The sequence below is a fragment of the Parasediminibacterium schistidii genome (assembly GCF_046546515.1).
GTDB lineage: Bacteria > Bacteroidota > Bacteroidia > Chitinophagales > Chitinophagaceae > Parasediminibacterium.
Genome location: NZ_JBKHKJ010000005.1, coordinates 1 through 57,671, shown reverse-complemented (window position 1 = coordinate 57,671; position 57,671 = coordinate 1). Strand labels below are relative to the sequence as shown.

General features: G+C 40.5%; 42 protein-coding genes. 20 read left to right on the top strand and 22 right to left on the bottom strand.

Features of this window, described 5'->3' with window-relative positions; translation table 11 throughout:
* Positions 1–476: 476 nt before the first annotated feature.
* Complete coding sequence (locus ACHFIY_RS04135; RefSeq protein WP_410844800.1) at positions 477–2,249, bottom strand: LTA synthase family protein; 1,773 nt, start codon at positions 2,247–2,249, stop codon at positions 477–479.
* A gap of 366 nt (positions 2,250–2,615) precedes the next feature.
* Here ACHFIY_RS04135 and ACHFIY_RS04130 point away from each other — a divergent pair, with 366 nt between their 5' ends.
* Positions 2,616–3,293 carry a DNA alkylation repair protein gene (locus ACHFIY_RS04130; RefSeq protein ID WP_410844799.1) on the top strand — a complete coding sequence of 226 codons (678 nt, stop codon included), beginning with the start codon at positions 2,616–2,618 and terminating at the stop codon, positions 3,291–3,293.
* 47 nt (positions 3,294–3,340) lie between these two features.
* Positions 3,341–5,398, top strand: coding sequence for a DUF2264 domain-containing protein (locus ACHFIY_RS04125; RefSeq protein ID WP_410844798.1), 2,058 nt, complete (start codon positions 3,341–3,343; stop codon positions 5,396–5,398).
* 54 nt (positions 5,399–5,452) lie between these two features.
* Here ACHFIY_RS04125 and ACHFIY_RS04120 read toward each other — a convergent pair whose 3' ends face one another.
* Together ACHFIY_RS04120 and ACHFIY_RS04115 are read right to left on the bottom strand one after the other, a co-directional pair.
* Positions 5,453–7,153 carry an ATP-dependent DNA ligase gene (locus ACHFIY_RS04120; protein ID WP_410844797.1) on the bottom strand — a complete coding sequence of 567 codons (1,701 nt, stop codon included), beginning with the start codon at positions 7,151–7,153 and terminating at the stop codon, positions 5,453–5,455.
* The gene (locus tag ACHFIY_RS04115; protein ID WP_410844796.1) at positions 7,143–8,213 is read right to left on the bottom strand and encodes a ligase-associated DNA damage response exonuclease; all 1,071 of its coding nucleotides are present in this window, start codon (positions 8,211–8,213) and stop codon (positions 7,143–7,145) included. Before ACHFIY_RS04115 ends, ACHFIY_RS04120 begins: the two co-directional genes overlap by 11 nt.
* 1,129 nt (positions 8,214–9,342) lie before the next feature.
* On the opposite strand from ACHFIY_RS04115, the gene ACHFIY_RS04110 reads away from it, so the two are divergent.
* The 5 genes from ACHFIY_RS04110 to ACHFIY_RS04090 all read left to right on the top strand — a co-directional run bounded on the left by ACHFIY_RS04110 (position 9,343) and on the right by ACHFIY_RS04090 (position 12,878).
* Complete coding sequence (locus ACHFIY_RS04110) at positions 9,343–10,017, top strand: hypothetical protein (protein WP_410844795.1); 675 nt, start codon at positions 9,343–9,345, stop codon at positions 10,015–10,017.
* Positions 10,018–10,147: 130 nt separating this feature from the next.
* The gene (locus tag ACHFIY_RS04105) at positions 10,148–10,444 is read left to right on the top strand and encodes a winged helix-turn-helix domain-containing protein (RefSeq protein ID WP_410844794.1); all 297 of its coding nucleotides are present in this window, start codon (positions 10,148–10,150) and stop codon (positions 10,442–10,444) included.
* A 43-nt stretch (positions 10,445–10,487) separates the two neighbouring features.
* Positions 10,488–10,922, top strand: coding sequence for a hypothetical protein (locus tag ACHFIY_RS04100; protein WP_410844793.1), 435 nt, complete (start codon positions 10,488–10,490; stop codon positions 10,920–10,922).
* Positions 10,923–10,975: 53 nt separating this feature from the next.
* Entirely contained in the window at positions 10,976–12,052 is a 1,077-nt protein-coding gene (locus ACHFIY_RS04095; RefSeq protein WP_410844792.1) for a DUF6688 domain-containing protein, read from the top strand.
* A gap of 64 nt (positions 12,053–12,116) precedes the next feature.
* On the top strand, positions 12,117–12,878 hold the full coding sequence (locus tag ACHFIY_RS04090) for a ferritin-like domain-containing protein (RefSeq protein WP_410844791.1): 762 nt from the start codon (positions 12,117–12,119) through the stop codon (positions 12,876–12,878).
* 205 nt (positions 12,879–13,083) lie between these two features.
* Here the strand turns inward: ACHFIY_RS04090 and lepA are convergent, their stop codons facing one another.
* Positions 13,084–14,868, bottom strand: coding sequence for a translation elongation factor 4 (lepA, locus tag ACHFIY_RS04085; RefSeq protein ID WP_410844790.1), 1,785 nt, complete (start codon positions 14,866–14,868; stop codon positions 13,084–13,086).
* Between the two features lie 294 nt (positions 14,869–15,162).
* Between lepA and ACHFIY_RS04080 the strand changes: the two genes are divergently transcribed.
* The 6 genes from ACHFIY_RS04080 (at position 15,163) to moaCB (ending at position 20,323) form a co-directional block, all read left to right on the top strand.
* Positions 15,163–16,182, top strand: a complete 1,020-nt coding sequence (locus tag ACHFIY_RS04080; protein WP_410844789.1) for a dipeptide epimerase — start codon at positions 15,163–15,165, stop codon at positions 16,180–16,182.
* 70 nt (positions 16,183–16,252) lie between these two features.
* Entirely contained in the window at positions 16,253–16,834 is a 582-nt protein-coding gene (locus tag ACHFIY_RS04075; RefSeq protein ID WP_410844788.1) for a TrmH family RNA methyltransferase, read from the top strand.
* 37 nt (positions 16,835–16,871) lie between these two features.
* Positions 16,872–17,354, top strand: coding sequence for a TlpA disulfide reductase family protein (locus tag ACHFIY_RS04070; RefSeq protein ID WP_410844787.1), 483 nt, complete (start codon positions 16,872–16,874; stop codon positions 17,352–17,354).
* A gap of 418 nt (positions 17,355–17,772) precedes the next feature.
* Entirely contained in the window at positions 17,773–18,927 is a 1,155-nt protein-coding gene (locus ACHFIY_RS04065) for a ThiF family adenylyltransferase (RefSeq protein ID WP_410844786.1), read from the top strand.
* Positions 18,897–19,382, top strand: coding sequence for a molybdenum cofactor biosynthesis protein MoaE (locus ACHFIY_RS04060; protein WP_410844785.1), 486 nt, complete (start codon positions 18,897–18,899; stop codon positions 19,380–19,382). Before ACHFIY_RS04065 ends, ACHFIY_RS04060 begins: the two co-directional genes overlap by 31 nt.
* Before the next feature lie 29 nt (positions 19,383–19,411).
* Complete coding sequence (gene moaCB, locus ACHFIY_RS04055; protein ID WP_410844784.1) at positions 19,412–20,323, top strand: bifunctional molybdenum cofactor biosynthesis protein MoaC/MoaB; 912 nt, start codon at positions 19,412–19,414, stop codon at positions 20,321–20,323.
* An 18-nt stretch (positions 20,324–20,341) separates the two neighbouring features.
* Here moaCB and ACHFIY_RS04050 read toward each other — a convergent pair whose 3' ends face one another.
* Positions 20,342–20,935, bottom strand: coding sequence for a hypothetical protein (locus tag ACHFIY_RS04050; protein WP_410844783.1), 594 nt, complete (start codon positions 20,933–20,935; stop codon positions 20,342–20,344).
* A 219-nt stretch (positions 20,936–21,154) separates the two neighbouring features.
* Entirely contained in the window at positions 21,155–22,426 is a 1,272-nt protein-coding gene (locus ACHFIY_RS04045) for an exo-beta-N-acetylmuramidase NamZ family protein (RefSeq protein ID WP_410844782.1), read from the bottom strand.
* Between the two features lie 209 nt (positions 22,427–22,635).
* Between ACHFIY_RS04045 and ACHFIY_RS04040 the strand changes: the two genes are divergently transcribed.
* Entirely contained in the window at positions 22,636–23,085 is a 450-nt protein-coding gene (locus tag ACHFIY_RS04040; RefSeq protein WP_410844781.1) for an FKBP-type peptidyl-prolyl cis-trans isomerase, read from the top strand.
* A 90-nt stretch (positions 23,086–23,175) separates the two neighbouring features.
* Here ACHFIY_RS04040 and ACHFIY_RS04035 read toward each other — a convergent pair whose 3' ends face one another.
* From ACHFIY_RS04035 to pfkA, 3 genes are all read right to left on the bottom strand, one after another.
* Complete coding sequence (locus ACHFIY_RS04035; RefSeq protein WP_410844780.1) at positions 23,176–23,397, bottom strand: VF530 family protein; 222 nt, start codon at positions 23,395–23,397, stop codon at positions 23,176–23,178.
* Between the two features lie 609 nt (positions 23,398–24,006).
* Positions 24,007–25,488 (bottom strand): pyruvate kinase, encoded by a 1,482-nt coding sequence (gene pyk, locus ACHFIY_RS04030; RefSeq protein WP_410844779.1) that lies wholly within the window; start codon positions 25,486–25,488, stop codon positions 24,007–24,009.
* Between the two features lie 54 nt (positions 25,489–25,542).
* Positions 25,543–26,529, bottom strand: coding sequence for a 6-phosphofructokinase (pfkA, locus tag ACHFIY_RS04025; protein WP_410844778.1), 987 nt, complete (start codon positions 26,527–26,529; stop codon positions 25,543–25,545).
* 212 nt (positions 26,530–26,741) lie between these two features.
* On the opposite strand from pfkA, the gene ACHFIY_RS04020 reads away from it, so the two are divergent.
* Positions 26,742–27,626 (top strand): SDR family oxidoreductase, encoded by an 885-nt coding sequence (locus tag ACHFIY_RS04020; RefSeq protein ID WP_410844777.1) that lies wholly within the window; start codon positions 26,742–26,744, stop codon positions 27,624–27,626.
* A 133-nt stretch (positions 27,627–27,759) separates the two neighbouring features.
* Here the strand turns inward: ACHFIY_RS04020 and ACHFIY_RS04015 are convergent, their stop codons facing one another.
* The 6 genes from ACHFIY_RS04015 to ACHFIY_RS03990 all read right to left on the bottom strand — a co-directional run bounded on the left by ACHFIY_RS04015 (position 27,760) and on the right by ACHFIY_RS03990 (position 40,413).
* Positions 27,760–27,894, bottom strand: a complete 135-nt coding sequence (locus ACHFIY_RS04015) for a hypothetical protein (protein ID WP_410844776.1) — start codon at positions 27,892–27,894, stop codon at positions 27,760–27,762.
* 871 nt (positions 27,895–28,765) lie between these two features.
* On the bottom strand, positions 28,766–31,207 hold the full coding sequence (locus ACHFIY_RS04010) for an OmpA family protein (protein WP_410844775.1): 2,442 nt from the start codon (positions 31,205–31,207) through the stop codon (positions 28,766–28,768).
* 94 nt (positions 31,208–31,301) lie between these two features.
* Complete coding sequence (locus ACHFIY_RS04005; RefSeq protein WP_410844774.1) at positions 31,302–32,288, bottom strand: PorP/SprF family type IX secretion system membrane protein; 987 nt, start codon at positions 32,286–32,288, stop codon at positions 31,302–31,304.
* A 15-nt stretch (positions 32,289–32,303) separates the two neighbouring features.
* Positions 32,304–38,423 carry an Ig-like domain-containing protein gene (locus ACHFIY_RS04000; protein WP_410844773.1) on the bottom strand — a complete coding sequence of 2,040 codons (6,120 nt, stop codon included), beginning with the start codon at positions 38,421–38,423 and terminating at the stop codon, positions 32,304–32,306.
* Positions 38,424–38,641: 218 nt separating this feature from the next.
* Positions 38,642–38,923 carry a hypothetical protein gene (locus ACHFIY_RS03995; protein ID WP_410844772.1) on the bottom strand — a complete coding sequence of 94 codons (282 nt, stop codon included), beginning with the start codon at positions 38,921–38,923 and terminating at the stop codon, positions 38,642–38,644.
* Positions 38,924–39,327: 404 nt separating this feature from the next.
* A complete protein-coding gene (locus ACHFIY_RS03990; RefSeq protein WP_410844771.1) occupies positions 39,328–40,413 on the bottom strand; it encodes a hypothetical protein in 1,086 nt (361 codons plus the stop codon).
* Positions 40,414–41,736: 1,323 nt separating this feature from the next.
* Between ACHFIY_RS03990 and ACHFIY_RS03985 the strand changes: the two genes are divergently transcribed.
* Positions 41,737–42,525: a S1/P1 nuclease gene (locus ACHFIY_RS03985; RefSeq protein ID WP_410844770.1), complete on the top strand. Its 789-nt coding sequence runs from the start codon at positions 41,737–41,739 to the stop codon at positions 42,523–42,525.
* Positions 42,526–42,792: 267 nt separating this feature from the next.
* Here ACHFIY_RS03985 and ACHFIY_RS03980 read toward each other — a convergent pair whose 3' ends face one another.
* Positions 42,793–44,313 carry a sialate O-acetylesterase gene (locus ACHFIY_RS03980; protein ID WP_410844769.1) on the bottom strand — a complete coding sequence of 507 codons (1,521 nt, stop codon included), beginning with the start codon at positions 44,311–44,313 and terminating at the stop codon, positions 42,793–42,795.
* A 194-nt stretch (positions 44,314–44,507) separates the two neighbouring features.
* Positions 44,508–46,034 (bottom strand): T9SS type A sorting domain-containing protein, encoded by a 1,527-nt coding sequence (locus ACHFIY_RS03975; RefSeq protein ID WP_410844768.1) that lies wholly within the window; start codon positions 46,032–46,034, stop codon positions 44,508–44,510.
* Positions 46,035–46,512: 478 nt separating this feature from the next.
* Between ACHFIY_RS03975 and hisG the strand changes: the two genes are divergently transcribed.
* Together hisG and hisD are read left to right on the top strand one after the other, a co-directional pair.
* Positions 46,513–47,403: an ATP phosphoribosyltransferase gene (hisG, locus tag ACHFIY_RS03970; protein ID WP_410844767.1), complete on the top strand. Its 891-nt coding sequence runs from the start codon at positions 46,513–46,515 to the stop codon at positions 47,401–47,403.
* 64 nt (positions 47,404–47,467) lie between these two features.
* A complete protein-coding gene (gene hisD / locus ACHFIY_RS03965) occupies positions 47,468–48,748 on the top strand; it encodes a histidinol dehydrogenase (RefSeq protein ID WP_410844766.1) in 1,281 nt (426 codons plus the stop codon).
* Positions 48,749–48,936: 188 nt separating this feature from the next.
* Here the strand turns inward: hisD and ACHFIY_RS03960 are convergent, their stop codons facing one another.
* Positions 48,937–49,599 (bottom strand): heme exporter protein CcmB, encoded by a 663-nt coding sequence (locus ACHFIY_RS03960; RefSeq protein ID WP_410844765.1) that lies wholly within the window; start codon positions 49,597–49,599, stop codon positions 48,937–48,939.
* A 922-nt stretch (positions 49,600–50,521) separates the two neighbouring features.
* Here ACHFIY_RS03960 and ACHFIY_RS03955 point away from each other — a divergent pair.
* Positions 50,522–51,325 carry a hypothetical protein gene (locus ACHFIY_RS03955; RefSeq protein ID WP_410844764.1) on the top strand — a complete coding sequence of 268 codons (804 nt, stop codon included), beginning with the start codon at positions 50,522–50,524 and terminating at the stop codon, positions 51,323–51,325.
* Here the strand turns inward: ACHFIY_RS03955 and ACHFIY_RS03950 are convergent.
* The gene (locus ACHFIY_RS03950) at positions 51,320–51,895 is read right to left on the bottom strand and encodes a thymidine kinase (protein WP_410844763.1); all 576 of its coding nucleotides are present in this window, start codon (positions 51,893–51,895) and stop codon (positions 51,320–51,322) included. The genes ACHFIY_RS03955 and ACHFIY_RS03950 overlap by 6 nt on opposite strands.
* Positions 51,896–51,970: 75 nt before the next feature.
* Between ACHFIY_RS03950 and ACHFIY_RS03945 the strand changes: the two genes are divergently transcribed.
* Positions 51,971–53,017 (top strand): DUF8457 domain-containing protein, encoded by a 1,047-nt coding sequence (locus ACHFIY_RS03945; RefSeq protein WP_410844762.1) that lies wholly within the window; start codon positions 51,971–51,973, stop codon positions 53,015–53,017.
* A gap of 59 nt (positions 53,018–53,076) precedes the next feature.
* Here the strand turns inward: ACHFIY_RS03945 and ACHFIY_RS03940 are convergent, their stop codons facing one another.
* From ACHFIY_RS03940 to msrA, 3 genes are all read right to left on the bottom strand, one after another.
* Positions 53,077–54,321, bottom strand: a complete 1,245-nt coding sequence (locus tag ACHFIY_RS03940) for a 3-deoxy-D-manno-octulosonic acid transferase (RefSeq protein ID WP_410844761.1) — start codon at positions 54,319–54,321, stop codon at positions 53,077–53,079.
* Between the two features lie 138 nt (positions 54,322–54,459).
* Positions 54,460–55,614, bottom strand: coding sequence for a sensor histidine kinase (locus tag ACHFIY_RS03935; RefSeq protein WP_410844760.1), 1,155 nt, complete (start codon positions 55,612–55,614; stop codon positions 54,460–54,462).
* A gap of 1,087 nt (positions 55,615–56,701) precedes the next feature.
* Entirely contained in the window at positions 56,702–57,352 is a 651-nt protein-coding gene (gene msrA, locus ACHFIY_RS03930; protein ID WP_410844759.1) for a peptide-methionine (S)-S-oxide reductase MsrA, read from the bottom strand.
* Positions 57,353–57,671: the final 319 nt, after the last annotated feature.

The window sequence follows — 57,671 nt, the reverse complement described above, 5'->3', positions numbered from 1 at the left end:
ATACAAAGCATTTACAAATGATAGTTTCCAGGCAGCAGTATCGTAGTTCTTTTTTTCCTAATATTAAAATAGTAGTTTTTAAAAATTAGGGCATTATAATTCCTTATCAATAAATTATCACTTTATTATCATGAAACTATTATTCTACTATCACTTTGGTATCACTTTACGATAGTAAAATTATTATAAATGATAGTTTTTTTTCTACTAAAAATCAGCTAATTTTATTGATAATCAATGGTCTACAAAAAAATAAAAGATTTTAAAAAAAAATCAGAAGCGGCAAAAAGACCTAAAATTGGCAAAACTGAAACTATTTTAATAAAAAAACCAGCGAAAATAATAGTATAAAAATTGCATAAGTGTTCTCCTTTTGCACTCCCACTTCTTGCTCCCTCTCCCGTGGGAGAGTTTGTTGCGTTCTTTCTGGGTAAGTGAGGCCATTTGAGTTTCCGTGCCTTTACAGCGAAAAAAACTTACTTTTTGGTAGCCAATACTTGCATTTTATTGTTTACCATGTCATTGTTAAATACCTGTATCATTTTTTTCAGGTTTGCTTCACGCAGTTTTAAACTATCGGCTAGTGCAGCATTTTCAATCAGATTGTTCTTGCAAGCAGTATCGGCTTTCCAGTTATATAAGCCCACCCCTCTCTCTCCATTAAACTGATAATCCCAAGAGTTATCTATATATTGATAAATACCCCCGCTGTAATTAATGGAGAAATGCTCGTATTGGTTGTTGAGCAGGTCCTTGCCAAAAGAAAAATAAGGTTTTGAATAATTTAAAATATGCAATGCCGTGGGCAAAATATCTATTTGATTGGCCACAGTTTTGTCCACTTTTTTCAAAGAACCGTCTGGTCTGTAAAAAGCAATAGGTATCCGGTAGTCTTCTAAAACAGTGCTTTTTTCTTTTGCAATCTTGCCAACTGTATGGTCTGCCGTTATTATAAAAAGCGTGTTTTTGTACCAAGGCTGCTTGCTGGCATTTTCAAAAAAGCGTTGCAATGCAAGGTCAAAATATTGCACGCAAGGCAGCATAGGGTGGCTATTGTCGGTAAAAATGGTTTTGTATTTTTCCGGGATGGTGAATGGGTGGTGGGTGTTCAAGGTAAAAATGGCCGACATAAACGGCTGCTGGGTAGCAGACATGGTATTTGCTGCATATTGCAGGAAAGGTTCGTCCCATATACCCCAGTCGCCGTCAAAATCTTTTTCGTTATTGTATTCCCTACGGCCATAATAATGGTCAAACCCTGCTAGTTTGCTATAAAAATCAAAACCCATCGTGCCATTGCTTCCCCCATGAAAAAAGGCCGAAGTATAGCCTTCCTTGTGCAAAATGCTTGCAAAAGAAGTGATGCTATTGGTAGAATAGGGCGAAAAAATAAAAGGTTCGTCTTGCCAAGAAGGGATAGACGAAAGAACAGCAGGTATGCCTTGTATCGATTCCCTTGCATTGGCAAAGCCATTTTCAAACACTAGGCTTTCCCCAAGCAAGGAATCAAGGAAGGGTGTTTTGCCCCGCCCTTTAAAAAAGCTGACATATTTTTTTGAAAGCCCTTCCACAATAATCACCACCACATTTTGTTTTGTAAATGAGCCTATTTTTTCTGGCTGATGAATGCCTGTATAGTAGCTTGGCAATTCATTTTCGGGGAAATAATCAAGAACAGGCAGGTTCTTCTTGTCCAGGGTATTAATTACAGAAAAAGGGGCATTGAGAAGTATGGGGATATTATCTACCTCCGCCATTTCCGAGGCATGGGTAATGCTTAGTGGGTACACCTGCAAGCCACCCCTAATAGCAATAATGGCCAACCCTGCACTGAGCAAAAACACCAGTATAGAATATATGTAGTTTTTTATGCTTGGCAAAACCCTGTCTGTGGCCAGCACAGCTTCTTTGTAGGTTTTAATCAAGAATACAACAATAAAAAAAAGGAACAAGGCCAAATACCAAAATTGCCGCAGGAAGGTTGGCAACAAGCGGAAAAAATCGGTCCCTTTAGAGCCAGTTATATAGCGGAAAGCATCAAACTGCATCCTTTTATGCACAAAAGGGAAATAAGCAACGTCAACTAAATTAATTGCTAAGAAAATGCTATTGGTAACAATAAAAAGATACTTCAGGAATTTTTGATAGTATTGGTTTAGCACAAAAGGTGCTGGTACCAACAACATCACGATAAACAAAGAATTGGTAATGGTGATGGTCGAAATATCAAACCGTAGTCCAAATACCATTAAAATAAATGTATGAAAAGGGGAATTGAGGTTAAAGTCAGACCTGTTGGCATATACAAAAAGCAACCTAATGAGGAAGTATAAAAAAAGCAGTATTGCTATTTGATATACTATGCGGGCAACAAGGCTCTTTATCCTATACATATGCTACTAAAACAGCAGCATTTTTGCCATCAAAAGAACTACTTTCAAACGCTTGCTACCAAATGCAAATATATGTGCTGTTATAATTTATGGGTAAATATTTGCCCACTTTTCCAATTTACCCACCTCAATTACATCAGATGTTTATAAACTCATGATTACTAATATTAAAATATTTATATAAACAACTTATCTTGCTGCCTTTTAAGGGCCGCAATAAATATGAATACGATTGATCTCTTTATAGCTAGCTTACAAACCTTGTTTGTGGAAAAAACTGATGCGGCTGTGGCAGCAAGCAGCAAAGCATATCTAAAAGGGCAGTTTGGCTTTATAGGCATGAGGACACAAGACAGGCGTGCGCTTACCAAGATGCTGCTTCAAGAAAAAGCCCTGCCCAACCTAGAAGCTGTTACCACGATAGTACAAACGCTTTGGCAAATGCCCGAGCGGGAATATCACCATGCTGCCATACAAATTCTGGCTCATTATAAAAAATACTGGCGGCCGAATACCCTGTCATTAATGGAGCAATGCCTCACCACTCATAGCTGGTGGGACTCGGTTGACAATCTAAACGCAGAATGTATAAGTGAGTATTTCAGGCTTTTTCCTGCCGCACTTGGCACTACCACCTACTGGAACAAGCACGACAATATGTGGCTGCAACGCAGTAGCCTAATTTTTCAAAAAGCATACAAACAACGTACGGACACAGATTTACTGGCCCAGCACATACTGTACCTTGCAGCAAGCAAGGAATTTTTTATCCAAAAAGCTATTGGGTGGGCATTAAGGGAATATAGTAAAACCAACCCCGACTGGGTTACAGATTTTGTAGCTAGCAACCCATTGCCTGCATTGAGCAAAAGGGAAGCTATGCGTAGGATAGGGTGGTGATAATATATCAATTAGCTTATTTTTACATTTCAATAAACACTCCCCAAATGAACAAACAGGTTGCTTTTGCCACATTAATTGCTCTTTTATTGCTATGCAACTTTTGCCAAGCCCAAACAATAGGTACAGATGATATAGCAGCCCTAAAAAAAATCACTCCAGATGGGCAGCAAATTTTTAATGTAAACAAGCCAGATTATACAACAAGCCCATACACAGGTATGGGGAGGCAGCATTGGAAAGATGCTGCCTTGTATTTACTTGATGGGGCATTTAGCTATATTAAAAAAACAGATGACCCCATGAAATTCCCAAAGCAGGAGGGCAAAAGCTACCCTAGGGATGCAGGCATGGTGCCTACGGAAAAACTGGAAGGCCTTTGCAGGACTTTGTTTATTGCTGCCCCCTTGCTAAAAGAAACCCCTTCCCTTGTAATCAGGGGAATTAAAGTAGCTGATTATTACCGTTACCAAATATCAAAACTGGTTGATTCTACTAGTGTTTCTTTCATAAAGCCCCGCCCACAAAATGGCGGCACTAACCAAAACCTTGTAGAGTTTGGTGCTTTGAGCGTTGCACTTTTTGCTATCCCCGAAATTATCTGGGATCCTATGCCGCAGAATAAAAAAGATGCGTTGGCGGCTACCATGCTTAGCTATGGTGATGGACCCACGGTACCCTCTAACTGGAAGTTCTTCAATACATTTATCCTTAGTTTTTACAAAAGCAAAGGATACCCGGTAAATGAAAAATTGCTAGAAGAATACTTGGAGAAAATAACACAGGATTACAGGGGCGAAGGCTGGTACAATGATAACCCAGCTTACGATTATTACAGCATGTGGGCATTCCAAATGTATGGCACAATATGGTCCGAGTATTTTGGTAAGAAATATTACCCTAAGTATGCTGCAAAGTTCCTATCTAATTTTAAAGAGGTAAAAAACAATTATCCCTATATGTTTAGCCGCGATGGCGAAATGATTATGTGGGGAAGGAGCATCAGCTACCGTATTGGAGCTACTATCCCTTTTCCATTGATGGGGATGGTGCAAGACACTGCCACCAATTATGGCTGGATGCGCCGCATAGCATCGGGGGTAATGTTACAGTTCCTCCAAAACCCAGCCTTGATAAAAAACAATATACCCACCCTTGGCTTTTATGGCCCATTTGAACCAGCCGTGCAAAGCTATAGCTGCCGGGGAAGTGTATTTTGGATGGGTAAAGCGTTCCTAGGCCTGCTTGTGCCTGCAGACAACCCCTACTGGCTTGCAAAAGAAAACGAGGGCCCGTGGTTGGATACATTTTCGGCGAACAAGGTGTATAATAAATTTATAAAGCCTACCGCCATCCTTATGACTGATTATCCCAATATTGGAGCTGCTGAAATAAGGGCTTGGTGCCATGTACCCATGATAGGTGCAGGAGAAGGGTATAGAGGCACTGAAAACTATAACAGGCTGAGTTATAACAGTGCCTTTCCATGGCAAGCAGATGGGCAAGCAGGTGAAGTAGCCATGAATTATGTTTTTAAAAACAAAGAAGCCAAGTGGGAACCATTGCGCTTATATACATTCAAAAAGTTTGAAGATGGGGTTTATTATCGGGATGCCGAGCTGGAAACCAATAAAAATATAAACCTGCAACTAGCAGAGATAACATTGCCCAATGGCATTTTAAGGGTAGATAAAAACACAAGCACTGATACGGCACAAGTTCGTATAGGGCATTATGCCTTGCCTAAATTAAAAGATAGCATCATTCAAAAATGCACATACGTAAAAGGGCATAAAGTTTGTATTATAGACAATGGGAAGTACCAATTGGGAATGGTTGCGCTTAGTGGCTGGGACAAGTTGGAAATACTAGATACCAAAGGCCTAAACCCGGTTAGCGATTCTAGCAAAATCATCAATGCTACAGCCACTTTTACCAAAGATGCCCACAACCTTGTTTATGCCACATTGATGCTCTGGAAAAAAAGTGGGGAAGCATGGACAGACAAGGAGTTATGCCCTATTAGCAAATTATCTTATTCTGAAAAGGACAAGGCTGTTACTGTGTTATTTAGCAATGGGGAGAAAAAAGTAGTTAAGTATTGAAACACATAGCAACAGGTGACAAATGTGGAGTTGTGTGTTATTTGTGTAAATAAGCTATTTATAAATGGCCAATATCCCTTTCAAATCATCCAGCGTATTGATTTCTTCAACCTTTTTATCCTTTCGCCACCGGTTCATACGGGGAAATCGCAGGGCAACGCCACTTTTATGGCGGTTGCTTGCGGCAATGCCTTCAAAAGCAATTTCAAAAACCAACTGGGGTTTTACGGTACGTACAGGGCCAAATTTTTCTATTGAATTATTTTTTACAAAAGCATCCACTTCGTTAAATTCTTTATCGGTCAATCCGCTATAGGCTTTGGCAAAAGTTACTAATTTATCGCCGTCTTTTACGGCAAATGTATAATCTGTATATAAGTTGCTCCTGCGGCCATGGCCTTTTTGTGCGTAAATCAATACTGCATCAATTACCATCGGTTCTATTTTCCATTTCCACCAGTCGCCCACTTTTCTACCTACCTGATATATGGACGATTTTCTTTTCAGCATCAATCCTTCGCTGCCAATATCCCTGCTTTGGATGCGTGTTGCTGCCAACTGCTCCCAGGATTCAAATTGGATTATGGGGGAGAGGTGGAAGCCGTTAACAGTTAACGGTGAACGATCAATTGTAAACCCCTCTAAAACCTCCCTTCTCTCCACCAAAGGCTTCCCTCTAAAATCTTCCCCATTATATTCTAATACATCATACGCAATAAACCCTACGGGTGCTTCTTGCAATTGCTTTTTGGTGATGTTTTTTCTGCCAATCCTTGTTTGCAGCAAAGCAAAAGGAAGTGCAGTAAAAGGATGGCTATTGTTGGGCTCGTTGCTCAAGCAAATAATTTCGCCATCCAGTACTACGCCGTTGGGTAATAAATCTTTAAAAACCTTGTATTCAGGAAATTTATCCGTCATCAGTTCTTCGCCACGACTCCAGACAAATAGTTGGTTGTCTCGTTTAATCAATTGCCCACGGATGCCATCCCATTTCCATTCTGCTTGCCACTCATTCATATCGCCAAGCGATGAAACTTCACCCTCTACAGGATACGCCAAGTAAAAAGGGTAAGGTTTGCTATGGTCAATAATCGCATTGTTTTCGTTCAGTAAATCTGTATAGGAAGTCGTTGCCGGGTTCCAGTTGCCGCATATTTTATGTGCAATGGTACTGGCAGGTATGCTTACGGTTTTTGCGAGCGCATTTACCATCATTTTTTGCGACACACCAATGCGGAAACCGCCTGTGATTAACTTGTTGAACACAAAACGCTCCTGCTGCCCCATTTGCATCCATGTGTCAATAATAAATGCTTTTTTTACCTGTTCCTCCGCTTTTTCTAATATAATAAATTCCTGCAAATAAATGTCTAGCCCCTGCGTATTCGCTTTTAAAGAATTAGCCGCAGGCAATAACAAAGCAATTGTTTCGCCCAAATCGCCCACAGTATGGTAACATTCTTCAAAGAGCCACATGGGCAAGCCTGTAATTTCTACACACCAGGTTTGCAATAGGGTGGAGGATACAATTCTTTTTGGCCTTCGACCACTGAAAATGGCAATTACCCAAACTTTGTCGGCATCCGATGCCGTGGAAAAATAGGCTTGCAATGCATCCAGCTTCACATTGTTTTTGGTGGAGGTGCCCAATATATAAATCAGCGTTGCAAAAGCCGCAAACCCATTGTTTGCCACAATGGCTTCTTCACTGTAGTGTAATTCTTTATCTATTGTTTTTGGTACCTCATTCTCCATAATCGTCATTATTTACGACTGTTTCTTCTATAGGCACTGGTACAAATCCACCTTTTACAGTAGCCGCAGCAATACCGTTTTCATTCAAGTATCGGGCAAAAGCCGCCTCGAAGCCATGTGTTACATACACTTTTTCTGCGCCTGTAGCTTTTACAGCTTGCAGCAAACCATTCCAGTCCGCATGGTCGCTAAGAGCAAAGCCTGCATCTACATTTTGCCTTCGTGAGTTGCCCCTTACCTGCATCCATCCGCTGCAAACTGCCACCCTGTAGGGGTTGAATTTCTTCATCCACTGCGTGCCATCTGCACTTGGTGGCGCAATAATCACTGCGTTTTTCAGCTCAGTCTTTGTGGTTTCGGGTGTTACCCTTTTTACGGTTGGCAAATCAATACCCGCTGCCAGTAATGCAACATGACTGTTCCAGATAGCCCCATGTACAAAAATATTATCTGTTACAGCCGCCGCCGCTTGTAAAACCCTTTGCGCCTTGCCCAAACTATAGGCAATTAAAACAGATTGGTGTTCCTCTGCCTGGTTTGCCAATATCCAATCCTGTATTTCTTTATAAATCACTGCCTGCGGTTTCCATTGATAAATGGGCAAACCAAACGTGCTTTCCGTAATAAAATTATGGCAGGGTACAGGCTCAAAAGCCCCGCTTAAGCCATCGTTTTCTGTTTTGTAATCGCCGCTGGCCACCCAGATTTCACCCTTATATTCAATCCGCACTTGTGAGGAGCCAATAATATGCCCAGCAGGGTGCAAGGATATTTTTGCCCCATTGATATAAACAGGTTCGCCCCAACCGATACTTTGGTAATTGTTATCGCCGAGGCGCAATTGCAGCAAAGGCTTGGTGAGGTGGTGGCACAGATAATGCTTGCTGCCCATGCGTGCATGGTCGCTATGGGCATGGGTGATAATAGCCCTGTCCACAGGCCAGGAAGGGTCAATATAAAAGTCGCCTTGCGGGCAGTAAAAGCCTTTGCGGGTAAATTGTATCAGGCTTTCCTGCGGCATGTCCGCCAACGGGTCGTCCGGCATTTGTGCTGTATCCATTGGCGTTTTTTTATTAAATACAAATGAGGCTGGGCTTGGTTCGAGGTTTAGGTAGTTTTTTCGCCATATTGCTACATAGGCCATATAGTTTTAAGCGAATTAAAGGTTACTACTCAGGTATTTTTCACCACATAGGCACATAGTACACATAGATATAAGCGAGGAAAAAAGGAAGGAAACATAGTTGTTCGCTACTTTTTCTTTATTCTTTAAACGTTTATAAGGGCTAGAAACATAGGAAAACCTCCATGTTTTCTCTCTTTTTTCTTTTTCTTGCCTATGTGTCCTATGTGCCTATGTGGTGAGTAGAAACAAATGGTTTTTTTCATCTTTTTTCATGATTTATTTTTTTCAAAACCTGTCTTTTTTCCTTTAACTCATTGATATTCAGTTATTTATATTTTTTTAGCCTCGTTTTTTATGATAATTTAAGTGAATTTTATGATAGTTTATTGATAGTAAAATGATAGTTTATTGATAATGGAATAATAATTTATTGATAAGAAACAGATAAGATTTTGATGGTGAATTATCATTTTCCCAAGCTAAATACTCCGATATGGGAGGAAAGGCCAAGATGCCCTAACTTCTCTTTTACTGTAAAGTTGGCATGGATAGGTATAAAGCCCAAAATAAAAATCCTATATGGGGGAAATATGCCCCCATGAACATCCAAAATTTCCCCCATATAGGATACTTGTTGAGCAGCAAACAGCAAGGCATTGACTTAGATTATTTCCTGATTCTGCCAAATTGCGAACAACAAAAAAACGAACTTTTGAAATGCACCCCTATATTCCCTATCAAATACCCAGGTAATGTTTCCGAAATAACTTTCCCCATTTTGGTTAATTTCCAACAGAATATTTAACCACAAAGAACGCAAAGATTTTACGCAAAGAAGCACAAAGAGAGCCATTTTTAAGGCAAAACGTTTTACTTTAAGAACAGAAAGGACATTGCAATTAGGCTTATAAAATGCAAAAGTCCTTATTCGGAAATGGGGAAAGTTATTTTAAACGCATTACAAGGGCTAAAAGAACTATGTTTCCTTTTTTTTCTTTTTCTTGCCTATGTGTCCTATGTGCCTATATGGTAAATAATAACAATTCAAAACGAAAAATAAAATTTGGCAGTAACAAAAAATATTATTTACTTTGTTTTTCAAAGCACTTTTAAAATGAATGAAAGCACAACCCAACAGCACGAGCTGGCACATATAAAACAGATGATGGAACGCAGCAGCAGGTTTATAAGCCTAAGCGGGTGGAGCGGCATATCGGCTGGCACTTGTGCTTTGGTTGGGGCTTACTTTGCCCACAGTGCCATTTTAAAAGGCAATAGGCATGAGTCTATTAGCCAACCACTTGATATTTTGGGGCTTGCTAGCAATAGCTTGGTACAAATTGAGGTGTTTACATTCATAGGGGCATTTACTAGTGCCTTTTTCTTCACTTGGTTAAGGAGCAGGAAAACCAATAACTCCTTGTGGGGAAGCACTTCTAAAAGGCTTTTTGTAAATGTAGCCGTGCCAATGGTGGCAGGGGGCTTCTTTTTATTGAAAATGATAGAGATGGGCAGTTTTGCATTGATAGCACCAGGATGCCTTATTTTTTATGGGCTGGCATTGATCAATGCTTCCAAATACACTTTGGGCGAAGTAAAATACCTTGGCTACTTACAATTATTATTGGGTATTGCAAATCTTTGGTTTATTGGGCAAGGCTTGTTTTTCTGGTCAGTTGGCTTTGGTGCTTTGCATATTGTTTATGGCATTGTTATGTGGAGGAAGTATGAGCGATAGTCATAAGTGGTAAGTCATAAGTAATAAGTTGTAAGTCGTCAGTCGTAAGGCATAAGGCATAAGGCATAAGTCGTCAGTAAATAATAGTTAATAATCTGTATCTAAATAGTTCATAAAACACAGTTCGTAAATGAACCCGATATTGCATTTGAATAAAGTTTTTGACAACCGCATCCGGCTGGGCATCATGAGTGCCTTGATGGTGAACGATGCCATAAACTTTAACGACTTGAAGGAACTGTTGCAGATAACCGATGGCAACCTTGCCAGCCACATAAAAGGTTTGGAGGAAAGTGCCTACCTGAAAGTGCAGAAGGGGTTTATTGGCCGCAAAACCAATACCACTTATGCCATCACCCCAGAGGGTGAGCGTGCCTTTAAGCAGCATATAGCCGCCCTTGAGCAAATGATTAATTCCACTAAATAATTTTTTTTGTACATATACTTTGAAATTCAAAGCACTTTTAGTTATGAAATTAAGAAATACACCTGAAGCATTAGCAGCAGAAATATGGGCATTAACAAATGCAGTATTAACTACAAGCTATTTTATTTACTTTTCATTTACTAATAAACTTTCAGGGATGGGGGACGCCATATTATTTATTGAACCTTGTTTATTTATTTTAACTACCCCAGTATTATTTGTGTTACTAATTAGTGTCCCACTCATTAAAAAGCATACCACCTCCTTTTTTAAAAAAATTACATTGTTGGTTGCAACCTGCTTGCTATGTATACTTCCTTATAGCTATTGTATTGCCTCTGAAAGCCTATTGGATGACAAACCCAAATTTTTGTGGTCTTATTTTATTATAGCTAACATCATTCTTTTTGCTTGTGCACTTTTATCAATGGCTATACTGTATAGAAAAATATATGCCCAATTTAAAAATTTCAATTAGCCTGAATTGGAAAAACTTACGCCTCATTATTTCATCATCTAAACAATAGTTTTATGGCTCCTCTTCTTCTTTTGATTTCTATGCTTCCCGTTTTTCACGCAGTCGATTTTTTGGTTTTCCTTTCTAAAGGCAAAAGGATGCTTGGCCAAGATTTGGCACAGGTTTTTGAAATTATATCGGCGGCAGGGTTGCCAGTGTTTTTTTTAATGATGGATGAAAAATCAAACGACTGCTGCGGGGATAGTGCCAGTTTTGCGCCAGAGCATGTGCTAACCATTTATGTAGCCGTAGGCATTTGCTTGGCTGCCTTTATTTATTCAAGCTGCAAGCAAAACATCAAAAGCCCAATACTAGAAACAGTTACAAATGCGCTATTGCTTTTTGGTTTTATGCTGAATATTTTTGTAGCTATCCAAGTATCATTTCCCTTTATCCTTTTGGGCAACCTGCCTGTTGGCTTACTTTTTTTGCTGCAGCTTATCAAAAATCATAAGCAATTCCTAGCATTGCACGAAAACTCTACAGTAATATTCGCAAACCAGTTTGAAAAAAATGCTTGGAAAATACTAACACTGAACCCTTTTATTAAAATGCCCTTGCTGCTTGTCCTTTGCATACCCATACTCACCATTATAGCTTGCTTATTGTTGCTGTTTGGCCAAAAGCCCGATTCTATTGTAAAAGCATTTACAGATACTTACAAGCATGGGTTTTCACAATTAGACCATTTGTGCGACAATGTTGCCTGTGGAGGACACTTCTTGTGTTCTGTGGCTGCAAATGGCCATACCAAAGTGGTGAAACCCATACGCTATGGTGAACGAGGGGGCAACAAAATAATATGCAACAGGCAGTTGCAGGTGTCGAATGCTTTTGAGGAACTAATAGAAGAAAAAATGCCCAAGGCACACCGCCTTATCAGGCACAACTATAACAGGGTGGGCAACATGATACACAAGCATTACCACTTTTTCAACAACAAATATGTGTCAGACTTCATTTTTATATTGATGAAGCCATTGGAGCTGCTATTCCTGTTAACGCTTTATACGTTTGACCAAAAACCAGAGAACAGGATTGCCAAGCAATACTTGAACAGAATGGACAAAGTGGCACTAAGCGGCATTTGATAACCATATTTAGGCGTATTCAATACGCCCCTACCCTATTCAATAACAATTAAAATGTAGATTTATGAAAACGTCGCAACAATGGACAGATTATTTCAAGGCCAACAGCCAGCAACACAGGATTGACTGGCATTTGCTGCCTACCATTACCCAAAATGAATTGAAGCAAATACTACCTTCATTGAAGGCATGGCAACTGGGCGAAACCTCGGAGGCCAAAAACCTTATAAGGGCAAGCAAGAAATATGCGGAACAAATAAACGACCCACACTATGTGCCTGCCGTATTGTTGTTTATTAAAGAAGAACAAAAGCATGGCAACAACCTTGGCAAATACTTGGATGCAATAGGCGAGGAAAGAATACAGAAAGACTGGGGCGACACCTTGTTTAGGAAAGTAAGGGGCTGGAACACCAACATGGAATGGTGGACACTTGCCGTAATAACAGTGGAATGCACCGCGCAGATTTTTTACCAATGCCTGAAAGATGCCACCCACTGCACCCTGCTGAAACAAATTTGCACGGACATATTGATTGATGAAGCCCCACATATACAATTCCAAAAGGAGCGGCTGGAAATTATTTTCACCGCAAAGGCCAGTTGGCAGCAACGGCTTACCTTGTATTTCTACCAATTATTCTTTTGGGCAACCAGTTTGCTGGTTTGGTATGGGCATAGCAAACTATTTAAAGCTGGTAATGTGGGCTTCCGAAAATACTGCACAAAGATGAACTGCAAATATTACAAAACCATTGGCAGGCTAAAAGAAAGCCTGTATGGCAGTAACCATAAAGGGAAGATGGCAGAATTGGCTACTGGATAGTTCTAATATAAGCCTAAAAAACAATTAATATAATAGGCTTTACAAAAGTAAAATGTCGCAACTAACTAATATCAATTTTACTTCAGCTTTTATAGGGTTCTGAACCCTATAAAAGCATTACAATCAGGTATAAGAAGCTACATGTTTTTTACAAATTAAAAGACACTCTTTCATTAACTCAAAACATAAAACCCAAAACAAATCACTAATCCAACTTCAACACCGCCAAAAAAGCTTCCTGCGGCACTTCTACATTGCCAATCTGGCGCATACGTTTTTTACCTTCTTTTTGTTTTTCCAATAGTTTACGCTTACGGCTAATGTCCCCACCATAACATTTCGCAGTTACGTCCTTACGCATGGCACTGATATTTTCACGGGCTATTACCTTAGCTCCGATGGCAGCTTGTATGGCAATTTGGAACTGTTGTTTTGTCAACAGTTCTTTCAATTTTTCGCAGAGCTTACGGCCAAAATCGGCAGAACGGCTGCGGTGTATCAAGGCACTTAGGGCATCTACTTTTTCATTGTTGAGTAGAATATCCATTTTTACAATGTCGGCATCACGCATACCAATTGGGGTATAATCGAAAGAAGCGTACCCACGGGTTTGGCTCTTTAATTTATCGTAGAAATCGAATACAATCTCCGTCAAAGGCAATTCAAATGTTAGCTCTACCCTTGTAGGGGTAAGGTAGGTTTGGTTCAGCAATATGCCCCTTTTGCCCAAGCAAAGCGTCATAATATTGCCAATATAATCGGGCGAAGAAATGATTTGCGCCCTGATATATGGTTCTTCAATATGCTCAATCTTGGTAGGCTCTGGCATTTCGGCCGGGTTGTTTACTGCAATCACATCACCTTTAGAGGTATAAGCAACAAAACCCACATTCGGCACCGTTGTAATAACCGTTTGGTTAAACTCACGTTCCAAACGCTCCTGTATAATTTCCATGTGCAGCAAGCCAAGGAAGCCGCAACGGAAACCAAAACCTAGGGCTTGTGATGTTTCTAGTTCGTAGGTAAGTGAGGCATCGTTCAATTGTAGTTTTTCCATACAATCACGCAATTCCTCAAACGCATCTGTTTCTACCGGGAATATACCTGCAAATACCATTGGTTTTACTTCCTTGAAGCCATCAATCAATTCGCCAGGGTTGTTGGCCAAGGTAATGGTATCACCCACTTTTACTTCTTTAGCATTTTTGATACCGGTGATAATATAGCCCACATCCCCTGCTTTCACTTCCTCTTTCGGGGTCATGGTCAGTTTGAGGACGCCTACTTCATCTGCATTGTAATCCATGCCAGAAGCGATAAAACGGATTTTATCATTTTTCTTTAAAACACCATTTAGGATACGGTAGTAAATAATGATGCCCCTGAAACTATTGTATACACTATCAAATATCAATGCTTGCAAAGGTGCATCGTAGCTACCTTTTGGTGCAGGGATACGTTTTACAATAGCTTCTAATATTTCTTCTATGCCAATTCCGCTTTTGCCACTGGCCAATAATATTTCTTCTACTTTGCAGCCAATCAAATCTATAATTTGGTCTTGCACTTCGGGTATCATTGCCCCATCCATATCAATTTTATTGATAACAGGGATAATTTCCAAGTTGTTTTCTATAGCCAAATACAGGTTACTGATTGTTTGTGCCTGGATGCCTTGACTGGCATCAACCAATAGCAGTGCGCCTTCGCAAGCTGCCAAGGCACGGCTTACTTCATAGCTAAAGTCAACGTGGCCAGGTGTATCAATCAAATTGAATATATATACCTCCCCATTGGATGGGTAGCTTATTTGTATGGCGTGGCTTTTAATGGTGATGCCTTTTTCACGTTCCAAGTCCATGTCATCCAGTACCTGGTTCATCATGTCGCGTTCGCCAATGGTTTTGGTATGTTCCAGTAAACGGTCAGCCAATGTGCTTTTGCCGTGGTCGATATGCGCAATGATGCAAAAATTCCTGATATTCTTCATAACTTCGGCAAATATAACGCCTTTTGCCACAAACAGTTTTTCTTTGCCACAAAGGCACGAAGGCTCAAAGAAGCACAAAGAATATGCAAGATTTTTTCACGTAGGGGCAGGGTTTACCCCTGCCCTAGATTATACAAGGTTATTTTACCTAGCCACCTTCCTGATTTTATTGTTAAAGAAAAACGGGGTGCATAACAAAAGGGCATAATATATCATGTGCGATAGGGCAACCGTAAGGGTTTGCCCCTACTGCAACGCAAACGTACAACTTACAACGTACAACTCGGTCTCTTTATGAAATTATACTACTGGCAGCAAGCACTCCCTTTTCAATATCCTTTTACTATTTCCAATGGACGTACAAAAACGCACCAGCCTACGTTGATAGTGGCATTGCAAATAGGCAATTATGTGGGTTTTGGCGAAGCCCCTGCCATCACTTACTACAATATAACTGTAGAGGAAATGATTGACGATATTGAAATGAAAAAAAACTTCATTGAAAAATTTGCTTTGACAGAACCCGAGCGTTACTGGCATTACTTGCATCATTTAATACCCCACAACCCTTTTTTGGTTTGTGCATTGGACATGGCTTGCTGGGATTTGTTTGGGCAGATGAAGGGCAAGTTATTGTATGAGTTGTGGGATAAAACGTGGGAAAACACACCTATTACAGATTATACCATTGGTATAGACAGTATCGATAAAATGGTTGCCAAAATGCAAGCAAAGCCATGGCCTGTTTACAAAATAAAACTAGGAACGGAAGAAGATATAGCCATAGTGGAAGCTTTACGCAAACATACAGATGCGCCTTTTAGGATAGATGCCAATGCTGCCTGGACTTTGGAGGAGGCCTTGCAAAAGATACCTGTTTTAAAAACATTAGGGGTTGAGCTGATAGAACAGCCTTTGGCAAAAGACAATTGGGAAGGGATGAAGGTTTTATATGAGCAATCCCCTCTCCCACTTTTTGCGGATGAAAGTTGTGTTTTTGAACAAGATGTTGCCAAATGCGTAGGGTATTTCCACGGTATTAATATTAAGCTAACCAAATGCAGTGGCATTACGCCTGCTATTAGAATGATAGACAATGCGAAATCTCTTGGGCTGAAAGTGATGATGGGCTGTATGAATGAAAGTTCAATTGGCTCTGCGGCCATTGCTAACTTTTTGCCACAACTGGATTTTGTGGATATGGATGGCCCGCTATTGCTTTCCTCAGATTTGGCAGAAGGATTGGTTTATGATGACGGGCAAGTAACTATAAAAGGCAAAGCAGGTTTAGGCATAAGGGCTACTTTTCTATAATAATTGAACCTTTATAGGGTTTTGAACCTATAAAGGTTATAAAAATACCGAATAGATTAAGAGATAAAAAATGACAGCAGAACGCCAACAAAAAATAGAACAAGTATTAAGCCACCGCCAGGCAAACCTTACCGTGGTGCTGGAAGACGTACAGGACCCAAGGAACATCACAGCGGTCATGCGCACCTGCGATGGCGTAGGCATACAAGACATATACATTATCAATACCAACCTGCCACAAATAAGGAAATTCAAGTTCAAGAGTGGCAGCAGTGCCGCAAAATGGGTAACCATCCACCAGTTTACAAATGTGGCAGATTGTTTTGCAGAGCTGCGGGGTAAGTTTTCTACTATTTTAACAACGCATTTATCGTCCGATGCCGTTAACTTGTACGCCATTGATTTTACCGAAAGCGTAGCCCTTGTTTTTGGCAATGAGCAAAACGGCATCAGCGAGGAAATGAAGGCATTGGCCGACGGCAATTTCGTTATCCCGCAAGTGGGCATGGTGCAAAGCCTGAACATTTCCGTGGCCTGTGCTGTAAGTGTTTACGAAGCCTACCGTCAAAAGAAACAGGCGGGGCATTACGACCAGCCGGGCTTGCCTGAAGGCAGGCTAGGCGCGATGAGGGAAGAATGGGGTAAAGCTTAGTTATGAATGATGAATTATAAATTATGAATTAATACACATGAAAAAGATTATCGTACTCCAATTTGCATTTCTATTTGCAGGCAGTTTTAGTTTTTCACAAACCATTCAAAAAGTAAAAATTACCGATGTGCTGCACATTGCCGACACTTCCACCAGCCCATTGATTATTAATTTCTGGGCCACTTGGTGCAGGCCTTGCGTGCAGGAGCTGCCTTGGTTCGAGAAAAAAGTACCTAACTACAAAGACAAAGGCGTAAAGCTATTGTTGGTAAGCCTTGACTATGAGGATGATTATCCTAAGGGCATAGCCGATTTTATAAAAAAGAACGGCTATACCTCTAAAGTGGCATGGCTGAACGAAACAGACCCGAATTATTTTTGCTTGATGGTTGACAAAAGCTGGCAAGGCACCATACCTGCCACCCTGATGGTAAACAATGCCAAGCATTACCGCCAGTTCTATCCACAGCAATTGCCCGAAGGCCAGTTGAAAATGGCCTTGGATAAATTGGTGGAATAATCTTTTGACTAAAGCCAATAAATTGAATGGTATTTTCTGAATGGGGTAAAACCCATTCTTATTAATAAATCCACCCATTTTAGGTTGCCCTTCATTTGTTGGATTGACCTCATTTTCTAAATGGGGGATTATTGAATTGCCACTAGATTTATGTGGGGGCAATTCAAATATAATTTTGGCTTTAGCCAAATTTATTTTCCACATACAAATTGTCTGATTTGCTTTATAATCCCCTTTTATTTTTTCATAACTGTTATATGCTTTACAATGCTCTTTCCCCCACTAAGGAGGAAATTTTGGATACTCATTGGGGAATATTTCTCCCATATTCGCCTTCCAACATCAAATATGTATTTGTTGCGAATCATTATTTTTACAGCCTCATACAACAAAAATTCCACATTCATCATTCCTAAAAATGCTCACGCCCCATCAACAAGAACAATACAACCGCCAAATACGCCTGCAAGGCTTCGGCGAAACTGGGCAGTTGCGGCTGTTGAATGCCAAAGTACTGGTGATAGGTGCGGGTGGTTTGGGCTGCCCGGTGTTGCAATACCTTGCAGCAGCGGGCGTAGGCACCATTGGTATTGTGGATGATGATATGGTTTCCTTGTCCAACCTCCACCGACAAATACTGTATGGTGTAGCAGATATAGGGAAACCCAAAGTAACCATAGTTGCCCAAAAACTAGCCCAATTAAACCCATCAATTACCATCATTCAATACCAACGACGGTTGACCAATCAAATTGCTTGGGAAATAGTGCAGGGGTTTGACGTGGTGGTTGACGGGTCAGACAATTTTGCTACCCGCTATTTGGTAAACGATATATGTGTTTTGCAAAACAAGCCATTGGTGTATGGCAGTATTTACCAGTACGAAGGGCAAGTAGCTGTTTTTAATGTGGGCGAAAACAGTATAAATTACAGGGATATTTTCCCTAACCAACCCAATGCAGGCGAAGTGCCCAATTGTGCGGATATTGGCGTAATAGGCGTACTGCCCGGCATCATAGGCAGTATGATGGCCAATGAAACCACCAAGCTGGTTACAGGTATTGGCAAACAATTGAATGGCATTTTACTATCTTATAATTCATTGGATAATGCCGTTTATGAACTACAGATACCACACAATTTAGCTGCGCAAGAATTGATTCCTGCCAATAGGGCTGCTTTTGAAATGATGGATTATGAGGAAACTTGCGACACCTCACCCCAACCCCGCCCCCAAAGAAAGGGGCAAGTACTTGAAAGCCTATTCAATGAAATAGATGCAGATGGGTTTACAGCATTGCTTACTATGCCTAGTGTTTCCATCATAGATGTACGGGAATTAGGCGAAACACCTATTATTGACGAGTTTGAGCATACTCAACTACCTTTGAGTATATTAAATAAAGATGCTCAACTACCCTATGAGGATACGCTTGTTATCGTTTGTCAATCGGGCATTAGGAGTAGGAAAGCGGCAAGTTTGCTTGCTGCCATTTATCCCAACACAAAAAAAATATACAGCCTCAAAGGCGGCATTATATCATGGAAAAAACAACAACAGAAAAAAATATAAAGCCCCGCAAACCCAAAAACATATTTGTGGAAGGGGCTATCAGCCCAACATTCATAGCAGATTCCATTGCCAAGCACAGTACCCAACATGCTATTGGGGGGCATAGCATTTTCCTTGGGCAGGTACGCAACGATGTAATAAACGGTCAGGAAGTGGTGGCTATTGAATATACCACCTACACAGAAATGGCATTAGATAAAATGCACGTGATAAGGGAAGCTATTTTTGCCAAATACCCACTCACTTGCTTGCATGTGTATCATAGTTTAGGAAAAGTAAAGTCTGGTGAAATCTGCTTATTTGTATTTACCTCTGCCAAACACCGCAAAGAAGCTATTGATGCTTGCGAAGAATTGGTAGAACGTATTAAAGCCGAACTGCCTGTTTGGGGGAAGGAGGTATTTGCCTCGGAGGAGTTTGTATGGAAAATAAATAGTCCGAACCAGGATTTATAGGATTAGACAGATTAAAGGGATATTGAAACATGGTAAACATTACTCATAAAATAAGTACTTTAAGAATAGCTACGGCACAGGCAATTGTGCTGGTATCGTCTCAAGCAACCATTGATGCCATCCAAAACAGGCAGGTGCCAAAGGGTGATGTATTTGAATTTTCGCGTGCGGCGGGGTTGCTGGCGGTAAAAAAAACGAGTGATGTAATACCAGATTGCCATCCTTTGCCTATTGAATTTACGGCTATTAGGCACAGGATTGAAGGCTTGCAGGTAATAATAGAAGTGGAAGTGCATACCATTTACAAAACAGGCGTGGAAGTAGAAGCAATGCACGGAGCATCTGTTACGGCATTAACCATCTATGATATGCTGAAACCGATAGATAAGGGTGTAGAAATAAGCACCATTAAGCTACTATCGAAAGAAGGGGGCAAATCTGGCTATGCCAATAAATTTAAAACAGACCTGCGAGTGGCTGTTATTGTTTGTTCAGATACTGTTTCGGCAGGTAGTAAAAAAGATGCTGCTGGCAAAGCGGTGATTGAGAAACTAGGCGCAATTGGCTTAGCAACTGAATTGTATGAGATTATCCCTGATGAGGAAGCTATCATCCAAAAGAAAGCATTGGCACTAGTAGATGCAGGATACCAATTGGTGTTGTTTACAGGAGGCACTGGCTTGTCTCCAAGGGATGTGACACCAGAAGCTATACAACCACTCATTAGCCGCGAAATACCTGGCATTATGGAAGCAGCACGCAACTATGGGCAGCAGCGTATGCCTTATGCCATGCTATCTAGGGGTGTTGCTGGTTTTATTAACAATACATTGGTTATAACACTCCCAGGCTCTACCCGTGGGGCAATGGAAACCATGGATGCTTTGTTCCCTTACATATTGCATGTGTTTAAAGTTGCCGAAGGTATGCGGCATGATTAAAGCTAATAAGCACAAAGCTTATTCTGCTATTTTGATTACTACATTGTGCGGTGCTAATGCTTGTCCGCCAAAATAAGGGTATAAGCGGTAGCCCATTGCTTGTTGGGTTTTTGCAGTTCTTGGCATTGATGTGATTTTGCCATTTAATGTAAAAAGGTAGCTTTTACTTATTGTATCAACTTGTATTCGGCAGTTAATATCCTTATTGATTGATACAGTATCCAATTCCTGTATGGTCCTTATACTATCGTTATAGGTATAACCATAAATGCGTAAAGCATTTTGGGCCCATGCCCAGCCAAACCTAGCACTGTAGGCATGGTGCGATGCTTGGTTATCTGAAAACCCGTATAACTTATTTACATCAGTTTGCCGTGGGATGTTATAAATAGCCGTGCTATCAAACCTTGCAATAAATTTTAAATCGCTGGTAGTTATTAAAACAAAATGTGTAGAGTCGTAACCTGTGGCATACTGCTGCCCTTTTAAAATAGTATAAGTTGTAAATGGTATCGTGTCAACAATAGGTGGCGCAACTATTGAATCATTTTTTTTGGAACAGCCAATAAAAAATACCGATAATGCAAGCAAGAAGCAATTTAAATATTTCATGGCCATATCTTTTGCTTATTAATAACGGTATAAAGCTACAACAGGTTGCCTAAGAAGGCAATAGAAATAAACTAGGGTAGTAAATATTGCCACAAAGGCTCGAAAGCTCAAAGCAGCACTACGAAAGAAGGAGAAAACATTGCATTTTTGCCTAAAGTTCTGGCCTTGCCCATTGGTGCTTTTTTGCATTTTGGCACCTTTGTGGCAAAGTATTATGTGCTATTCAAAATCTTTATACAACAAATATTTCTTCCTTATTTGCTTAAAAGCCTTCAATTTAGGCTGCCAGCTTTGCCTTATCTCGGCTTCTGTTTTACCTGCTTTTATTTGCTCCATCAACAGACTGTTGCCAGCTAGCTTGTTAAAGAAAAACTCAAAAGGGCTGTCGCTTAAAGGGGCAATGAAAAAACTATCTTTCTCTGGGAATAGCTGCCATGCGTTTAACAAGTATTTCAGTTGAAGTTGCTTATTGGCTTGGTGTACAATATCTATGTCATGCACATCCCAGCCATGGCAAAGCTTGTCTTTTTGCTTGGGTTCTTTAGCCCCCAAACGGACAGTAGGCGTGAATGTAAACAAAGTATCTGGCAAAGACGGGTGGCCAAAAATACAAAACGGGTGGTCAGTACCTCTGCCTTCGCTTAGCACAGTCCCTTCAAACAAACAGGTAGTTGGGTACCAATACACTGAAGCCATGTCTGGCAAATTGGGCGAAGGCCTTATGGGCAACACATATTTTGTGGCATGGGTATAGTTTTTACATGGTATTACCGTAAGTTTGAAATTATGGTGCTCTTCTTCAAAGCCGAGCAACTCACCTAAGGAGGTCTGGTGGTCTTCTTTGTGGATGTATTTCCAATCCAGCATCTTTTCTCCGAGCAGCATCTTGGCATATTCGCCAATGGTCATGCCATAAACAATGGGTATTGGCTGCATCCCCACAAAACTTTTATAATCCATTTCAAGCACGGGGCCATCTATATAAAAGCCGTTAGGGTTAGGGCGGTCGAGAATAATTAATGGTTTATCGTACTGTATGGCACTTTCTATAAACCCTTGAAGCGAGGAAATAAAGGTATAAAAACGTACACCTACGTCTTGTATATCGAACAACAATATGTCTATATCTTTTAAATCTACTGCCGTGGGCTTGTACCTTTTGCCATACAAAGAAATTACTGGAATGCCTGTTGGCTTGTCAATATAGCTGTCCACCTTTTCCCCGGCATCTGCCACGCCCCTGAAGCCATGCTCCGGGGCAAATATTTTTACTATATTAATACCCAGTTGCTGCAAGCTGTCTATTAAATGCGTTTGAAAGATAGTAGTAGTCTGGTTGGCAAACACAGCTACCCGTTTCCCTTTTAGCAATGGCAAATAGGCGTATGTTTGGTAAGCCCCGGGCAAAATAGGGGCAATATGCTGTGGAGGCCTTTGTGCAAAAGCCGCAAAATTAGCGATGCAATAAATGAAAGCAACAACTAATCTCATTTTATATTTATAAGAAATCGATTTGCGAAAATAAGTTGCACGGAGGCCTTTATTGCAGAGGTTTGTTATCATAAGCATCAAGTAAATCATTTAATCAGCTGTATAAAAGAGGGTTCTGGGATGGAAAGTAAATAAATTAATTGTGCCGTGTGCATTAGCCTTGTATTTTCGTTGCCATTATTTTTAATTATTTACACAAAAAGCAAGCAATGCAAGTAAAAAAAGGTGATACAATAAAGGTACATTACCATGGCACATTAGCCGATGGGTCTATTTTTGACTCGTCAAATGGCAGAGACCCATTGGAGTTTGAAGTGGGTGGGGGCATGGTGATTGAAGGGTTTGACAATGGCGTGGTGGGCATGGCTATTGGCGACAAAAAGACGGTGCAAATACCAGCAGAACAGGCTTATGGCCCTGTGAACGATGACATGGTAATGGAATTTCCTATTGACCGTTTCCCACCGGATTTGGTGCCAGAGGTAGGTATGCAGCTAAACATGAGCAACAACCAAGGCGAGCAATTCCCAGTACAGATTGTAGAAGTAAGGGACGAGTCGGTATTGCTGGATGCAAACCATCCTTTGGCTGGCAAAGACTTGATATTCGATTTGGAACTGGTAGAGATAACACCAAAATCGTTGATTATAACTGCTTAGTACTTGTTTTAGGTTTTAAGTTTTGAGTTTTAAGTTTCCTAGGCAAACAAATAACTCAAAACTTAAAACACAAAACTTAAAACAAACCTCTCACTTACGACTTTTCAAATACATCCTTTCCACTTTTTCCCTTGCCCAAGGCGTTTTCCGCAAGAAAGTAAGGCTCGATTTTATACTTGGGTTATCGTTGAAACACTTGATATTTACACGACTACCCATTTCTTCCCAACCATATTGTACTACCAAATGATTAAGTATGGCTTCTAGCGTAATGCCGTGCAAGGGGTTGTTTACTTGTGGGTTATTGTCCATTTGATTTAAATTACACCGTATATTTTTCAAATATAAATGATTTAGGAAGCATTAATAAAAATGTCATTGAGCTGGAAATTAGTGTGAAAGCCAAGTAACCAAGTCCTTCATTACCTGCTCGTTTATTTGATGCCCCATATTATACTCATCGTAACTTAAATGGACACCCAAATTTTCCAAGAAAAATTTTGCATCCCTGGCATTATGGATAGGCAGTGGATTCACGTAAACGCATAGCCAGCAAAAATCCTACTCATCAAATTTATCTAAAATACAAGTCCAGAAAGCCATCAAAAAAATGTGTAGTTTTTGTTGCGGAAATTATGTTTAGAATGTACTATTTCAACATTCCTATTGCTACCCTTCGGGCAAATGCCAATTTTTGGACAGGCTCCTTGTTTTTTTATAAGTCGTATTGTTGCTGAAAATGTTTGAATTTTAATCAACCTATTTTAGGACGCGACAAAGTGCTTGTGTTTGAAGTAGTTGAGGCTTGCAATAGATTTCAACTGCAAAATCCGGGTTTAAGTAAGAAGAACACGATAAAAAGAAGCCCCACTATTCTATATAGCGAGGCTTTGCAAATAATTATCAATAATTAATTATCAATTACTCAACTTTCGTTATTTTAATCATATTTGTTGGCACATGCAGGTGTACAGGCAAGCTACCGGTGTTTACCACCATGTCATTTGAATGGACCAATCCTTTTTCTTTCAATATTTCAATTTGCTCGTCTATCATGGTATCAATGGTAGATTCGCTATCGTAATAAAAAGCACGCACGCCCCAGCTAAGGCTCAATTGGTTTACCAAAGATTTTTCTTTTGTAAATATATACAAAGGAGATTTAGGACGGTAGCTGCTTAGTATAAAGGCAGTTTTACCGCTTTGTGTCATGCCTATCAAGCCTTTTGCCTTGATGTCTGCCGCTAGTTTGCAAGCATTGTAGCAAATAGCGTCGCTATAAAACGAAGGGGAATGTTCTTGTGGTTTCAAATCATCCTCACGGTTGTAGCGGTATTCTTTTTCCTCCACTTCACCAATTATCTTGCGCATTGTTTCAACAACCAATGCAGGGTGCTGGCCAGCAGCCGTTTCGCCGCTAAGCATCACCGCATCTGCACCTTCTAGCACAGCGTTTGCTACGTCTGTAATCTCGCTGCGGTTTGGTTTTACCCTGTCTATCATGCTTTCCATCATTTGCGTGGCTACGATTACGGGCTTTGCACGGTGGATACATTTCCTAATCAATTCCCTTTGTATCAATGGTATTTTTTCTACTGGCAATTCTACACCCAAGTCGCCCCTGGCTACCATAATGGCATCGCTTTCCACAATAATATCCCTGATATTTACCAGAGCTTCAGGCTTTTCTATCTTGGCAATAATCTTTGTTTTGCTTTTCTTTTCGTCTAGTTTGCTTCGGAGTATAACAATATCTTTCACGCTTCGAACAAAGCTAAGGGCTACCCAGTCGCATTTTTGCTCAATGATAAATTCAAGGTCAATCAAGTCTTTTTCAGTCAATGCTGGCAAGGAAATTTTGGTATCAGGTAGGTTGAGGCCTTTTTTTGAAGACAGAATACCACCAAGGGTAACCACCACCCTTACGTCTTTTTCCTTGGTAATGTCTATTACCCTTACTTCAATTTTGCCATCATCTATCATGATGATGTTACCTACACGCACGTCGCCAGCAAGATTAGGGTACGAAACATATATTTTTTCCATTGTGCCAACACATTTCTCATTGGTAAATGTAAGTATGTCGCCAATCTTTAAATCCAGTGCATTGTTTTCAATTTCACCAACACGTAGTTTAGGTCCTTGCAAATCGCCTAGGATTGAAATATTGCAACCGTGGTTTTCGTTGATGGTGCGTATATGCGTGATTATCTGTGCTTTATCCTCGTGCGAGCCGTGAGAAAAATTTAATCGGAACACATTTACCCCAGCTTTTACAAGTGCAAGCAATTGATCGTAGCTATCGCAGGCCGGTCCCACAGTTGCAACTATTTTAGTGCGTTGCGCAACACCTTTATTGATAACCAGTTCCTCTTTTTTTACTATTTGAACATTTTTAGCCATGACAATATAATTTTATCGTTAAATTTTTTGAATAAAAAAGCCAACTAAACCAATTTAGCTGGCTAATATTTTTACTATTTTCATCCACTCCTGCCCTATCTTTTGTTTTTCTTTTACTGCTTTGCCTAATGGCGTATAGTGCATTTTGTTGTTAACAACACCTACCATCACATTGTTCCTGCCCACTAGCAAACTCTCCACTGCATAATAACCCATGTGGCTAGCTATTAAACGGTCGCTACACGTAGGCGACCCGCCACGTTGTATATGGCCTAATATGCAAACCCTTGTATCTGCGGTAGGTATACGCTGGCGTATAATTTTGGCTATTTCTTCTGCCCCACCAAATTTATCGCCTTCGGCTACTACAACCAAGTTCACCAATTTTTTACGCCTTTCTTTTTCGGTTAAAGAGGTTATCAGAGCTTCTATATCCGTTTCTGTTTCGGGTATCAATATGTTTTCTGCCCCTGTGGCAATGCCACTGTGCAGGGCAATATAACCAGCATCGCGCCCCATTACCTCTACTATAAACAGGCGATCATGGGCATCCATGGTATCCCTTATTTTATCAATTGCCTCCACTGCTGTGTTTACTGCCGTATCAAACCCAATGGTTACATCGCTGCCAGCAATATCCTTGTCAATGGTGCCAGGAAGCCCTATACAAGGTATATCATACTCTGCACTAAATTTCTGTGCCCCTTTAAAACTACCATCGCCACCAATAATCACTAGGCCATCTATACCATGCCTTTTTAAGTTTTCGTAAGCAATAGCCCTGCCTTCTGGTTCATAAAACTCCTTGCAGCGGGCTGTTTTTAAAAATGTACCGCCACGCTGGATAATATTAGCAACATCACGGTTGTGCAAGCGGCGTATGTCGTTGTCCAGCATTCCTGAGTATCCCCTTACTATACCAAAAACTTCCAGCCCGTAATAATTACCCGTCCGCACGACTGCCCTAATTGCCGCGTTCATGCCCGGCGAATCCCCCCCCGAAGTTAGCACGCCAATTTTTGAAATTTTTTTCTTATCCATTTTATAAATAAAAACGTTTAGTGTGGAGCGTGTCCGATGAACGAAGTGTCAAATGTAAGTAATTGGGGTAAAGTAACAATATATCTTCTGCAAGTCAATAGTATATTAATACTATTTTTTTTAACTAAAAATAGCAACTTTGCTTGCTTCAAAGTAATAATCATCATATTGCGGGAATGGTTGCATTTTGGCATCAAGATTAAAAATACATTATGAAAGTACTGGTTACAGGCAGCAATGGCTTTTTAGGGCAACACCTTACCGATTACTTTGCCCAAAAAGGGTTATCTGTTTCAGCTATAAGTAGGGGGCAGAACCAAAATAACCTTACTGAAAAGCTTAATTTTTTAAGTTTAGATTTAACACATAAAGAAGCCGTAATAGCTGCAATAGCTACTATAAAACCCGATGTAATTGTACATAATGCCGCCATGAGCAAGCCTGATGACTGCCACAACAACCAAGCATTATGCATTGAACAAAACTTAATGGCGACCAGTTATTTGCTGGAAGCTGCTGAAGCTACTAGGCCATATTTTTTATATGTATCAACTGATTTTATTTATGGAGAAGATGGACCTCACAGTGAAGATGCAGTGCCCAACCCGCTTAATTTTTATGGGGAAAGCAAGCTAATGGCAGAAGAACTGGTAAAAAAAAGCGGCTTGCTTTATGGCATTATGCGGCCTGTTTTCATCTATGGCCCTTCTTATGGGACTATGAAGCCTACATTTTTGCATTGGGTAAAAAACAATTTAGCACAACAAAAGCAAATAAAAGTAGTAACTGACCAACAGAGGACACCAACTTACGTATATGATATTTGCAAAGGGGTATATGCCATGATTATGCAAAAAATAAACACTGATATAAACCTTGCGGGGAAAGACATTTTATCGCCTTATGAGATGGCTATAATGGTTGCAGAAACCTTGCAATTAGACAAAAACTTAATAGAACCCGTAACATCGGACACATTTCCAGAAATTGTGAAAAGGGCGAAACGTTCAGGGCTAACAATAGGCAAGGCAAGAGAATTGCTGGGCTATGAACCCATTAGCTTTGAAGAAGGCGTAAAAATCACGTTTGATTATTAAAAAGAATAAGCAAATTGTTGGCAAATGAGTAATAAACTTTGGAAGAAAATATCAAATGGGTCAATATATTCCTAACAGGTATCTTTTTAAATAATCAAAAATTTGTACACTAAATTAAAGGAAATTACTTGATTTAGTCGAAGAGGGATGGGCTCATACTGAAAACCCATCCCTTTATCAACTCTACCATGTCCCCAAACTTCCAAGTAAGGTAATCGGCATAAGTATATTGGCGACTAAAATCCAGTTGGTCAATATTTGTAATCATGCCTATACATTTAATGTTTATGTAAATATAGTGAAGCCTATTAATATTCTCCTACTGTGGGTGCATAAAAGTTTTTCGCTTTATAGTAAAAAAATCACCGTAACACAACCCTGCTCCCATCCGGCCTCACTTATCCTGAAAGACCGGAACAAACTTACCCACGGGAGAGGGAGCAAGAAGATGGAGTGCAAAACGAGAACACTTATACAATTTTTATACTATTATTTTTACTGTTTTTTTATTAAAATAGTTTCAGTTTTTCCATTTTGGGTCTTTTTTACACTTTTGCCGTTTTTCAAAAATCGCTTTCGCTCATTTAAACCATTGATTATCAACAATATCTGAAAAAAAATTGTGAGTGATTCGTGCGTGTTTTGTGCGTACTTTTTGAGTGATTTGTGCGTATTTTGTGAGTGACTTGTGAGAAAAAGTGAGTGATTTGTGGGTGATAAACGCAACACCCAATTTTAGCACTACAACTATTTTAATATTAGCAAAAAAAGAACTACGATACTTCTGCCTGGAAACTAGCTTTGTAAATGCTTTGTATCAAGTGCATTTATAGTATAAAGATAAGCTTTTTTTTATTAGGCCCTGTTTTTGGACAAATCAAAAAAAGGCAACCCAAGCGAAAAACTTTTATGCACCCCCTACTGTTGGCTTTTCGCCAAATATTTTTAAGACTTCCTTTCCTGTTAATACCGCTAAGCATATACATTACCATTATGCACTTCACAAAATATAAACTTATTCACTCAAGCCATTAGTGTTTCTTTGTGGCTTTCTGCCTTTTGGTAATTCCGCACAACACCACAAAAAAAAGCCTGCTTGATATTACCAAACAGGCTTTTTTTTCTATTTTATTGAATAACTATTTCTTCTTGGTTTCAATCAGAGTTGCTTTAACTTTCAGTATCGCCCTTCTGTTCAATGCCCTGCCCTCTGGGTTATCCTTTCCATTAATAGTTTCAGGTGCCACAGGCTCCCTTGAACCAGCATATTTAAGTTTCACTCTTGAGTCGCTTACACCCTTTTGTATCATGTAATCGTAGCAAGCCAACGCACGCTGTCTACTAATCCTGTCTTTTACTTCAATCGTTCCTTTAGAATCGCTATAACCGCTAATATCCAGTGATATGGCAATACTTGGGTATATCCTCAACTTGGCATACAATTCATCCAATTTTTCAGCAGCCTGTGGTTTAATGTCTGTTTTATTAAAGTCAAAATAAATAATGGAAGAATCACTTACATTTATTTTGTTTATTTCTACTGCCACCAAATTAGGGTCTGTAATTTCAGTTACAGGTTTTTCATCCTTTTTGTTATTGACATCTTTATTATCCTTATCCTCTTTATTTTCAGCATCAGGCTTCCATTTTTCCATACAGTAAGTAATCGTATAAACAGTGTCATTTTCCAACGACTCAACTACTGGCGTAAAATGGACGTCCTTGTCAAAGTAATCTTTCTTTTCAAATAGCAACGCATTGATGGAATCGTTTAAATCTACCGTAAATTGTCCCGATTTTGTGGTGCTTACTATTATGTTTTTGCTAGTGTCAAACCCGTTGAGCACGTTTACATAAGTTTTGCCAAGTGGTTTTTTGGTATCGCAATCTATCACTGTTGCTTCTAAACGCCTTTTATAATTTATCTTCTTAGCTTTGTCTAGGCACAATTCCACTAAATAGGTAGTATCAGCATATAGTTCAGGGTCGAACCTAAAACTTTGCCTCCTTTCATTGTACCCTTTCTTTTTAATGGTTAGCCCAGATACTTCGTCAGTAAGGTCAACCAAAAAAAGACCATTGTTGCCAGTGCTGATTTTCTTGCTTTTGGTACTGTCGTACATATTGTTGATGGTAATAACCGCACTGCCCAAAGCAGCACCAGTTTTGCAATCAGACACCAAGCCATCCACCTTTTGCCTGAAAATCTTTTTGGGTAAACGCTCAATGGCAAATATTTCCAAGCAGCATTGTGAAGCCCTGTCAGAACTTACATACGCTTTCTTTAAAAGTGTATCTTGAGAGGCACTAAAGAAATAACTATCATCTTTAACCGAATTAATCGGCTTGCCCATGTTCAAGGGTGTTTGCAAATTGGTAATATCGCCACTAGACGTAAAAAGGTCAAAACCGCCCATGCCTACCCTGCCATTGGTAGAGAATACCAACGTTTTGCTATTACTATGGTAAAATGGTGCTTTGTCATCTTCTTTAGAGTTGATAGCTGCAAGGTTAAACGGCTCTCCAATAGCCCCCGACGCATCATCAATAGGCGCAGCCCATATATCGTATTTGCCAATGCCATCTGGCCTATCCGAGGCATACAATAAGTATTTGCCGTCTTGTGTTACGAAAGGCTGATTACTATTGTAGCCTGGCTTGTTTATTTTGTCTTCCAACTTTACAGGTTCATCCCAAGTGCTGTCATTCTTTTTCTTGCTTACATAAATGGCAGAATTTGCTTTTTCGTTCTCACTCTCCCACCTTGTAAAATACAATGTATTTCTAGAAGGTGCAAAACTAGGCGTGCCTTCATTGGAAGCAGTGCGGGAAGGAAATTTCACGATTGAGGATTTGCCGCTTATCGAGTCGTTTTTATTAATTGCATTGTAAAATAAATGGTTTACATGGTTGTTTTTCTTGCTATACTTATTCACTGTATCTACAATACGGGCAGAAGTAAAAATCAATGTGTCATTCATTACCACAGGTGCATAAGCTCCTTCCGTCTGGTTAATATCGCCTTTCAGCTTGTGCAGGGCAAACGCTGGCGGTTTGCGAGTTTCTGTTTGCTGGGTAATATAGTAAATATTGTTTAATTCAGTATTGGCAAGGTCTATCCATGGCTGGTTGCCTTCATTGTCTTTTATAAACTTTTTAAAGTCTTTTTCTGCATCTTTATAATAGCCTAGTGCGCGGAGGCACATGGCATGCCACAAGCGGGTTTGGGGAAACTTGTTAGTCTTGGAAACAAGTACTTTTGCATACCATTTTTGTGCCGTGCTATAGTCGTTTAGCATCCTGTAGCTCTGCCCTAAATTGTAAAAAACACCCAATGCGTTTGGCTTTGTAATCCTTACATCGCTAAATTCTAGCAAGGATTTCTTTTTGTTGTTGCTGTAGGGCGCGAAAGTAGCCGGGGCTTCCCTCATGCCTAAGTAAATTTCGTAGTTCAAGGTAGCATTGTAGTAAGACCCATTTGCAAAATAAGCATCCCCCTTCTTTAGCGAAGAGGACGATTGCCCAAAAGCATGTGCTTGGAAAACAAAAACAATACCTATAATAATTATCCGCTTCAACATTAATAATCTTTTATGCAATTAAGTAAATAATCCTTTGTTCTTACCCCTCCCTTTGAAGAGGAGTTGGGGTGTGAGGTCTAACTTTTACTACCTATTAAAACCTAGGGCATTTAAAGTAGCCTTTGTCTGTTCCTTTTTTATTGGAATACATCAAAGAAAACTCATAGCTGCTTGCCTTTTGTGCACCTGTGCCAAGGTTGGAAGCATTTATATCATAGCTAAAACCAACAATCAAATTATTGAAATTCAACCCTAAATAAGGATAAAAAGCATCCTTTAGCCTGTAGTTCGCCCCTAGCATCACATCTACTTCCTCAATAGCCGAATACTGCACATAACCACCTAGCATCAACTCCGTGGAACCGTCTTGTTTCATGAACACAGCATTGGGTACCACGCTTGCCCTATCAGAAAGGATTATCCTTGCACCACCATGCAAAGCATAGCGCACCGGAATTTTTGAATCGGCACTTGAAGGAAAAAAATTGTCTTTTGGTTGGGTGATATGCGCTGCCGAGAAACCACCAAAAAAATTTACTTGCTTGTCAGGGTCGGCATCGTAATAAGCCACGCCTGTGCTCATGTCAAAAACACTGGCAGACTTAGTAGGAAGGTTCTCGGGGTTTGCATCCGGATTAAATCCCAAAGAAGCCTTATATTGCCCACCTCCACGCAATTTAGCAAAATCAAAACGCCTATTAATAATACCGCCTTGCAAGGCAAAAGATATTACTTTTAGCCCATCCCTGCCAAACCTAATACCAGAATAAGAAATAGACCCACCACCATTAAAATATTTATACCCAGCATCCCCAGCAGATTCCTGCAGCAGGTTTACCCCAAAGTTGATATTCTTGTTGGTTACCATGTCTGCCGACACACCTATAGTGGAAAAAGCATTGGTAATACCACTCCATTGGTTCCTGTTGATGACACCTACCCTATAATCCCCATTGATAGACCCCGTCAAAGCTGGGTTCAACCATAAGGGGTGCATGTAATACTGCGAAAAATGCGGGTCTATCTGTGCCTTTGCCGTCACAGCAGTACCCATCAGCACTATCAATAAAATTTTCTTCATCGCTTTCATCGTTCTTTAACGTATTAAATTTACTGCTCCTTTTTTAGTTACCACTTCGCCACTTATTGTTGTGATGTTGGCCACATATACATATACCCCTACTGGCTGTGGTTTTCCTTTATAAGTACCATCCCAGCCTTTAGCAGCAATAGGGCCAACTCCTTTATAGGAAACATTCTCCTCATACATCAATTGCCCCCACTGGCTAAATATTTTCAAGTCAACCCTATCGATATTTACACCAAAAACCTTAAATGTTTGGTTCGCTACAGTGGTGCTACCAGGATACAGGAAGTTTGGCACATAAGTGTCGTTTAACGAATCCAGTATAATGATAGCTATTTGCTCAGAACTAGAACAACCACCAGCGGTAACTTTGTAGGTAATAACGTCTTTACCAACCCTCACGCCTGTTGCCACGCCATCCTGCTCTACGGTGGATACACCATTACCAGAACTTGTCCAAACCCCATTTGGCGGAGTACTGGAGAGGTTCAGCGTCAAGCCTATATGCTGCGTGCTGTCTGTGTTCTTGGTAATAGGATTATACAAAGTAATAGGAGCAACAGATGGTAGCCCTACCACGGTTAATGCAGACGAGTCGGAATTGATACACGCATTAAGGTCTGTATAAGTATAGTAAACCTTCGTGGCTCCTTTAGTAAGGCCGCTTACCAAACCACTTGTTCCGTTAATAGTTGCAAAAGTGGTATTCCCAATAGTCCATGCACCACTTGCTGGCGAGGCGGTACGGGTTATTGTGCCACCAACGCAAACACTATCTGGCTTAGCATCTATCGCCACAGTTGGCAACGCATTTACGGTTATTGTTTTTGGTTTTATGGTATGGCAATTACCTACGGGGTTTGTTACCGTGTAGTTTATTGTTGCCGTTCCTGCTGCAATACCTGTTACTTTACCATTTGCATCTACAGTCGCTATGCTGGTTGGTATGCTTGTCCAAACACCGCCTATACTATCGTCAGTCAATACAATGTTACTGTTAACACATACGCTTGAAGCACCTTGTATTTCAGCTACAATTGGTGACCCAACATTGATTACATGCCATTTTATAGTAACGCCACAAGTCGGATCATTAAGCGTATAATATACTGTATCTACTCCATTAGCGGCAACACCAGTAACTACACCAGTTTTTGAATCTACATTTGCGATAGTTCCTTTTGAAAATGTTGACCATGTGCCTCCAGGAGTAGCATCTGTAAACGTAGTTACACCTAATCCATTACCGCAAATATTTGAAATACCTACAATTTCTGCCGCAGTATTGGTATTTACCTGTATAGCAAAAGCAGTAGTGGTATCGCATCCATTTAGTGTATAAGTATAGAGGATATTTGTATTGCCTTGTGCAACACCACTGATTGTACCATCATTGGCTAGTGTTGGCGTAGCTATAGCAGCGTTGGCACTACCCCAAACACCGTCAGCAGTTGCATCTGCCAATTTAATAGTTGAACTTGTACAAACTTGGCTAGCCCCAGTTATTTTAGCTACGTTTGGTATTGGGTTTACGCTAAGAATGGTGTCTGCTTTCTGCACGCAGCCTTTGGCATCTGTAACGGTGTAGCTAATAATGGCTGTTTTGTTGGCTACAAGGCCTGAAACCACGCCTCCATTAACAGGGGCTGAACTTGGGTCGCTACTTGTCCATACCCCTCCTATTGTAGCATCTGCCAGTATGGTAGTCCTGCCAAGGCAAGCAATTGGCGTACCCGTAATTCGTGCAACCACAGGCAATGGGTTTACGGTGATTGCTTTTATTATCGTATTACTACAGCCAGTAACAATATTTGTAACCGTATAACTAATGGTATCTACACCCGCAGTCACAGCTGTCACCACGCCCGTAGGGCTAATGGTACCAATAGCATTATTATAGCTGCTCCATGTGCCGCCCTTAGTGGCAGTGGTATAAGCGGTTTTGCTGAATATACAAACAGAGTCCGGCCCGGTAATGGCTGCTATAACTGGCAGTGCACTCACTGTAATTGTTACACTATTCCCTATTGGGGCACCTTGGCAACCATTAGTAGGAAGATAAAGAATACTTACAGGCGTAGAGGTAGCCTGTACACCATAAATAGTACTAGAATCGCCTGTTGCACTTGTACCAAAATTAGCATAGGCAGTATTCGTACTAATCCATTTCACAGACGTGGCACCCTTTGTATCATTTGTAAACTTGGTTGTATCGTTTACGCATATAGGATTCCTGTAATGATAGGCCCCGATAATTGGTGGGCCAATAAACAACTGTTTTGCGGTATAGATTATGCCGCAATTATTAGCAAGCGCATAAGTAATGGTTACATAACCGTTTTTCTTTAAGCTTGCTGCTGCTGTTACAACACCCGTTGCATCCACGGTAGCAAAACTGGAATCACTGGTAGACCAAGTTCCTCCTGCAACAGGATGCGTTAATGTAATATTATCACCATTACAAACTATAGAATCTCCAGCAATTGGTTGCACCGGTATAGCAAATTCCACCGATAATATAAAAGTAGTAGTAGTATCCCCACAGTTATTGGAAACCTTGTACTTGATGGTGGTAGTCCCAACCGATACGCCCGTGGCTATTCCAGTGTTGGAATCAATAGTTGCTATGCTTGGGTTGTCGCTTGTCCATTTACCCCCAGGAGTACTATTGCCCAAAGGATCTTGGGCTTTAGTACAAACTATATTGTTTCCAGTGATTGGTCCCACAACAGGCTTGCCCACGGTAAACAAGAACGGAGTGGAAGAGGCAGTGCCGCAACTATTGGTAACACTATCGGTAATAGTAGTAACACCAAAACCCACCGCAGTTACCAGCCCTGTTGCAGGGTCTATGCTTGCAACAGCTGGGTTGCTACTGTACCATGTGCCGTTAGGGGTAACATTAGTAAGTGTGGTAGTATCCCCAAAGGTGCAAAGTGCTGTTTTGCCAGCTATATCTGCCACAGTAGGCGGGCCCACATGCAGGTTGAAAGGGCGTACAGTAGTGCCACAATCGTTGCCTATAGAATCTTTAATAACCACATCGCCGTTGGCAATGCCCATTACTAGCCCATTAATGTCCACGGTAGCAATGGCTGGGTTGCTGCTAACCCATATCTCTAAGCCATTGGTAAGTGGCGTGGCCAAGGCTAACTGTATAGTTTGGCCAACGCAGATGGTATGCTGCCCAGTAACCGTATCCACATCCGATGGAGTTACTTGAATGGTTAAACTCACTGTTTTAAAGCAACCTGTTACAGGATTGGTTACAGTATATAGCAAATTGCCACTTACTGTAGCGGTAGGGTCTTGTTGTATCACGCCCAATATTTTGCCGCTTGCTTGGTCAAGCACTTTTAGCACCGTAGGATCAGAAACGCCCCATATACCGTCCGGCGTAGGGTCTGTATATAACTTAAAGGCGCCTTGGCAAACACTTGGGTCGCCAGAAATAGGCTGCACATCTGGCACGGGGTTTACCTTGAAATGGATGGTATCGCTGTTTGCATCCGAAGGCACCACGCATGGGGCAGTGCTGTGCAGCACCACATACAGGGCATCCCCGTCGTTCACTGGGTTGACATTGGGGTCTATGGTAAACGTAGGCGTAGATATGCCAGAAGCAATTAGATTATTATTTAAGTACACATCAAAAGTAGGCAAAGGCTGGCCAGTAGGTGGTGGCCCACCATTAATGAAAGTAGGGGAAATGATGATATTTGTTCCTGCACACACCGTGTCTATCGCTGGCAACAAGCTTACCGAAGGCGCAACATTTGGCGTGATAACAATAGGTATGGTTACCGATGCCGTTTTAGGCGTGGCACAGGCCACGCTGCTGGTAAGTACAAAGGTAACACTGTCGTTGTTTTTCAAACCCGTGTAAATATACTGTGCGCTATCTGCTGGGTTGGTAACGTCAACATTGTTCAAGTACCATTTTTTTGTTGGGTGCGTGCCAGGGTTTGTATTGCTAATATTTGTAAATTGAACCGGAGCCGTGCTGTTTTGGCAAATCAGCGGACTTATTGGGTCTATTGTTGCACTAGGTGCTGGTAATGGGTCAAATATTTTCAAATTCATTGAATCATACGCATCACGTGGTATGGCACAAATAAATGTTGTATTGGTAAGCCGTACGCCGATGGTATCAGCCGATGTAAGCGTTGCATAGTTGGTATAGCTAGGCAAAGTATCGTTAGGCAGTACGGTATGGTTAAAGTACCATTGGTACTTAGGCGCGGTTCCGGAACTAATGGAATCGGTTACAGCGTTGAACTGTATGGTATCCTTGAATCCTAGGTTTGTAGGGCACAAGCCATCTTGTGTAGGCACTATCTTTACCACTGGTATTATAGATTGCGTTATATTCATCGTCAGCACATTGCTCAATGCCGATGAAGTATCATAGGGGCAGCTATTGTATTTTTTCATCAACAATACTGCCTGTACTTGGTCGCCCGTACTGAATGTTTGTGGGCCATAATTATATTTTTTTATGGTAATGTCCCCGTCTTTGAAAATATTGTCGGCAAAGAGGGTATCACTCACTACCCCACCAATCAGCCTTGTCCACCGCAAGGTGTAAGTGGCAGATGTGTCGCCAATAGTATTCGGGGTTACTTTCAGCAAGAAAGAATCGCTAGCCGCAGAGCAGATGGCCGTGTCGCCAGAAATAAAAATGGTTGGCGGGGCAATGGAGTCGAGGATGGTTAAAATTATCTTGGTGCTTATCTTATTATTGGCACCAAGACATGAAACACTACTATTCAACATGTTAATGAGGGTATCCTTGTTTTTTAAACCACAGGCTATATATACACTATCAGTAGAAACCAATGTATAATCGGCATCGTTTATACCCCTTTTATACCAGTAATATTTATCTGTTATACTATGCTCATTTGGCACTGCTGAAAACTTAATACAAGTCGTGTCTTTACAAAAAGTCATGTAAATAGTAGAACTATCCCTAACCAAAACAGTGTCTTTTAGCTTTAGCCCAAAAGTATCCACCAAAGGCTTTGGTGTAGAATCTAGCATTATAGCCATTTTAAGCGAGTCTGGTATTGGGTATAATTTTTTGCCAATAAAATAAGTATTAGTAACGCTATCAGGTATATCTGCCCTAAATCCAGTACTGTCAGGTTGTCCCCTCCTATGCCCAATCACGCACTTTGCACTTGTTGTTAACAATACCGTTATAGTATCATTTTGTTTTGAATATTGTGTTGTTTGTTTGGTTGTATTCAATATTGTATCTGTACCAACAATCAAAGAATCAGTTAACCCATTAATACGCCATTGGTAATGGAGTGACGAGTCAACAAAGCCACCAGGCTGAGAGGCCGTATAAACAATATTTTCGGGGCAAACTGGGGTTACAGTGAACTTTTCATCAGTTGTAATACCTACATTTAGCGCATATCTTGCATCTTTTTGAATGGTTTTTCTCCAAGTATCTATAGGATCTTTGAACGAAGCAGGGCTTTCATTACCATTTGCTGAGCCTTGTTTCCAATTAGCAATATTGCTTGTCCAAAATGCGGTATCCCCATTATAAGTAGGTGAAATTATCTTAGTTAAAGTACAATACTGCCCTGCCGTTAAAATTAAATTAGCAGGTGTTTGTAATATTGAATCGCGAGGCGGCACGTCGCTGGGGAGTCCAGTTATAGAATCGGTAGGCACATTTTCCAACCAACTAATCGGTATAACGTATAGGTTAGGAATTATTTTACCAGTACTGTCATCCACAACGCTCGGTGGAATACTGCCATTTTTACTTTTATCGTTATAAATAAGGATAACAGAGCCATACAGGATAGAATCCCAAATTGGAGTGTTTGGGAAACGGTATTTGCCAGAAGCAATGCCTGGCAAGCCATTGCCATATTTTGTTAACCCATTATGGTCATATACTACAAAATGACTGATATTGGCAATGCTATCCCCGCCTAGTGCCTCACTACAGGTTTTTTGGCCATAAATAAATAATTTAATATATTCTTTCTCCGGGTCGCCACCTCGTGAAAACTCGGTAGTAATTACCTTGTATTTTAATGTAGTTTGGGCATTAGCTGACATGCAAACCATAACCAACAGCAGCAAAAGTATATTCTTTACCATAATCAATGTTCATTGAAACTATCTACGAAAGTATCAATAAATTTGATTACTGCCACGGGTTTGTTAATAAAAAGCAGCCTTTCATGCAAAAAAAAGCACTGCACACCGATTATTGGGCAATTATGCAATATTAAAAATGAATTAAAAAGACTTTGTGCTCATTTTAGGACATGGTTCTTGGCCTAAGGTTTAATCTTTCAACACATAAAATACACGCATTACTTGCTCACGATTATATAAATAACCATCGTAATCAGCCAAGAAATAGTTATAACATAAAAAAGTATGGTGGTGGGGTTGTGCATTTTTTTAAACTTCAACCAGCGTTCCTGCCGCTCGTCGCGCATGGCATACTTGCCATAGTAGTTTAAAAAATTCCTAAAGGCGTAGCTAGGCCGCTGCGGCTTATACCAAAATAAAATAAGCAACTTTAAAATGCCGAGGCTTAGGGCTATAAAAAGCCCATACGATTTTATTAATACAAATAGTTCGTCAATCATAGCAGGAGTAACTCAGATGGTTTATAAGTCGTAAAGATAATATTCCAGAAACATCTAAAAAATGATTTAAGTACATTTTAATGAAAAAAGGCTTCTCAAACTGTTTTTATTTCAAATTACTAGTACATTTTCATTTACTTTATGCAAATAAGACAATTTTTTTGCTAAAAAACGCAAACTAATTTTACTTTTTTTAAAATAAAAAACATATGAGCGGAAAAATTACTATATCAATGGCAATACATTACGTTAATTGAAGCGAATGGCTTAGACACAAAGTTTCCCAGAGACATTCCGCAAAGGGGTACAAACAAAAGGTAAAACGCTCCACTCCACTGCACCTTTTTCTTCTTTTTCTTAAACCTTTGTGCTTCTTTGTGCTTTCGCATCTTTGTGGCGAGTAACTAATCATCAAACCGCACTTTGGTTTTGGGCACCATTTTCAACTTGTGCAGCAAAATTTGCTTTAGCTGTATTTTTACTATCTGCCCCATGGTCTTGGCCCTTAAAAATGTTTTTTGGTTAAAATGAGCCGCCAGCTCCTGGGCAAGCCTACCTATCTTTTCCGGCTTAGAAATGGTGTCGTGGCACATAATATCTATAAGTTCCTTCATCCTGTACAGTGCCGATGCCATCCTGAATACCACTTTTGTGCGCTCCTCTGCCTGGTACTGCACAATGGACTCCTTATTCAGCATCTTAGCCACCACTTCTACAAAGGGAAAGTTGTCTTTAAAAAACTGTGGCAGATAAAGGTTTTTTCTGCCCTCGTAGCTTTGCTGGTCAAAGTCTATTGCGCGGATAACGTATTGGATATTTTCAATGTCTGGGGTAATGTCCACTACAAAATTATAACTGCGCATGTCGCCTAGCAGCCGCATGAAACAGCCCTCGTTAAACTTCACAAATTCCTTGGCAAACCGCACCTGGTTGGTATCGGGGTGGTGCAGGTAATTTTTAATAAACTCATCGCCGGGTATGCCTGTTATATGTTCCTCAATAAGGGTTTGCTTGTTGGTAAAATAAGTCATCCTGTTTGGCGACAACAAATGCTCCAGCTCCAGGCCATATACCCTGCTAGCATCTGCCCGTTTTATATAGTAGTGGTCGTAATTGTCGTTGTATTTGTTTACGATCCTAATCCTGAAAGGCTGGCTGTTGCCAAAAATGCAAAAATCAATGCGTGCCACGTCTAGGTGGTTCACAAAGCTAAAATCGCCCTCGGTTTTCAAGATGGCATACACTTTTATAAGCCCATCCCGAAGATAGTTCCACTCCCTCATATCGTAAGACACGGTTTCCCAATAGGCATCCTTGCCTGTCTTGTCTTTCAAGGGTATGCTGTAGGTAAACCTTTGGAGTTCCTCGTATTGTATAGGCAACGATACCTCCCTGCCATATTTTACAAGGTATTTGCGCAGGTCATCTTTAATCGGGTAAATGGGTTTTTTCCTACTTGGCTTGCTTTCTTCGTTTATTTCTGCATCCATTATCGTATCATTTTAAACGCTTGCCTTGCCCTTGAACAAGCACTCCTCAAAGTTTTTTGTAAAGTACGCAATATTCTTATTTTCCGCCTAAATTTAAAAATAACATAATAATTTGGCTAATTCTTTTTTGAGGTGCTGGTTAACGGCAACTTATCATTTCATGCAAACTTGATTGGGGTAAATCAAAAACTTATTGCCCATTTTCAAGGGCATTGCCCACTTGGCTTGACCAGCTTTTGGAAACCAAATTGAATTTTGAGGCCTTTGTACACCATAACTCATTGAAATACAGTATTTTATGTTTTTTACAAGTGAGTGATTTGTGAGTGATTAGTGAGTGATTTATGAGTGATTTATGAGTGATTTATGAGTGATTTATGAGTGATTTATGAGTGATTTATGAGTGATTTATGAGTGATTTATGAGTGATTTTCGCGAAAAAAGTCGGTACCTTTTCGGAGTTTTTTGAGTATATATGTAAACTATCATGCCGTTTTTTTTATATTAAAAATAAGTTCTATGGGGTAGTCAGCTAAGGTTAGACCAACCACACGGATTGTGCTAATGAAAAGAAGGAGCCATATATTACAAAGTTGGTATTGATTTTGGATTTGTGTAAAAGGACAATCCTATATGGGGGAAAATTTGGTTACTCATGGGGGCATATTTCCCCCATATAGGATTTTTATTTTGGGCTATATACCTTATTCTTGCCAATTTTACATTAAAGGAGCAACTAGGGGCATCTTGGCCTTGCCTCCCGCATCGGATATTAGTTAGCTTAGGAAAATGATAATCCACCATCAAAATCTTATCAGTTTCTTATCAATAAATTATCATTCTATTATAATAAAACTATTATTCCATTATCAATACAGTATCATAAAATTCACTTAAATTATCATAAAAAATGAGGCTAAAAAAACATAAACTACTGAATACCAACGATTTACAAGAAATAAAGGAAGTAGCAAAAAAAAATAACCCACCGAAAAACAAAAAAAAAAACCATTTCAAACCCGGCTTTGAAAAAAATTAACCCATAGTATAGATAGAGCCTTATTGCTAAAAATGAGAGATTAGGCATATAATCATTTATTCGTTCCCATAAAATTTTGTGCTTCTTTGTGCCTTAGTGTCTTTGTGGCTAACTTTATCTTCTTAGTCGGTTAGTGGCTAACCTATCCATTTGTGTTATCGTGTATTTATGGAGAAAAATAACAACAATTTTTAATGCTTTTTTAAGTACCAAAGAAATAAATTCATTAATATTGCTAAAATATAAAAATTGCTATCTAGCACTTGATATCTACAAATTTTTCAATGAAAAAGACAATAATCACGCTTTTTGTTATCGCAAGCCTGTTTTCAATGCCAAAAATATCCTTTGCTTGGGGCGCAAGGGGGCATAGGCTAGTTGCAGAAATAGCCTTCCACTATCTTGACGACAGTACAAAAGACATAGTAAAACATTATTTGCGTAAAACAAGTATTGAGGATGCGGCAACCTGGATGGATGAAAACAAGTCCAATAGCTATTACGATTTCATGCGGAGCTGGCATTATGTTGATATTGATAGAGATAGCGTGTATCATGTAAGCTCAGAAAAAAACCTATTGACTGTTTTAAACAGCGTAATTGCATCTTTAAAGCACAGGGAAAACCTGAGTGATTCCAAGATTAAGGAGTATATAATGATGGCTTTCCATTTAATAGGCGATTTGCACCAGCCGCTCCATACTGGCTATACAGAGGACAAAGGCGGAAATACAGTTCAGGTAACAGCACCGGCCTACGCTGGCAACCTGCATGGCTTTTGGGATACTGATATTATTGAGTCGCAGAATATTACATTGGACGATTGCATAAAAATGTATGACAGTTTTACGCCTGTGGAAATAAAAAGGATACAACGCATCAATGTGCTAAGCTGGATGAACGAATCACGCTCGTACTTGGATAGGGTTTACGACTTTAAAGATGGAACAATACCCCAATCGTATGTTGACGCTAACGCCCCCCTGGTGAAAAAGCAATTGCTCATTGCCGGGCTAAGGCTGGCAAGCGTATTGAAAGAAGTTTTTAAAACAGTCCCTGCCCCTGTTCAGTAACATGTTTTTTCGCCACTAAGGCACGAAGACTCGAAATGGTATAAAGGAAAAGATAATTTAAAAGTTGTAGAACCACGTAAGAGTAAGTTCAACCAACTGCCGAGAATAGCGACCACGGGTTGCACCTACTGCTACTATTGTTTAATCCTTTTAGGCTTTTAAACAAATTCATCAGTACCTCAAAAAGAATTAGCTCTATTATTTAAGTACCCTTTAAAATATCTTGTCTTTGTGCTTCTCCGTGTCTTTGTGCCTTTATAGCAAAAACTATTCCACATCCGTCCTGAAAGGGCTGGCTGGCAAGCCTTCCTTGTTGAATAAATTGCCAAAAGCATTGTTTACAAATGCGTATCTTGCTGCCTTAGGTTGTTTTACATCATCGCTATACACCACTACTTTATCACCTTGTATGCTGGCTTTGGCAGGAACAAATGTTTTGCCATCCGATGAAATGGTAAACCCTATTAAATCCCCATCTTTAGCTACCAAGCCACCGCCCTTGTGCGTGAAGCTAATTTCTATTTTGCCATCTTTTTTTGTATAGCCTTCATACACTGGGCCAGAATACTCCAGTTTCTTTTCATTGTAGGCAATTGCCCTTGCAGCTAGCGCAAGCCGCTCTCCCACAGGCCTTTTATTTGTTGGGTGTATGTCGATGGAGTCGCCACAGTCAAGTGTTACCACCATTGCCGTGTTGGGTGTTTTTTGTAGGGCAATCAATTGTGCTTCCCTTAGCTCGGGCGTGTTTGTCCTGAACGGTGCTATTTGCACAAACAAAAAAGGGAAATTGCCAATAGCCCACCTGCTGCGCCAGTCGGTTATCATGGTCGAAAACAAGGTTTGGTATTGCTTTGACCTTGAAACGTTCGACTCGCCTTGGTACCAGATTACGCCTTTGATAGCATAAGGTATCAATGGGTTAATCATGGCATTGAACAAACCGCCACAATCCCCCGATTTCACAGGGTCTATCGGGGCTGCTGGCTTGCGGGGCAAAGGCTTGCTGCTTTGCCTTGCTGCTGCCGTGTCTGCCGCCCATTTTGCCAATATAGTGGCTTCATTATCATTGTATTTTTGCAGTGCTGCTGGGTAATCTATTATTGATTTGTCGTATCGTTCTACCAATGTTTTCAGTTCAGGGTTGGCTTCCAGGGCATCACGGCTAGCCCACTTTTCAGCTGACGTTCCACCCCATGAGGAATGGATAAGCCCAATAGGCACTTTCAGGTTTTTATAAAGGGTGCTGCCAAAAAAATAGCCTACTGCCGAAAAATTTTTTACAGTGCCAGTGTCGCAAACTACCCACTTGCTTATTACATTTGGCAAAGGGGTGGTCGATGCAACGTGGCTCAATGCAAATTCCCTTATTTCAGGATAGTTGGCATCCGCAGCTTCTGCCAACCAATTCAATATGGGCTTTTGCCCTCCTCTTAGGCCCAATTGCCTTTCCATGTTGCTTTGCCCGCTGCATATCCATACCTCGCCCACTAGTATATTCACCAGTTTTACTGTATTATTCCCTTGAATAGTCATTTCATAAGGGCCGCCAGCTTTTAAAGGCTTTAATTTCAACATCCATTGCCCCTGTGCCGCCACCGTGCTTACGGTTTGCCCGGCAAAGGTTACTGTTACTTTTTCGCCATCATCGGCAATGCCCCAAACTGGCACCGCCACGCCACGCTGCAGCACAGCATTATCACAAAACAAACCATTGGGTACTACGTTTGCATACAACGAGGATACCCATAACCCGATAAACAATAAAAAAAGAGGTTTCATTTTATTCATATAGCTGTTTTTTGGCAAATATATTTTAAACTGGCAAATCAAAAATACTATTAGACTCCCCTTAGCCAAAAGACTATTGGTTTAAAAGAAGGTTTAAAACTAAAAAGCAAATAGTACACAAAAGAACAGGCCGCCCCAAAAATTGGAGTAGCCTGTGTAAGCAAGAAAATTTATACTTGATTTTAAAGCTGTAATTACCTGCCCGTTACTACTATTTTGCCAGCAGTGTATTCAGCACTGCCAGCATCTTTTACACTTACAATATATATACCTGCCGCTACTTTTAGGCCTTTGTTATTGCAGCCATTCCATATAGCATTTGTGCCTGTGGCTACGGCTTGGTAATAACGCTTGCCTTGCAAGTTTGAAATGGATATTGTTGTGCCATTTTGCAACCCACTTATGGTAAACGTTCCTGCATAATTTGCAGGGGAAGGGTTGGGATAAATAGAAACTTGCTTGCTGCCATTAATGCCCAAGGCAATTACTTGCGAGTAAGTTTTGCTGCCATTTTCATTAGCAACAATACGGTAATATACGCTGCCATTAATATTTTCAGCAGCTTGCCATTGGTAAGTAGCTACCACGCTGCCAGTTTTTTTTGCTGTTACATTTCCTGCTATTAAAAAATTTATACCATCATTGGAACGTTCTATTTGGTAGCTATTGGCCTGCAGGTTTGTTTCGTCTGCCTGCCAAACCAACGTTGTAGTTCCATTGGTGTTATTGCCCCTAGCGCTCACAAATTTCACGGGCGTAACTATTGGCAAAGTGGCCAGCCAAATAGTGGCGTTCATAATCAGTCTTTGGTGATTGCCCGAAACATCGCCCGTATAGCCAGTATATAATGTAGAAGATGGGTTGCCCGTGCCATCGTCAAAGGGCGAGCTGTCGCCAATAGCAACTACCCTTCCTTTGCCGTAGCGTGCGTAGGCACAAAGGACATTACTATTTCCCGAGGTGCCTGATTTATAAATAACTGCTTTTACGGTTTGGTTAGCCGACGGGGAAATAGTCAGGGATGTGCCGCTGCTCCATTTTACAGTTGTTACGTTACCCATAGGCCCGTGCAACAGGGTATCGTTGGCTGGCAGGGCAGCCAAATTTGAGAATGTTCCTGAAAAAGAGGCAGAGTCAAAATATATGCCAAAAGGGTTGGCCTGCAAGCTGTTGTTTTTTATAAAATCGTCCCAGATAGCCCTTGCATCCCAACCGTCGCTATTCCTGTCTGCGCCTGCATGGTCAGAAATCATAAACAATCCGCCACCGTTTTTGATGAACTCCATCATGGCCGTTTTTTCGGCAACAGTAAACTGTATATTGGGTTCGCATACTGCAAAAACAGTATAATTGCTTAGGTCTTGCACATTAGTGGCATCGCCATAGGTTATTTTGCCTGTATAGGGTAGCGTTTCTACTGTGTATCCTTTGTTTACGCAATCAATACCCCAGCTAGATAATGCACCTGTCCAGTAGGTTTCAGGAGTACTGGCAGTGATGGTGCTTTGAGCAGGCGTGGGTATTCTTTGGGGGTTGGAGTGTGTGCCGCCTGTCTTAGGGCCTGGGCTCCAGTTGATGTTGTGCAAATCTGCATCTATCACCCAGTCGGCAGTATTGCCAGCAGACTCAGCTTTTGTTGCATCAAACAATATCTTAGCCTGCCCAAAAGAGCCACTAGTGATTAGGATAAAAAAAGCAACAAAAGAATAGAACTGGCGCATAAACGGTGAAAATTTTTTAAAAAAATAGAGGGTTTACTTAAAATTTATCAATGAAAGCCATGATTACTAAAAAAACTGGCTGCGAAGCTAAGACACACGATTATTCATTGTGCTGCCTAAGGATATTTTAATTGTTAAAGTATATGTATTAACGCTTTTGTTGCCACAAATGCACGAATGCCCAATAATATTTTATTCCTGCCTATTCGTGCATTCTTGGCAAATTGATTGGAAAATTTATTTTCAATGCGGGAATTTTAGTTCCGTAATAAAATTTTGCTTTTTTACCTTTTCCCCTATTTTTGCGGCATGAAAAAAATTACGGCACTATATCATCATTACCATCAATTGCCCAAGGGTAAGCAATAAGATATTGTGTTGCGCAGGAACATATATAGCTACAGGCTTACTACATATAGCAGTAAGCCTGTTTTTATTTTATGCCCTATAAATAAACTAAAAAACTTAAACATAAATAATGAGTAATATTGAAAACACCCCTTACAACAATGGGGGCAAATTGAAATTAGCCATCCAAAAAAGCGGGCGGCTGCACGACGATAGCATCAAACTATTAAAAGAATGCGGGATAGACATTAGCAATGGCGTGAACAAATTAAAAGCAGATGCCAGTAACTACCCGTTGGAAGTGTTTTTTTTGAGGGACGATGATATACCACAATATGTGGAAGACGGCGTGGCCGATATTGGCTTTGTAGGCGAAAACGTAGTGTTTGAAAAAAATAAAAAGGTAGATGAGGCAGAAAAACTGGGCTTTGGCAAATGCCGCTTGAGCATTGCCATAGGCCGCAACGATGAATATACCGATGCTACTTACCTGCAAGGCAAAAAAATAGCCACCTCCTACCCTGTTATCCTGCAAAGTTTCCTAGACAAAAACAATATAAAAGCTGAGATACACGAAATTAGCGGCAGCGTGGAAATAGCACCCGGTATAGGGCTGGCCGAAGCCATCTGCGACTTGGTTAGTAGCGGCTCAACCTTATTTATGAATGGGTTGAAGGAGGTAGAAGTTATCCTGAAATCAGAAGCGATACTTATCAAGAACAAAAACTTGGATGCCATTCAGCAGCAATTGCTTGACAAGCTCATTTTCCGCATACAATCGGTAAAAAAGGCAAAGAACAACAAATATGTGTTGCTGAATGCGCCCAATGAAAACCTTGACAAAATCATCCAGCTATTACCCGGCATGAAAAGCCCAACCGTTTTGCCATTGGCCACAGAAGGGTGGAGCAGCGTGCACAGCGTGATAAAAGAAAGCGACTTCTGGGATATAATTGAACAGTTGAAAACCTTGGGGGCACAGGGCATTTTGGTAGTACCTATTGAGAAAATGATTCTGTAGGCTATTTTGAATTAGGGATACAAATTCGTGTAATTCGCTAAAATTCGTGTTTTAAAAAGAAGATATGCTTCAAATAATTGATTTACGGGATGCTAGCACAACAAGCGGCAAAAACATAAAACGCCCTGCCATCGACAATAGTTTTTTGCAGCAAAAAGTAAAAGCTGTTTTGGATGATGTAAAATTGTCTGGCGATGAAGCTGTGGTTAAATATACTGCCCAGTTTGACGGAGTATCCTTGCCCAATTTCGTAGTTTCGGCACAAGAAATGGAAGAAGCCAATTCTTTATTGGGAACCGATTTAAAACAAGCCATCCTGCAAGCGGCAAGCAACATCAAGTTGTTCCACCAAAAACAGCTTAGCCCCGTGGAAATAGTAGAAACCACCCCCGGCATACAATGCTGGCGCAAAAGCGTAGGCATAGAAAAAGTGGGCTTGTACATTCCAGGCGGCTCTGCCCCCCTATTTTCAACTATTTTAATGCTGGGCCTACCTGCCCAACTGGCGGGCTGCAAAGAAATAATATTATGCTCCCCCCCAAATAAGGAAGGAAAGCTGCACCCAGCCATATTGTTTGCTGCGTCAGTTGCAGGCATCACTAAAGTTTACAAAATCGGTGGTGTGCAAGCCATTGGGGCGATGGCCTATGGTACTGCATCCGTGCCACAGGTATATAAAATTTTTGGCCCTGGCAATCAATATGTAACCTGTGCCAAGCAAATGATACAGCAGGAAGGCATTGCCATAGACATGCCCGCAGGACCCAGCGAAGTATGCGTATTGGCAGATGAAACAGCAAACCCTGCTTTTGTAGCGGCTGACCTGCTTAGCCAAGCCGAGCATGGCCCAGACAGCCAAGTGGTGCTGGTAACAACAAATGAACTAGTTGCCCAAAATGTAATGGCAGAACTAGAAAAACAAGTGGCTTTATTGCCTAGGGCAACAATTGCACTAAAAGCCCTGCAAAACAGTAAAGCAATTATTGTAAGCGACATAGCAGCGGCAATAGATTTAGTAAATGAATATGCCGCAGAGCATTTAATTATTAGTTGTGCCGATGCAGCCGCCATAGGCGAAAAGATAATAAACGCAGGGTCTATATTCCTAGGGAATTACTCGCCCGAGAGCGTAGGTGACTATGCTAGCGGCACCAACCATACCCTGCCCACCAATGGTTTTGCCAAGGCATACAGCGGCGTAAGCGTGGATAGCTTTGTAAAGAAAATAACCTTCCAGCAATTGACCAAAGAGGGCTTGCAGCACATAGCCAATACTGTTGAATTGATGGCCATAGCGGAAGGGCTAGATGCACATGCGAACGCAGTGGCTATCAGGCTGGCTTGATTTACTTTTTTTGCCACATAATAAAAAGGTCAAAATAGATTATTACTTAGATGTAATTTTGGTTAACCTGCTATGAAGGCACAAACACACAAACTTGCACCTGAGTAGTAACGAAATGTACAATTTTTTTCTTTGCTTAATTCCTTCGTGCTACTTTGAGCCTTCGTGCCTTTGTGGCAAAAAAAATATTAATCTTTCCACAAAAAAGGGAAAAGGATAATGGCTAGGGCAATAATCAATACATCCAAGCCAGCTAGGGAATATACCAGTTGCAGCCAGCCTTCCATTACCACATCGCTGAAAGCTGGGACAGATATTTTCATCAGTAGCAATATTTGTGGTATGATAATAGGGAAGCCCATGATGGCCATTAAAGCGGCAGATTGTTGCGCCCTTGCTGCAATGGCTGCTAAGAAAGTAAACACCAAGCTAAGGCTTGCACCGCCCAGCAAAGTGATGCCAATAAAAGTACCCATATTGTTTACTGGGTTTCCCAGCAACAGGGCAAACAAAGCAAGGCATATACTGCTCATCACCAGCATGAGCAGTAGGTTGAATATTAATTTTGCAATAATAAAATCAGTAGCCCCTGCAATTGAATAAAAATACAGCATCCTGCCCCTGCTTTCCTGCAAAAAGCTTTTGGCAACAGCATTGATGCAAATAAACAATTGGGTTATCCAGAATAAGCCGTTCCAAACCTGCTGTTCGGGCTGCCCCATAGACAAATAAATAACAAAAGTGGTAGAAGCAACATATAGCAATATGCCATATAAGGTGTATTGTTGCCTTGTTTCCAGCAGTATGTCTTTTTTAACCAGCGTTGCTATGGGATGTTTGCGAATATCCATGATATTTGGCAAAGGTAGGTGTTAGTCGTAAGTAGTAAGTCGTTAGTCGTCAGTGATACGAAGTAAAGAAATACTTTGAAGTTATTGTTCAACAATCATTAAACGCCGATAGCACGACATACTGGTTAATGGGGGTGCATAAAAGTTTTTCGCTTAGTTGCCGTTTTTTATTGGGCAGCTTGATTTGGTAACTTTCCAAAAGTTGCCAAATCTGACATATAAAAGCGAAAAACTTTTATGCACCCAAGTTTTTCGCTTTGTGGCGATATTCCTTAATCTTTAAAAACCTTATCTTTGTGCCAGAAATGCCCTTGCTAAAAACCTAGGTTAAACACATTTTACAAGCTATCAACTAGTATTTGCATCAATGTTCTTTTTTTATTAATATTAAGATAGTTTTAGCTTAAAAAATTAGCCTTGTATCGATGGCTGTAAAATACGCAAAAAATACGCACAAAATGAGCATGAAATACGCAAAAAGTAGGCACGAATCACTCAAAAAATATGCACAAAATAGGCACAAAATACGCATTAAAATTTGCCGTTATTGTTGATAATCAATGATTTAAAGGCGTGGGGACGTTTTTTCAAAAAATCGCAAATAGAAAAAAAACCGAAAATTGTCAAAACTGAAACTATTTTAATAAAAAACCCAAAAAAAGTAATAGTCTAGAAATTTTATAAGTGTCCTCGTTTTGCATCCCATCTTCTTGCCCCTGGGGGTGTTTGTTCCGGCTTTTTGGGATAAGTGGCGGGCAGGGTTATAGTAGGGTATTTTTTCACTAAAAAGCGAAAAACTTTTATGCACCCGTTAATGGCCTTGAGCATATAAAACGAATAAATTTACAAGATTTCGATTAAACCTTCACAAATGCTTAATGCATACTTTGAATACCCGACACTAAAACAATTGAATAATACAATGAAAACAATCGCCTTCTCTACAAATATTTTGTGCGTGCTGCTCTTGCTCAGCACAGCCGCAAAAGCCCAGATTATCAATGTTGACAAAACAGATACCCTGCCTTATAGCAACAAAGCAAAGTGGGACGGCAACATTGCCGCTGGCATAGAAATAGACAAGCAAAACAGCACCCTGTACGATGCTACCAACTTGCTCGACTTGTCAATGCAAAAAAAGAAAATATTATATATCTTATCTGCCAGCGACAGATTCACCTACAATGGCCCGCAGGATTTCCTGAATACTGGGTTTGCCCACTTTCGCTTACGCTACAACTACAAGGCAAAATTGCACCCAGAAAGTTTTGTACAGTACCAGTGGGACGCAAAGATTGGCATCCGCCACCGCTTTGTGGCTGGCGAAAACCTGCGGTACAATTTGTTGCACCACAAACAATGGGAAATAACCATTGCCACAGGGCTAATGTATGAAAATGAAGTATGGAATTATGCAGGGGTAGATACCAGCAAGCTGCCAGCCATAACAACGGATGTTGCCACCCATGTAATAAAAAGCAACAACTATTTAAAATTAGAGGGCAATCTATCTCCCAATAGCTCTTTAAAACTAGCAGTTTTTTACCAGGCTTTGTTTGGCTCATTTTTCCAGCCACGTATTTGCACAGTAGGTAGTTTTTCTGTAGATGCCACTAAGCACTTTGGCATCAGCCTTACTTATTCAGGCATTTATGATAGTAAACCCATTGTGCCTATTACCAAGTTTTATTATACGCTTAGTAATAGCATTGTTTATAAGTTATAGTTCTTTTCCCTTATTATAACACCTCCTGCACCTTGGTTCATAGCTTTCTTTTTCCCCTACCAATACCTGCCCTTCTTGTGCCGTTTTCCGGTACGATATGTTGGCAATATTGCCACACTGCACGCAAATAGCATGTAACTTGGTAATATAATCTGCAATGGCAAGCAAATTGGGCATTGCGCCAAAGGGTTTTCCCTTATAGTCCATGTCTAGCCCCGCCACTATTACCCTTATGCCTTTGGCGGCAAGAGATTGGCAAACGTTCACAATTTCAGGGTCAAAAAATTGCGCTTCGTCTATGCCCACCACATCCACGTCATTCGCCATTAGCAAAATAGTTTGTGAATTATCTATGGGTGTAGAATGTATGGCGTTGGCATCGTGGCTTACCACATGTACATCGTCATACCGTGTGTCTATTGATGGCTTGAATATCTCTACTTTTAGGTTTGCAATCTTCACCCGCTTTAGCCTGCGTATCAATTCTTCCGTTTTTCCACTGAACATGCTGCCGCAAATTACCTCTATCCAACCAACCTTTTCTCCACTTAAATTGGGCTCAATAAACATTTGTAAAATATTTCGTCTAAAAATTCGTTATTATAATAGCACTCATGCAAAAAAAGCGAAAAGTATCTACATATCATGGAAAGAGTAAGCCTTCTTATCAACAAATTACAGCAACTACAGCAAGAAAATGCTGGCACAGATATTTTACTTGCTATCTCGCAAATGCTTGTGGCAGAGCTACAAGCGGAACAGCAACACCCTAGTGAGACATCAAAAGTGTCTGTTATTATGCCGAAACGGAACTTTATTGTTTCGGCAGTGGAAACAACTGCCGAGCCTGTTATGGCAGTAGCAGAAGCCCCTGCATGGACAGCACCCGTTTTGCCAATAGCCATAGTGGAAGAGCCAAAACCAGAAGTGGTGGCAATAGTAGAGCCAATTGCTGAGGAAGTTGTTGTTGAAGAAGCAATTAACGAGGAAGAAACACTATATCAAGAAGAAGTACAAGTGCCTGAAACAATAGCCAAGGAAGAAAAAAATGAAGAAATATTGCTAGAGGCAATACAAATAGAAGAACCAGAAGAATTGCAAGAATTAGTTGCCGAGGTAAGCCAGCCAGAAATTACAGAAACGCCTAGGGAAGAATATGTTTTGGTAATGCCAGCTGAGGAAGTACAGGAAGTAGAAGAAGTGAAAGAAATAGAAATAGTTGAAGAAATAGCTTCTGTTGAAGAAAAAGAAGCAACACCGCCATCGTCTATCATGGAAAATGCCCCCGGCAATTTCTTTTATGAAAACTATGCCCAGCACATACCAACCCTGCCGCATTTTGAAGCAGTGCACAAGCCTGCTACGCATGAAACACTTGTGCTTGCAGAGGAAAAAGACATCAACTCCTCTTTCAAGGAAGGCAAGGTAGAAGTGGCTCACCTGCTGGAAAACACCCCTATCAAAGACCTAAGGAAGGCCATCAGCATCAACGACAGGTATTTGTTTATCAACGAATTGTTCCGTGGCGACGAAACCATGTTCGACCGCAGCATTAAAACAATCCAGAATTACACCATTTTGCCAGAAGCCACTTTTTGGATACAAAGGGAACTGAAAGTAAAACTAGGCTGGCCATCAAAGAGTGAAGTGGTAGAATTGTTCGACCAGTTGGTAAAAAGGAGGTTTTCATAAAGTGGTAAGTCATAAGTATTAAATACGAGTAAAAGTATTTCCTAAGAAATACTTACCACTTATGACTCACCACTCACAAACTCCACTATCCTCTCCGTGGCACCTGCTTTTTGGGCAACAAAATCCTTTGCGGCAGTGGCGGCTTGCTGGTAAAATGTTGGATTATTAAACAAATCATCAAATACCTTTTCCAGCTCCAAGGCATTTTCTACGCTGAATGCTGCGCCATTATCCACCAGCCCTATGGCTTCTATGTATTTGCTGTATTCTGGGCCAAATAACACAGGTTTGCCATATACGGCAGCTTCTAGGGCATTGTGTATGCCATCCTCGCCAAAACCGCCCCCAATAAAAGCAATGGTTGCATAATGATACAGCTTGCTCAACATGCCCATGGTATTAATCAATAACACATTTGACGGTTGACCGTTGACAGTTGACCATTGACCGATAACATTCAACGGTGAACCGTATAGCGCAACACATTCGTCAATCCTACTTTGCTGAATATCGTGCGGGGCGATGATAAATTTTATTTCAGGGTGGGCTACTATATAATGGTGCAGCACTTTATCGTCTTCCAGCCATGTGCTGCCCGCTACTATCACTTTTTGGCTATTGCCAATAAATGCCTCAATGGCTGGTATGGGTTGAAATTGCTGCGCAATGGCAAGCACCCTGTCAAAACGGGTGTCACCGCTTATGGTTACATTTTTTTCAATACCAATGCTTTTAAGCAAACTGGCAGATGCCTCATCCTGTACAAAAAAATGGTTAAAGCACAACAACATCCCTCTATTAAAGCTGCCGTACCATTTAAAAAAAGGCTGGCCTGCCCTAAAAATCCCCGAAACCAGTAAAAGGGGTATTTGCCTGTTCTTGGCTTGCTGCAAATAATAATACCAAAACTCATATTTTACAAACAGTATCAGCTTGGGTTTTACAATATCAAAAAATTGTTTTGCATTGGCTGCGCTATCCATGGGCAGGTAAAACACCCAGTCTGCAATGCTGTCATGCTTACGCACTTCGTAACCCGATGGGGAAAAAAAAGTAACCAATATTTTAGACGCAGGGTACTTTATTTTTAGTTGTTCTATTACAGGCTTGCCCTGTTCAAACTCTCCCAAGGAGGAGCAATGCACCCAAACAACAGTGGCAGTATTGCCTTCAAAAGCCTGCCGCAAGCGTTCAAAAATATTTTCCCTGCCCTTAACCCATAGCCTTGCTTTTTCATTTTGATAGCCCAGCAGCCGTGCTGCTAGTGGGTACAGGTAAATAAATATTTGGTAAAAAAATTTCATCGTAATTGTTGTTGGAATAATAAAGACCTCACCCCAGCCCTCTCCAAAAGAGAGGGAGCCAGCCGCTGATAAAATTCAAATGCCTAATATAAATTGAATTTCTTCATGCCTTAGAGCATTTGTGGCATGGAAAAAAAACTACTTGTTCAAAATTACCCTGAAAGTAGTGCCTTTTCCTATCTCACTTTGCAACACATAAATCTGCCCTTTGTGGTATTGTTCTATAATCCGTTTGCTTAGCGTTAACCCCAGCCCCCAGCCACGCTGCTTGGTAGAAAACCCGGGGTTAAATACTTTGCCAACATTCGCACTATTTATCCCCTTGCCCGTATCGCTTATATCAATAATAATTTGTGCAGCGGCATCTTTAATATTGATGGAAATATTCCCCTTGCCTTCCATGGCATCCAAACCATTTTTAAGCAGGTTTTCAATTACCCAATCAAACAATGGCGGACAAACCATGGATGGAATAAATGTTTCACCAAAGGTATTTAATTCAAAGTTCACCTTTACTCCTGCCCTCTTTTTAATATAGTCCACCATGTTCCCCACTAGTTCTATAATGTTTTTTTCTTCCAGTATGGGCTTGCTGCCTATTTTGCCAAAGCGGTCGGTAATCAGCAGCAGCCTGTTGATGTCTTTTTCTATTTCAGGGGTTATTTTCTCGTTGCCTTCTATTTCTTTCATCATTTCCAGCCAGCCTTGCAGGCTGCTTACTGGTGTGCCCAACTGGTGCGCAGTTTCCTTTGCCAGCCCAGCCCACACTTGGTTTTGCTTGCTGTTGTAGTTGGCTCTTTGTGCCAGTAGTATTATGATAATAAAAAAGAAAACAATTACCAACTGCACCATTGGGTAATACTTCACTTGTTTTAGCAAAGTACTGGGGCCATAGTAATATTTATTGGCAATGTATGGTTTTTGGCTAATGACCAGCACAATTGGCGGCGCATATTCTTTAAATTCAGCAAGGGTTTCAGAAAGGTAGTTCTTGTTGTTTTTTACGTCCAGCGTGTCTAGGTTCAGGTAGTTGTTGGAGATATTGTCTTTTTCATCCGTTTCAATGATTGGGATATTGATATTGTCGCTTGAAATCCTAGTGGCCAAATTTAGATTTGCCGTATCAGACGAGTTCAGGATGGTTTTTTGTGCTTCTACCCATATTGCCACGTTGCTATGTTCCTGCGACGCAATTTTTTTTGCCAGCGACTCAGAATAAAAAATAGTGCCTGTGGCAATAAGCACAGCAATCACACCAAGCAAGCTCCGCCAGTTTACCCATTTTTGAATCATTATGCTAAAGTAATGTTTTTTAAAACAAAGGGATTAAAGGAAGGCGGCTGGGTTGCATTTCAAATATTCGCTATTTATCCGCAACAATACATAATTGATGGTAATAGCCGTACCCTAATTCCCGACCTCGTCCCAGCCCTCTCCGAAAGGAGATGGAGCAAGAAGTAAGGAGAGGAATGCGAAGGCTTAAGCGAATATTTCAACTCGGTTATTTTTTGTTTTTTGGTGGTTTATTTTTTTTACTATTTTCCTTTTTTTCTGTAACTCATTGATATTCATCTATTTATGTTTTTTTAGCCTCATTTTTTATGATAATTTATGTGAATTTTATGATAGCATATTGATAACAAAATGATAGTTTATTGATAGGAAACTGATAATTTATTAATAAGAAACTGATAAGATTTTGATAGTGAATTATCATTTTCCCAAGCCAAGTACCATCCGATGGAGAGGAAAGGCCAAGATGCCCCTAGTTGCCAGAGCAAACGCATAAAAAATTTATTCAATGCCTAATTACCTTTTTTATCCTAAAATGCTTTTTTTTAGTCCTTTTGCCTCATAGCCGGCGGGCTTCGTCTTCGCAACGCCACTCTATTTTATCCTTTGAAAAAAATATGCTGCGCATTTTTTTCAATCAGCCTGCGGCTGACCTGATAAAATAAGGTGGCTTATGCCAAGACTGGTGTCAAACTCGAAGATTCGAGCAAAAGAATTTTGATGCGTTTACCCTGCCCTAGTTGCTCCTTTAATGTAAAATTCGCATGAAATATGTATATAGCCCAAAATAAAAATCCTATATGGGGGGAATATGCCCCTATGGGCATCCAAAATTTCCCCCATATAGGATTCTTGCTGAACCCAGATTTTGCCAATAGAAAACAAAAAAAAACGAAATTTTGAAATGCACCCGGCTGCTGTAAGGCTTTTATAAAAAATATTAAAAAAGAGTATATTCGGAGTTAAGTTGACGGTTCAACGTTAACAGACACGACTGATTATTCTTAAAATCACTATTCTTTAGCCTAATCAAAAACAGACCATTGGAAAAAATCCAACAGCCTGAAACAACTAACACACATTAAACCTAATTCTCTTTCTTTAATTTATGCTTGAACACTTTTTCAAACTTTTCTACTTTGGGCCTTATCACAAATGAGCAATACCCTTGCCCCGGGTGGTCGTTGTAATAATTTTGATGGTAATCCTCGGCGGGGTAATAGTTCTTGAAAGGCTCAATGGCGGTTACTATAGGCTTGGCATACGCATGGCTTGCATCCAAAGCTGCCTTGTAATGAATAGCCTTTTCTTTTTGCTCATCATTCAGGTAGAAAATTACGCTCCTGTACTGCGGGCCCACGTCATTGCCCTGCTGGTTCATGGTTGTGGGGTCATGGGTTTTCCAGAATACTTCCAGCAAATCTTCATAACTAACTTTTGCAGGGTCGTATTCTATTTTTGTTACTTCTGCATGGCCCGTATTTTTGTCGCATACCTGCTCATAAGTAGGGTTTTCTACATGCCCACCGCCATAGCCGCTGCGTACGCTTACCACGCCTTCTATTCGTTGGAAAAAAGCCTCGGTACACCAGAAGCAACCCTCGCCAAAGTAGGCGGTTGCTGTTTTTACATTGGGGTCTGTTTTTGTTTCGCTCATATCTTTTTTTGTTTGTTTTTGTGCGCAGGATGCCAGCACACACAATGCCATTATCCCGCTGAATAATAATTTTTGCATCATTGCTTTTTTGTTTGCCTTTTTAACCTTGCCATGAGGCAACGATTAAATAACAAAGGTGAAATGAATAAGTTGATATACAATTATTATGTACGGAAATATTGACATTTCCTTACAAAGGAAGTTTGAATTGGGATAAGATTGTTTTTAGAGGTTAGACTTCTCCTAGGGTCGAAGTGATGTCGGCTGATGAACGGGGAAGTTTGTCTGAACCTGGATTTATGGGATTAGATGGATTTATGGGATTTTTCCTGCAAGCGTGCCGCTTGTGACCTTCACTTTGTTCTTGATGCAGGGTAATCGGTAACTTCCCGAAAGTTTA

Excerpts from the sequence above, each read along its gene's own strand:
- ACHFIY_RS04135 (WP_410844800.1), bottom strand. The coding sequence starts at position 2,249 with ATGGTATTTGGACTACGGTTTGATATTTCGACCATCACCATTACCAAT.
- ACHFIY_RS04130 (WP_410844799.1), top strand. The coding sequence starts at position 2,616 with ATGAATACGATTGATCTCTTTATAGCTAGCTTACAAACCTTGTTTGTG.
- ACHFIY_RS04125 (WP_410844798.1), top strand. The coding sequence starts at position 3,341 with ATGAACAAACAGGTTGCTTTTGCCACATTAATTGCTCTTTTATTGCTA.
- ACHFIY_RS04120 (WP_410844797.1), bottom strand. The coding sequence starts at position 7,153 with ATGGAGAATGAGGTACCAAAAACAATAGATAAAGAATTACACTACAGT.
- ACHFIY_RS04115 (WP_410844796.1), bottom strand. The coding sequence starts at position 8,213 with ATGGATACAGCACAAATGCCGGACGACCCGTTGGCGGACATGCCGCAG.
- ACHFIY_RS04105 (WP_410844794.1), top strand. The coding sequence starts at position 10,148 with ATGAACCCGATATTGCATTTGAATAAAGTTTTTGACAACCGCATCCGG.
- ACHFIY_RS04100 (WP_410844793.1), top strand. The coding sequence starts at position 10,488 with ATGAAATTAAGAAATACACCTGAAGCATTAGCAGCAGAAATATGGGCA.
- ACHFIY_RS04095 (WP_410844792.1), top strand. The coding sequence starts at position 10,976 with ATGGCTCCTCTTCTTCTTTTGATTTCTATGCTTCCCGTTTTTCACGCA.
- ACHFIY_RS04090 (WP_410844791.1), top strand. The coding sequence starts at position 12,117 with ATGAAAACGTCGCAACAATGGACAGATTATTTCAAGGCCAACAGCCAG.
- lepA (WP_410844790.1), bottom strand. The coding sequence starts at position 14,868 with ATGAAGAATATCAGGAATTTTTGCATCATTGCGCATATCGACCACGGC.
- ACHFIY_RS04080 (WP_410844789.1), top strand. The coding sequence starts at position 15,163 with ATGAAATTATACTACTGGCAGCAAGCACTCCCTTTTCAATATCCTTTT.
- ACHFIY_RS04075 (WP_410844788.1), top strand. The coding sequence starts at position 16,253 with ATGACAGCAGAACGCCAACAAAAAATAGAACAAGTATTAAGCCACCGC.
- ACHFIY_RS04070 (WP_410844787.1), top strand. The coding sequence starts at position 16,872 with ATGAAAAAGATTATCGTACTCCAATTTGCATTTCTATTTGCAGGCAGT.
- ACHFIY_RS04065 (WP_410844786.1), top strand. The coding sequence starts at position 17,773 with ATGCTCACGCCCCATCAACAAGAACAATACAACCGCCAAATACGCCTG.
- ACHFIY_RS04060 (WP_410844785.1), top strand. The coding sequence starts at position 18,897 with ATGGAAAAAACAACAACAGAAAAAAATATAAAGCCCCGCAAACCCAAA.
- moaCB (WP_410844784.1), top strand. The coding sequence starts at position 19,412 with ATGGTAAACATTACTCATAAAATAAGTACTTTAAGAATAGCTACGGCA.
- ACHFIY_RS04050 (WP_410844783.1), bottom strand. The coding sequence starts at position 20,935 with ATGAAATATTTAAATTGCTTCTTGCTTGCATTATCGGTATTTTTTATT.
- ACHFIY_RS04045 (WP_410844782.1), bottom strand. The coding sequence starts at position 22,426 with ATGAGATTAGTTGTTGCTTTCATTTATTGCATCGCTAATTTTGCGGCT.
- ACHFIY_RS04040 (WP_410844781.1), top strand. The coding sequence starts at position 22,636 with ATGCAAGTAAAAAAAGGTGATACAATAAAGGTACATTACCATGGCACA.
- ACHFIY_RS04035 (WP_410844780.1), bottom strand. The coding sequence starts at position 23,397 with ATGGACAATAACCCACAAGTAAACAACCCCTTGCACGGCATTACGCTA.
- pyk (WP_410844779.1), bottom strand. The coding sequence starts at position 25,488 with ATGGCTAAAAATGTTCAAATAGTAAAAAAAGAGGAACTGGTTATCAAT.
- pfkA (WP_410844778.1), bottom strand. The coding sequence starts at position 26,529 with ATGGATAAGAAAAAAATTTCAAAAATTGGCGTGCTAACTTCGGGGGGG.
- ACHFIY_RS04020 (WP_410844777.1), top strand. The coding sequence starts at position 26,742 with ATGAAAGTACTGGTTACAGGCAGCAATGGCTTTTTAGGGCAACACCTT.
- ACHFIY_RS04015 (WP_410844776.1), bottom strand. The coding sequence starts at position 27,894 with ATGATTACAAATATTGACCAACTGGATTTTAGTCGCCAATATACTTAT.
- ACHFIY_RS04010 (WP_410844775.1), bottom strand. The coding sequence starts at position 31,207 with ATGTTGAAGCGGATAATTATTATAGGTATTGTTTTTGTTTTCCAAGCA.
- ACHFIY_RS04005 (WP_410844774.1), bottom strand. The coding sequence starts at position 32,288 with ATGAAGAAAATTTTATTGATAGTGCTGATGGGTACTGCTGTGACGGCA.
- ACHFIY_RS04000 (WP_410844773.1), bottom strand. The coding sequence starts at position 38,423 with ATGGTAAAGAATATACTTTTGCTGCTGTTGGTTATGGTTTGCATGTCA.
- ACHFIY_RS03995 (WP_410844772.1), bottom strand. The coding sequence starts at position 38,923 with ATGATTGACGAACTATTTGTATTAATAAAATCGTATGGGCTTTTTATA.
- ACHFIY_RS03990 (WP_410844771.1), bottom strand. The coding sequence starts at position 40,413 with ATGGATGCAGAAATAAACGAAGAAAGCAAGCCAAGTAGGAAAAAACCC.
- ACHFIY_RS03985 (WP_410844770.1), top strand. The coding sequence starts at position 41,737 with ATGAAAAAGACAATAATCACGCTTTTTGTTATCGCAAGCCTGTTTTCA.
- ACHFIY_RS03980 (WP_410844769.1), bottom strand. The coding sequence starts at position 44,313 with ATGAATAAAATGAAACCTCTTTTTTTATTGTTTATCGGGTTATGGGTA.
- ACHFIY_RS03975 (WP_410844768.1), bottom strand. The coding sequence starts at position 46,034 with ATGCGCCAGTTCTATTCTTTTGTTGCTTTTTTTATCCTAATCACTAGT.
- hisG (WP_410844767.1), top strand. The coding sequence starts at position 46,513 with ATGAGTAATATTGAAAACACCCCTTACAACAATGGGGGCAAATTGAAA.
- hisD (WP_410844766.1), top strand. The coding sequence starts at position 47,468 with ATGCTTCAAATAATTGATTTACGGGATGCTAGCACAACAAGCGGCAAA.
- ACHFIY_RS03960 (WP_410844765.1), bottom strand. The coding sequence starts at position 49,599 with ATGGATATTCGCAAACATCCCATAGCAACGCTGGTTAAAAAAGACATA.
- ACHFIY_RS03955 (WP_410844764.1), top strand. The coding sequence starts at position 50,522 with ATGAAAACAATCGCCTTCTCTACAAATATTTTGTGCGTGCTGCTCTTG.
- ACHFIY_RS03950 (WP_410844763.1), bottom strand. The coding sequence starts at position 51,895 with ATGTTTATTGAGCCCAATTTAAGTGGAGAAAAGGTTGGTTGGATAGAG.
- ACHFIY_RS03945 (WP_410844762.1), top strand. The coding sequence starts at position 51,971 with ATGGAAAGAGTAAGCCTTCTTATCAACAAATTACAGCAACTACAGCAA.
- ACHFIY_RS03940 (WP_410844761.1), bottom strand. The coding sequence starts at position 54,321 with ATGAAATTTTTTTACCAAATATTTATTTACCTGTACCCACTAGCAGCA.
- ACHFIY_RS03935 (WP_410844760.1), bottom strand. The coding sequence starts at position 55,614 with ATGATTCAAAAATGGGTAAACTGGCGGAGCTTGCTTGGTGTGATTGCT.
- msrA (WP_410844759.1), bottom strand. The coding sequence starts at position 57,352 with ATGATGCAAAAATTATTATTCAGCGGGATAATGGCATTGTGTGTGCTG.